Annotated in this window: 47 protein-coding genes; 27 read left to right on the top strand and 20 right to left on the bottom strand. The window is 47.9% G+C overall.

What is annotated here, in order from left to right; translation table 11 throughout:
- Positions 1–86: 86 nt before the first annotated feature.
- The 4 genes from JGK39_RS10245 to psbZ all read right to left on the bottom strand — a co-directional run bounded on the left by JGK39_RS10245 (position 87) and on the right by psbZ (position 3,086).
- Positions 87–314 carry a hypothetical protein gene (locus JGK39_RS10245; RefSeq protein ID WP_293253046.1) on the bottom strand — a complete coding sequence of 76 codons (228 nt, stop codon included), beginning with the start codon at positions 312–314 and terminating at the stop codon, positions 87–89.
- A 2-nt stretch (positions 315–316) separates the two neighbouring features.
- A complete protein-coding gene (locus JGK39_RS10240; protein ID WP_293253048.1) occupies positions 317–1,555 on the bottom strand; it encodes a sedoheptulose 7-phosphate cyclase in 1,239 nt (412 codons plus the stop codon).
- 521 nt (positions 1,556–2,076) lie between these two features.
- Complete coding sequence (gene ribH / locus JGK39_RS10235; protein ID WP_293253052.1) at positions 2,077–2,664, bottom strand: 6,7-dimethyl-8-ribityllumazine synthase; 588 nt, start codon at positions 2,662–2,664, stop codon at positions 2,077–2,079.
- A 230-nt stretch (positions 2,665–2,894) separates the two neighbouring features.
- Positions 2,895–3,086, bottom strand: a complete 192-nt coding sequence (gene psbZ / locus JGK39_RS10230) for a photosystem II reaction center protein PsbZ (RefSeq protein ID WP_293253055.1) — start codon at positions 3,084–3,086, stop codon at positions 2,895–2,897.
- Between the two features lie 939 nt (positions 3,087–4,025).
- Between psbZ and JGK39_RS10225 the strand changes: the two genes are divergently transcribed.
- The 8 genes from JGK39_RS10225 to JGK39_RS10190 all read left to right on the top strand — a co-directional run bounded on the left by JGK39_RS10225 (position 4,026) and on the right by JGK39_RS10190 (position 15,839).
- Complete coding sequence (locus tag JGK39_RS10225) at positions 4,026–6,986, top strand: CBS domain-containing protein (RefSeq protein ID WP_293253058.1); 2,961 nt, start codon at positions 4,026–4,028, stop codon at positions 6,984–6,986.
- A gap of 296 nt (positions 6,987–7,282) precedes the next feature.
- Positions 7,283–7,738: a DUF2127 domain-containing protein gene (locus tag JGK39_RS10220; protein ID WP_293295481.1), complete on the top strand. Its 456-nt coding sequence runs from the start codon at positions 7,283–7,285 to the stop codon at positions 7,736–7,738.
- 590 nt (positions 7,739–8,328) lie between these two features.
- The gene (locus JGK39_RS10215; RefSeq protein WP_293248069.1) at positions 8,329–9,912 is read left to right on the top strand and encodes a serine/threonine-protein kinase; all 1,584 of its coding nucleotides are present in this window, start codon (positions 8,329–8,331) and stop codon (positions 9,910–9,912) included.
- Between the two features lie 483 nt (positions 9,913–10,395).
- Positions 10,396–10,734: a DUF6825 family protein gene (locus tag JGK39_RS10210; protein WP_293248066.1), complete on the top strand. Its 339-nt coding sequence runs from the start codon at positions 10,396–10,398 to the stop codon at positions 10,732–10,734.
- 149 nt (positions 10,735–10,883) lie between these two features.
- On the top strand, positions 10,884–12,650 hold the full coding sequence (locus JGK39_RS10205; protein WP_293248063.1) for an AarF/ABC1/UbiB kinase family protein: 1,767 nt from the start codon (positions 10,884–10,886) through the stop codon (positions 12,648–12,650).
- A 581-nt stretch (positions 12,651–13,231) separates the two neighbouring features.
- Positions 13,232–13,963, top strand: coding sequence for a PP2C family serine/threonine-protein phosphatase (locus JGK39_RS10200; protein ID WP_293248060.1), 732 nt, complete (start codon positions 13,232–13,234; stop codon positions 13,961–13,963).
- 125 nt (positions 13,964–14,088) lie between these two features.
- The gene (locus tag JGK39_RS10195; RefSeq protein WP_293248057.1) at positions 14,089–15,309 is read left to right on the top strand and encodes an anhydro-N-acetylmuramic acid kinase; all 1,221 of its coding nucleotides are present in this window, start codon (positions 14,089–14,091) and stop codon (positions 15,307–15,309) included.
- 80 nt (positions 15,310–15,389) lie between these two features.
- Positions 15,390–15,839: a hypothetical protein gene (locus tag JGK39_RS10190; protein ID WP_293248054.1), complete on the top strand. Its 450-nt coding sequence runs from the start codon at positions 15,390–15,392 to the stop codon at positions 15,837–15,839.
- A 739-nt stretch (positions 15,840–16,578) separates the two neighbouring features.
- On the opposite strand, the gene JGK39_RS10185 is transcribed toward JGK39_RS10190, so the two are convergent.
- From JGK39_RS10185 to JGK39_RS10145, 9 genes are all read right to left on the bottom strand, one after another.
- Entirely contained in the window at positions 16,579–16,776 is a 198-nt protein-coding gene (locus tag JGK39_RS10185) for an NblA/ycf18 family protein (protein ID WP_006635253.1), read from the bottom strand.
- 673 nt (positions 16,777–17,449) lie between these two features.
- Positions 17,450–18,235 carry a biopolymer transporter ExbD gene (locus JGK39_RS10180; RefSeq protein ID WP_293295470.1) on the bottom strand — a complete coding sequence of 262 codons (786 nt, stop codon included), beginning with the start codon at positions 18,233–18,235 and terminating at the stop codon, positions 17,450–17,452.
- A 12-nt stretch (positions 18,236–18,247) separates the two neighbouring features.
- Positions 18,248–19,033, bottom strand: coding sequence for a MotA/TolQ/ExbB proton channel family protein (locus tag JGK39_RS10175; RefSeq protein ID WP_293248051.1), 786 nt, complete (start codon positions 19,031–19,033; stop codon positions 18,248–18,250).
- Between the two features lie 244 nt (positions 19,034–19,277).
- Positions 19,278–20,528, bottom strand: coding sequence for a ribosome small subunit-dependent GTPase A (rsgA, locus tag JGK39_RS10170; protein WP_293247988.1), 1,251 nt, complete (start codon positions 20,526–20,528; stop codon positions 19,278–19,280).
- A complete protein-coding gene (locus JGK39_RS10165; RefSeq protein WP_293247979.1) occupies positions 20,525–20,818 on the bottom strand; it encodes a sulfurtransferase TusA family protein in 294 nt (97 codons plus the stop codon). Before JGK39_RS10165 ends, rsgA begins: the two co-directional genes overlap by 4 nt.
- A 559-nt stretch (positions 20,819–21,377) precedes the next feature.
- Positions 21,378–22,508 carry a molecular chaperone DnaJ gene (gene dnaJ, locus JGK39_RS10160; protein ID WP_293247964.1) on the bottom strand — a complete coding sequence of 377 codons (1,131 nt, stop codon included), beginning with the start codon at positions 22,506–22,508 and terminating at the stop codon, positions 21,378–21,380.
- 135 nt (positions 22,509–22,643) lie between these two features.
- The gene (gene dnaK / locus JGK39_RS10155; RefSeq protein WP_293247947.1) at positions 22,644–24,764 is read right to left on the bottom strand and encodes a molecular chaperone DnaK; all 2,121 of its coding nucleotides are present in this window, start codon (positions 24,762–24,764) and stop codon (positions 22,644–22,646) included.
- Positions 24,765–25,056: 292 nt separating this feature from the next.
- A complete protein-coding gene (gene grpE / locus JGK39_RS10150) occupies positions 25,057–25,848 on the bottom strand; it encodes a nucleotide exchange factor GrpE (RefSeq protein WP_293247944.1) in 792 nt (263 codons plus the stop codon).
- Between the two features lie 529 nt (positions 25,849–26,377).
- Complete coding sequence (locus tag JGK39_RS10145; RefSeq protein ID WP_293247941.1) at positions 26,378–26,566, bottom strand: hypothetical protein; 189 nt, start codon at positions 26,564–26,566, stop codon at positions 26,378–26,380.
- Positions 26,567–26,992: 426 nt separating this feature from the next.
- Here JGK39_RS10145 and JGK39_RS10140 point away from each other — a divergent pair, with 426 nt between their 5' ends.
- From JGK39_RS10140 to JGK39_RS10110, 7 genes are all read left to right on the top strand, one after another.
- Positions 26,993–29,005, top strand: coding sequence for a GspE/PulE family protein (locus JGK39_RS10140; protein WP_293247938.1), 2,013 nt, complete (start codon positions 26,993–26,995; stop codon positions 29,003–29,005).
- A 272-nt stretch (positions 29,006–29,277) separates the two neighbouring features.
- Positions 29,278–30,375 carry a type IV pilus twitching motility protein PilT gene (locus JGK39_RS10135; protein WP_293247928.1) on the top strand — a complete coding sequence of 366 codons (1,098 nt, stop codon included), beginning with the start codon at positions 29,278–29,280 and terminating at the stop codon, positions 30,373–30,375.
- A 256-nt stretch (positions 30,376–30,631) separates the two neighbouring features.
- The gene (locus tag JGK39_RS10130) at positions 30,632–31,759 is read left to right on the top strand and encodes a type II secretion system F family protein (protein WP_293247920.1); all 1,128 of its coding nucleotides are present in this window, start codon (positions 30,632–30,634) and stop codon (positions 31,757–31,759) included.
- Positions 31,760–32,045: 286 nt separating this feature from the next.
- Positions 32,046–32,660, top strand: a complete 615-nt coding sequence (locus JGK39_RS10125; protein ID WP_293247901.1) for a hypothetical protein — start codon at positions 32,046–32,048, stop codon at positions 32,658–32,660.
- Positions 32,661–32,982: 322 nt separating this feature from the next.
- Positions 32,983–34,638, top strand: coding sequence for an ABC transporter substrate-binding protein (locus JGK39_RS10120; RefSeq protein ID WP_293247898.1), 1,656 nt, complete (start codon positions 32,983–32,985; stop codon positions 34,636–34,638).
- A gap of 305 nt (positions 34,639–34,943) precedes the next feature.
- Positions 34,944–35,495: an AAA family ATPase gene (locus tag JGK39_RS10115; protein WP_293247890.1), complete on the top strand. Its 552-nt coding sequence runs from the start codon at positions 34,944–34,946 to the stop codon at positions 35,493–35,495.
- 9 nt (positions 35,496–35,504) lie between these two features.
- Complete coding sequence (locus JGK39_RS10110) at positions 35,505–36,515, top strand: ABC transporter permease (protein ID WP_293247887.1); 1,011 nt, start codon at positions 35,505–35,507, stop codon at positions 36,513–36,515.
- Here JGK39_RS10110 and JGK39_RS10105 read toward each other — a convergent pair whose 3' ends face one another.
- The gene (locus JGK39_RS10105) at positions 36,516–36,938 is read right to left on the bottom strand and encodes a hypothetical protein (protein ID WP_293247884.1); all 423 of its coding nucleotides are present in this window, start codon (positions 36,936–36,938) and stop codon (positions 36,516–36,518) included.
- Positions 36,939–37,052: 114 nt separating this feature from the next.
- Between JGK39_RS10105 and JGK39_RS10100 the strand changes: the two genes are divergently transcribed.
- The 5 genes from JGK39_RS10100 to JGK39_RS10080 all read left to right on the top strand — a co-directional run bounded on the left by JGK39_RS10100 (position 37,053) and on the right by JGK39_RS10080 (position 44,223).
- Positions 37,053–37,196: a hypothetical protein gene (locus JGK39_RS10100; protein WP_293247881.1), complete on the top strand. Its 144-nt coding sequence runs from the start codon at positions 37,053–37,055 to the stop codon at positions 37,194–37,196.
- A 190-nt stretch (positions 37,197–37,386) separates the two neighbouring features.
- Entirely contained in the window at positions 37,387–39,255 is a 1,869-nt protein-coding gene (locus JGK39_RS10095; protein WP_293247878.1) for an efflux RND transporter periplasmic adaptor subunit, read from the top strand.
- A 237-nt stretch (positions 39,256–39,492) separates the two neighbouring features.
- The gene (locus JGK39_RS10090) at positions 39,493–40,710 is read left to right on the top strand and encodes an ABC transporter permease (RefSeq protein WP_293247876.1); all 1,218 of its coding nucleotides are present in this window, start codon (positions 39,493–39,495) and stop codon (positions 40,708–40,710) included.
- A 232-nt stretch (positions 40,711–40,942) separates the two neighbouring features.
- Positions 40,943–42,163 carry an ABC transporter permease gene (locus tag JGK39_RS10085; protein ID WP_293247874.1) on the top strand — a complete coding sequence of 407 codons (1,221 nt, stop codon included), beginning with the start codon at positions 40,943–40,945 and terminating at the stop codon, positions 42,161–42,163.
- A gap of 332 nt (positions 42,164–42,495) precedes the next feature.
- The gene (locus JGK39_RS10080; protein WP_293247871.1) at positions 42,496–44,223 is read left to right on the top strand and encodes a phosphatase PAP2 family protein; all 1,728 of its coding nucleotides are present in this window, start codon (positions 42,496–42,498) and stop codon (positions 44,221–44,223) included.
- Between the two features lie 276 nt (positions 44,224–44,499).
- Here JGK39_RS10080 and JGK39_RS10075 read toward each other — a convergent pair whose 3' ends face one another.
- A complete protein-coding gene (locus tag JGK39_RS10075) occupies positions 44,500–47,658 on the bottom strand; it encodes a glycerol-3-phosphate acyltransferase (RefSeq protein WP_293247869.1) in 3,159 nt (1,052 codons plus the stop codon).
- Positions 47,659–47,794: 136 nt separating this feature from the next.
- Here JGK39_RS10075 and JGK39_RS10070 point away from each other — a divergent pair, with 136 nt between their 5' ends.
- Positions 47,795–47,989, top strand: coding sequence for a hypothetical protein (locus tag JGK39_RS10070; RefSeq protein ID WP_293247867.1), 195 nt, complete (start codon positions 47,795–47,797; stop codon positions 47,987–47,989).
- 198 nt (positions 47,990–48,187) lie between these two features.
- Here JGK39_RS10070 and JGK39_RS10065 read toward each other — a convergent pair whose 3' ends face one another.
- Complete coding sequence (locus tag JGK39_RS10065; protein WP_293247865.1) at positions 48,188–48,325, bottom strand: hypothetical protein; 138 nt, start codon at positions 48,323–48,325, stop codon at positions 48,188–48,190.
- 360 nt (positions 48,326–48,685) lie between these two features.
- Here JGK39_RS10065 and JGK39_RS10060 point away from each other — a divergent pair, with 360 nt between their 5' ends.
- The 5 genes from JGK39_RS10060 (at position 48,686) to JGK39_RS10040 (ending at position 53,363) form a co-directional block, all read left to right on the top strand.
- Positions 48,686–50,098 (top strand): HD domain-containing phosphohydrolase, encoded by a 1,413-nt coding sequence (locus JGK39_RS10060; RefSeq protein WP_293247863.1) that lies wholly within the window; start codon positions 48,686–48,688, stop codon positions 50,096–50,098.
- 198 nt (positions 50,099–50,296) lie between these two features.
- Positions 50,297–50,890, top strand: a complete 594-nt coding sequence (locus JGK39_RS10055; protein WP_293247861.1) for a pentapeptide repeat-containing protein — start codon at positions 50,297–50,299, stop codon at positions 50,888–50,890.
- Positions 50,891–51,044: 154 nt separating this feature from the next.
- Complete coding sequence (locus tag JGK39_RS10050) at positions 51,045–51,800, top strand: DUF2993 domain-containing protein (protein ID WP_293247859.1); 756 nt, start codon at positions 51,045–51,047, stop codon at positions 51,798–51,800.
- Between the two features lie 470 nt (positions 51,801–52,270).
- Positions 52,271–52,561 (top strand): DUF1816 domain-containing protein, encoded by a 291-nt coding sequence (locus JGK39_RS10045; RefSeq protein ID WP_293247857.1) that lies wholly within the window; start codon positions 52,271–52,273, stop codon positions 52,559–52,561.
- A gap of 529 nt (positions 52,562–53,090) precedes the next feature.
- Positions 53,091–53,363 (top strand): DUF1816 domain-containing protein, encoded by a 273-nt coding sequence (locus JGK39_RS10040; RefSeq protein ID WP_293295467.1) that lies wholly within the window; start codon positions 53,091–53,093, stop codon positions 53,361–53,363.
- A gap of 196 nt (positions 53,364–53,559) precedes the next feature.
- Here JGK39_RS10040 and JGK39_RS10035 read toward each other — a convergent pair whose 3' ends face one another.
- Both JGK39_RS10035 and JGK39_RS10030 read right to left on the bottom strand, forming a co-directional pair.
- Positions 53,560–54,579, bottom strand: coding sequence for a DnaJ C-terminal domain-containing protein (locus tag JGK39_RS10035; RefSeq protein ID WP_293247853.1), 1,020 nt, complete (start codon positions 54,577–54,579; stop codon positions 53,560–53,562).
- A 185-nt stretch (positions 54,580–54,764) separates the two neighbouring features.
- Entirely contained in the window at positions 54,765–54,968 is a 204-nt protein-coding gene (locus JGK39_RS10030) for a hypothetical protein (RefSeq protein WP_293247851.1), read from the bottom strand.
- A gap of 364 nt (positions 54,969–55,332) precedes the next feature.
- On the opposite strand from JGK39_RS10030, the gene JGK39_RS10025 reads away from it, so the two are divergent.
- Complete coding sequence (locus tag JGK39_RS10025) at positions 55,333–55,536, top strand: hypothetical protein (protein WP_293247850.1); 204 nt, start codon at positions 55,333–55,335, stop codon at positions 55,534–55,536.
- Between the two features lie 219 nt (positions 55,537–55,755).
- Here the strand turns inward: JGK39_RS10025 and JGK39_RS10020 are convergent, their stop codons facing one another.
- Together JGK39_RS10020 and JGK39_RS10015 are read right to left on the bottom strand one after the other, a co-directional pair.
- Positions 55,756–57,045: a glucose-1-phosphate adenylyltransferase gene (locus JGK39_RS10020; RefSeq protein WP_293247849.1), complete on the bottom strand. Its 1,290-nt coding sequence runs from the start codon at positions 57,043–57,045 to the stop codon at positions 55,756–55,758.
- Between the two features lie 281 nt (positions 57,046–57,326).
- Positions 57,327–57,587 (bottom strand): zinc ribbon domain-containing protein, encoded by a 261-nt coding sequence (locus tag JGK39_RS10015; protein WP_366048346.1) that lies wholly within the window; start codon positions 57,585–57,587, stop codon positions 57,327–57,329.
- Positions 57,588–57,671: the final 84 nt, after the last annotated feature.

Here is a 57,671-nt window from a genome sequence, read left to right as displayed (position 1 = left end):
AATTTTAGCGCTCGCTTGACGGCAAACATGGTTAAACCCCCTCTCGGTAATTAACTGTGGACAAGTTTAGTAAACTATTTGGCACGCTATGTCCAACTCCAGTCTTCTGATTGAGTGCGCTTCACTAACGCGGCTAAGGCAGGAGATTCCGGCGCGGTACAAAGATCCAGGTACGGATCGAGATTATTTGCCAACTCTTCGGCTTGTTGTAATTGGGCCGAGAATGCTCGATCGAGATTATCGATTTTTGCCAATTGCTCGGCGAGACTTTCGAGTAAAGAGGCTAAAATCCCGACAGCGGTAACGGGTCTCACGGTCAAACCCCAGATGTGGAAAGATTTCCAGCTCTGCCTGACCCCACGTACATATCTTCCCCATCGCCGCGGCGCGGATAGTCCTGACAGATTTCTCGATGAACCAGTAGGGCTTTATCCAGCTCACCTCGAGTCAAATCATTCATGAAAAAGCATTCACCAATGGGGCGGGGAGCCGCAGCACGTTGAAGACCATCACGGGTACGACTGATCGATGTTGTCGCTTTCCAGAGCAGTTCTGATGTGAGATAAGGGCTATCAATTGCTAGTCCGAGGCGGCTCATTAACCCTAAGATCCGATCGCGATCGGCGATCGAAATGTAGCCCCGCTGCCCAGCAATAGTCGCCGAAAAAGCCATATCGATGGCGACACTGTGGCCGTGGAACATCGGAATTTCCGGCGTTAGTTCCAGCGTCGGACTCCAAGTGTGACCGTAGGCAATCACCCGATCCAAATCTAGCTCGTGTAGGTTTGGTACTTCTAAGGCCAGCATCGACTCAATCCCCTTGTAAGTGAGCCGATGTGCCACTTCTTGAAGTTCCGATGTGCCGTCTACATAACCAAAATGGGTGTGCAGCAATGCTTCGCCGTAGTTTTCTAACAACTCAAAGATTTCTGTGTTACCTACTACGGCGATCTTAATTAACTCTGCCATCCCATTTCGTATTTGGTCGATCGGCAGAGTTTTCAGGAAAGAGAAATCTAAAATTACTTTCTGCGAAGCGTGGTAAGCACCGAGGCGGTTTTTCAGCTTACCGTGGTTCACAGCTACTTTGATCGCCACACTGGCATCAATTAAGCCAATTAAGGTTGTGGGTACGCGAATGTAGTTAGTCCGACGGCGATAAGACGAGCAGGCATAACCAGCTACGTCTGTCGTCAATCCACCACCGACTACCAAAACAGGCTCCTTCCGCACGAGTCCGAAATCAACGAAGGCATCTATGATGCTTTCAAACGTTTTTAACGTCTTATCAGGTTCCTTGATATTAACCTGAAAGACTGTTAAATCTATCTGGTGATGCTTGAAATAATGATGCATCTGTGCACCGTACAGACCGTAGACTGTTTCATCTACAACCATTAAACAGCGACCAAATTGGCGGTAACTATCGGCAATCTCAGGATTCTCAAGCTTGAAAGCACCATCTACGTATAGCAAGCTGAAATCTATTTTTTCGTACCCCTCAATCTGAAAAGCTCGATCGGTAGCTGTAAATGTTGCTTGAATGTCACCCATAAGGTTTTTCCACTTTCATGTTGATAAGTAACTGTAAGTATCCGGCCGACCTTCAAAACTCTCAATCCTTTTGCAGAAAAGCTTTCTAGGCACTCTCTTGACAAAATTATCCTTTTATATTATCTCAACAATTAACCTAGAAAGTTGTTTTCAGAGCTGTTTATTAAGAAGAGGTTAAATACTTATCGTACAGCATTTAGACTGAAATCCGTGCTAGGGGATCGAGTTTAGATAACCTCAATACTTACACCTAAGTTAACATAACGGATTTCAGATATTTATTCAACCTTATTCAACACCAAAATTCGATAATACCTCTTGGGGAATAGACGATAATCTAGCAATTCCACATTTTTCAAAAGTTTAGGAGGATCTCGGTCTTTGAGAAGGTATGTGTGTTCCTGAATCGGTCTTTGAGAAGGTATGTGTGTTCCTGAACAGGAAGTGAATCAAATGCTGCCACTTGTCAAAATCTGAATTGGGAATTGTGGCCATTGTTGGCAAAATATGCTTTGTAGAAATTACAGTATTCGATCTGACGATACATCCGGGGCTATAGCCAGATTTACTTCGCCCGACAGCACTTGACCAGCAGACCCACTAGCTAATTGACCGTAAGAGTTTACGCCCAAACCATTAACTTGACGCATCAAAGTGCCCATTTCCAAAGCACTCATCGCATAATTCCAGCCCAAATTGCTTTTAATTCCCGCCCTTTCCAAAGCTTGCTGCATCGTATCAGTCGTCACCACCCCAAAAATCACCGGTACACCAGTTTGAAAAGCAGCCGCAGCAATTCCTTTAGAAACCTCACCAGCTACAAAATCAAAATGCGGAGTTTGACCCCGAATTACCGCACCCAGACAAATTACCGCATCGTAGCGACCAGAAAGAGCAGCTTTGCGGGCCACCAAAGGAATCTCAAAACATCCGGGAACCCAATAAAAATCAACTTGATTTCCCTGAGGATTGATATCAACCCCGTGGCGCTTCAAACAATCTTGACATCCTTCCAAAAGTTTGTTGACAATCAAATCGTTAAAACGACCGATGACAATTGCAAACCGGAGAGATTCAGTTTGAGTAAAAGTTCCCTCGAAAACAGTCATAGTGTTCTATTTTAGATTTTAGCATTTATTTTTTTGCAAGAAGGCAAAATTTAGAAAGCAGAAACATCTCCTCGGGATTTCACTTGGAAAAACCTACAGTCTGCTATCTAGAAATATTCGGGCTGGTACGTTTTCAGGTCGAGGGCCTTCCAGTTACCTACAAATGCTTTCTACCTTCTACCTTCTACCTTCTACCTTCTACTTTCTACCTGCGGTCGGGCTGGGAAAATTTAAACTACCAAAAAGTTCAATACACCCACTGCAATAACAAGCAAAAACCAGAGACCAGAACCAGCAAAAATTAGCGATTTAGACTGATTCCAGTTTTGGGGAGAGGCATAAGCAACTGGCACGCCAACCACCATTACAAAAGACAGCAGTACCAAAGCTAGTAAAACCAATTGAAACAGAATTGATAACATCTTTTCTCCTTTCGATATAACCGTGCGTTGTGGATGAGAAATAGTTTGTCCTAACCTAGAGAAACATTCCAGGTGAGAGTTTTTGGTTCGCTCAAAAACCGGTTGAATTCCCCGACTTACGTCGTGGAGATTTCAAAATTTTAGACCAAAGTTGCATCTCCCAGATCGAGCTGTGGAGTAACTCTAAAATCTCAAATCTCAAATCGACTGACAGTATCCCGATAGTAATCCAGAAATTGTCGGTTGATTGATACGAAAGAGACTGTGCAAATTCGGGCGTTGCGCGAACAGGCGCCAGCGGCTCTTGAGATTTGCATCAATTTTATCATTGTTCGCTACTTCACATACTCACCGACCGTCGCGGACGGTGATTCCTAAGCCTCACAACTTAGGTTTCTGCTTCGATCGCAGCAGCCTCGACCCTCAAGGAGATTTGGTCTTATGCTCGCTCCACAGACTAACCCCGCAAGAGAAAGCGGTTTTATGTGTCGAATACCAACAAAAATCTTTGTTGTTTGATTCTAGGGGTGGACTGCCCATTGCCCTGTCCTCTTTTCCCGGTCTACCGATTTTTCTTCCCCGTTGCAATTGTTGCAAGCTTTGGAGACGCGGGTTTATGCCTCCATCGTCACGGGTGGGTCATTGACCACTGAAATTATACCCGTAAAGCCGTCCTAAAAGGACGGGGTTTCTACCCAAATTTACTGATGACAGAACACTGGGTTCGAGACAGGCTGAAGGCTGAGTTAAGCAGTCGAGGTCGCATTAAACCTCGGAAACCGGGTTGATTCCTAGATTTCTGGTTCTTCGCCGCAAATTTTTTACCTGAACCCGGTTTCTAGCCCCATGCGTAAGTCCTGTTACAGCCCGATCGCCCGCTCCGGTATCAAAGCCCCAGAAATTGCTAATCTGGGAGTGAGAGATGCGGGATTTTCGGTTATGGACTTAGTTTTGTGCCACACAACAGCAGATTTTGACGCCTTGGGCGCGGCGGTGGGACTATGCGTGCTGCGCCCCGGTAGCAGAATCGTGCTGACTGGCGGATCTCACCCGACGGTACGGGATTTTTTGGCGCTGCACCGCGACGAGTACCCGCTGATCGAACGCCGATCGGTCAATCCGCAACAAATTCGATCGATTACTATAGTAGATGCCTCGGGGCGCGATCGACTGGGAAAAGCCGCAGAATGGCTGGATTTGCCACAACTCAACGAAATAGCGGTTTTTGACCACCATCTCCAAGCCGATTTAGACATCCCCGCCACGGTGACACAAATCGAAGCAGTCGGCGCAACCACCACATTAATTGTCGAAAAACTCCGCGAAAAACTCCAAAATGCAGCCGAAAACGGCGATACAACATCCAGCCTGCAGCCTTCTGAAGCCACAGTTATGGCCCTCGGAATCCATGTCGATACAGGTTCCCTCACCTTTGAGGGCGCAACTGCGCGAGATGCAATGGCTTTGGCGTGGTTGATGGAACAAGGAGCCAGTTTGCGGGTAATCTCTGAATATGTAGAACCCGGTTTGTCTCCGCAATTGCAGGATTTGCTCAAGGAAGCGCTGAATAATTTGCGATCGGAAACCTTGCACGGTTATACAGTAGCTTGGGTGCTGCTATCCACTGAAGCCTACGTGCCCGGACTTTCGGCCCTAGCTTCTCGCTTGCTGGATTTAACTGAAAGCGATGCTCTACTTTTAGGCAATGTCTATAAATTTAGCGAAAACGACAACCGCAACATCGCTGAATCCGCAGTTTCCAACCGCTTAGCTATTATCGGTCGATCGCGCATTGAAGGCACAAACCTCAGCGAATTGTTCAAACCCCTCGGCGGTGGAGGCCACGCCCGCGCCGCTTCCGTAGCTGTACGAGATGTCGATCCGCTGCTAACTTTAAATGAATTAGCGGAGGAACTCAAAACTCAAATTCCCCACCCTCCGACAGCCCGCGAGTTAATGTCCTCTCCAGTGCGGAGCATTCGCCCGGAAACCTCCGTCGGAGAGGCTCACCGTATCCTCCTGCGCTACGGACATTCGGGGCTGTCAGTGGTCGATGCGGGCGATGGCGTCCCGCCCCGCAAGCTACGACTGGCGGGAATTATCTCGCGCCGTGACATTGACATCGCCCTCCACCACGGTTTCAGTCACGCCCCAGTTAAGGGTTACATGACTCCGCAGCTAAAAACGATCGCCCCGGATACCTTGCTGCCAGAAATTGAAGCTTTAATGGTGACATACGATATCGGGCGTTTGCCAGTATTGGAAAACGGCCAACTCGTGGGAATTGTGACTCGCACTGACGTGTTGCGGGAATTGCACCAGCAAAAAGCGCGCGATAGTGGAAGTAATGCTGAGTTGTCTAATTATCCTGTATCTGAGTCGGTTGAGCAGTTGTTGCGATCGGGCATTAGTAGCGAATTATGGCAATTATTGTCGATCGCGGCCAACATAGCACAACAGCGCGGCTGGCAACTTTATATTGTCGGTGGAGCAGTGCGGGATTTACTGTTAGCGACGGATGATAAACTGGCGATCGCAGATATTGATTTGGTAGTCGATGGCAACTGCGGTACCGACGATTCCGGCGCTGGAGTCGAATTAGCCTCAGCCCTGCAAAAGCTTTACCCCAACTCGCGTTTAGACATTCACGGTCAATTTCAAACCGCCGCCCTATTGTGGCACAAAGACTCTGCTTTCGGCTCGCTGTGGCTGGATATCGCTACGGCTCGTACTGAATTTTATCCTTATCCGGCGGCAAATCCTGAAGTTGAAGCGAGTTCGATCCGCCAAGATTTGTACCGCAGGGATTTTACAATTAATGCGCTGGCTGTGCGGTTGGGTTTTCCGCGCAGCGGCGAATTGTTGGATTTTTTTGGCGGTTTGCAAGATTTGGAATCGCGGCAAATTCGAGTTTTGCACGCTAACAGTTTTATCGAAGATCCGACGCGAATTTATCGGGCGGTGCGGTTTGCGGTGCGGCTGGGATTTTCAATAGAGTCGCAGACTGAAGGATACATCCGCCACGCTTTGGAAAGCGGGATTTATTACCGCATTCAGGGGGAAAACGGCCGAGCTCCGGCTTTGGAAACTCGCCTCAAAAGTGAATTGAAGTACATTTTGCAAGCTCCTTATTGGCAGGTTGCTTTGGAAATGCTGGGAGATTTGCAGGCTTTGCGCTGCATTCATCCTACTTTGGAGTTGGATCGGGAGTTATGGCGGCGGCTGCGTTTGCTCGATCGATGTTTGAATGGAAGGAAGAAATCCGAGGGAAGTCGGAAGAAGGAAGAGGGAAGTCGGAAGAAGGAAGAAGGAAGAGGAAAGAAGGAAGAAGGAAGAAGGAAGAAGGAACAAACTATTCCCAATGCCCAATTCCTAATGCCCGATGCCCAATGCCCAATTCCCAATGCCCAATTCCCAATGCCCAATTCCCAATTCCCAATTATCAATATTCCTGATTGGCTGATGCGGCTGGAAGTTTCGATCGCTTATTTAGCACCGGAATATCGGGTTAAGGTGGCTGCAAATCTTCAGTTACCTGCTGACAGCATTAAACGGCTGGAACATTTGGAAGCTGGAAATCAGGAATTAGCAGAGAATTTGCCGAAGTGTAAATCACCCAGTCAGTTGGTATTTCTGTTGCGGAATTATGAGGTGCCGCTGTTAATTGCGATCGCCCTCCAAAGTCCCCGAAGCGCCCGCCGCCAGATTTGGCAATACCTCACAAAGTGGGCTAATGTTGAGCCGCCTTTAAACGGCAATGACTTGAAGGCTTTGGGTTACAAGCCCGGGCCTGGGTTTAAACTGATGTTGGATGATTTGTTGGCGGCTGCGTTGAATGGCGATTTGGGCGATCGGGCTAGTGCGATCTCTTTCTTAGCACAACGCTATCCTCAATCTTAGTATGGTGTGTGTTAGCAGCGGGTTATTTTTTGTACGCACTGCGACCAAAGAAACCGGGTTTTTTCGCAAATCTGCGCGCTGTGACGCCGTATTCTCCTAAAAAACCCGGTTTCTGACCACCTGTGCGTAATTCCTATAATTGCTGGCACATCCTACTCAACTTTTACTATCCGTTAAATTCCCTACATTTATCGTTGCCGAACTTTCTTACTTCATCGGTTAAATCCGTTAAAAAATCCGTTGCCGAACTTCCTTCACTCTTGCGATCGCACATTATCAATATTCCGAGAATTCACGTGAAAAAACAGCGCCCTCCTGGTTTGATCGCAATTGTCCTTTACAAAAGTTTTGTGGCTGCCCTCTTGACAGTAACTTCGCTCGCTTTGCTTTTGGCACTGAAAAATTATCAAGCATTGGAGGATTTTTCAGAATCGTACTTCTTAGAAAGTAAATTAAAACTTGTTGAGCTTTTACTAGATAAAGTTCTAAGTATCAAGCCTAAAACATTACTGTTTAGTGGACTTGCCGCAGGACTTTACGCCGCTTTAACTGCTGTTGAAGCAGTTGGTTTGTGGTACGAAAAAGGCTGGGCAACTATTTTGGTTTTAGCGCTGGTAGGCATCAGTATTCCGCCCGAAATATATGAGTTATTTCATGGTTTTACCGTACTTAAGCTGGCGGTTTTTATCGCAAATATAGCGGTGTTTTGGTATTTGCTGCACCATTTGCCGAAGCACGGTAAGAAAGATTAAAGTTCACATGATTCAGAGGAAACTCACTTGATTCGATCCGTGTCACCATCTTCCATAGACTTGCATTGCATTCCCAAGCTTTCCAATCAGGAAATGAATCTGCGTCGATCGGCGTCGATCGGCGGTTGAAGAATCAATCAAAGATTTATGCAATAAGTCTAATTTCCTCCCAACACGCATCAAAATCACCAGTTGTTTTATTTCCTCAAGCTCAAACTCGACATAGCGTCATCCTCTCGATCGCAAGATGGCTTATAAGTCAAATAAAAACCTAAATATTTACATAAAGCTGCGAATCGTAAAGATTTGGTAAACCGAAGAGGGGTGATACCCCCCCATGAGTTATAGTGATAATCATATAGATGCACCCTGATGGCTTTCCCGTTCCAAAAGAGCGGGATTTTTATTGGCAAAATATTGTGTTAAGTTTTAAGACGCCTGCTACAGATAAAATAACCGCCAGAGGCAAAGATGACCGGGCAGAGCGAAACCGATAACTAAGGCACCGATCGCCGATCGAACATCAGGCCTAAAGAAAGCTAAACAACCCAAAGGCGGTAGCATAGTTTGGGAACCGGCATCAACTAAAGATGAACTTAGCGCCAGCAACAGTCCTGCAACAGGGCAAATACACAATTAACGAGACTTTAGGTAGAGGAGGGTTCGGCATCACTTACCGAGCTACCCACACCCAATTAAACCAAACCGTCGTACTCAAAACCCTCAACGAAAGTCTGCGCCAACACCCAGCCTCGGCCCAGTTTCAGCAGCAGTTTATTGCCGAAGCCCAGCGCCTGTCTCGATGCCAGCATTCAAACATCGTCAGGGTAATTGACTTTTTTGAAGAAGCCGGACAGTCTTTTATCGTCATGGACTACATTCCGGGCCAAACTCTCGCCCAAATAGTCGAAACCGATCGCCCTCTACCATTCGCCCAGGCACTGCACTACATTCGGCAAATAGCCTCAGCGGTAAGTACAGTTCACCACAGCGGATTGCTACACGGAGACATCAATCCAGAAAATACGATCCGGCGAGCCGATTCTCATCTAGTAATGTTGATAGACTTCGGTATTGCTCGCGACTTTACCGCCGGGAGGAAACAAACTCACACTAACTTGCTCTCCCCAGGATACGCGCCGATCGAACAATACCTCTATGACGGTAAATGTACGCCGGCTACAGATGTTTACGCGATCGCCGCCACCCTATACTACTTGCTCTGTGGCGTAGCACCCGTAGCAGCACCCCTGCGCGATCGCATTCCCCTGGCTTCTTTGCGGCAATTTCAGCCCAACCTCAGCCCCGGCATCGAGCGAGCAATCCTTCAGGGACTCGAAACCGACCCCCAGAAACGCCCCCAGACAGTGGAAAATTGGCTTACTATGCTGCAGCAAGAAACAGAGCGACTATCCGCAGACAGAACAAACAAGCAAAGTCTGCGATTGCCCGCACCTCCTCCCCCACAATTGACTTTCCTGGCGTTTGTCGTCACGGCTGCTATTGCAGGCTGGATGGGTTTTGACTTGGCCTGGCGCTACAACAGCATCAGTGCCAGCAACAACAGATCCACAACTCAATCCTTCCCATCTCTGGAAGATTTGCTCAAATCCCGCGATTTGTCAGGGCCCATGTTCGGGCAGCCATCTGTCGAAAGCAGCCCTTTCCCTCCACCCCAACTCAACAAACAGCCCAAACCCACGTCAGACAGCAGTATATCGGAAGCGATCGACAACTCAACAGCTAGCGCCGAACCTTCTGCCTCCCCAAGCCCGGAGACTCCCGCCCCAGATCCTGAACCAGAACCTTCTGCATCCCCAACTTCCGATCCCGAAGCGCAGGCTTTTGAGTCCCCCATTCCAGAACCTAAAACCGAAATCCAGCCAGCACCGGAAGCAGCATCCGCACCCGTACCAGAAGTTCCACCCCTGCCACCCGAACCCCGCAGATACTCCCCTCCCGTACCCACCCCCGCCCCGTCTGCTGCCAATAGTTCTGAAACATTCCCACAGGAAGAATCCGCGCCGACAGTACCGTCGCCGGCTGTAGGATCGTCGATCGAACCGCCCATACCAAGCCAAAGCGGCAGCAATGCCGATAGTTCGATCGCACCTTACTCGTCGCCCCCCGTGCCAGAACCGACAGTGCCTTGGACTGAACCTGCGACAAATTAGTATTCTTTTTGTTGCTTAAAATGGCGAACGAATCGAGTGTGGATTGAATAACCCCCTCCCGAACCACTGACAATTTCGCACAACCTGGGATCGACTCACAAAATACCAATAGCTTCTGCCTGAATTTATTGAATATTTCCTATTTCCTAAGCACTCCGAATTTCTGTCCATAAAAATGTATAAATATTTGATATTTTGTGGGAAATCATGTTAATATTGAGGCACGGCGGCTAGGTTGTGTGAGGTCGCGCATTAGTTCTGGCAATGCTACTAAGCTTGAGAAATCTGTTAGTAACACCAGATCTGAGAATGCAGCGAGTTGCCCTGCCCGGTGCCGAGATGCGATCGCCCTCCGTGCAAACAGTTGTTTTTTTCGGTGCAAGCCAGGGCCGTGCGTCGATTCGGGCAAACTTCCTTTCTTTGGAAGCGCCATCGAGGATAAGCAAGTTATAATTCGTTGCGGAAGCGTACAGAGATTTTTTTATGAGTAAACCCCCAGTTCATGCCTTTTTTGTAGGCAGAGCAGTTGCCGAAGCACTGTACGAGCAATTAGAAAGCGCAGCAACCAACGCTTTATCCGAACTCGGCAAATTTGACGCCGAACAAAGAGAACGCCTGCGCCAGTTCACAGATCGAGTTGTGGAACGGGCTAACCGAGCAGCCGATGAGGCGATGCAGACCAGAACAGGTACTGCAACCACCAGCACTACTACCATTCAAGACATCCATCCCGCAGACTTGCAAGTAACGATCGACGAGCTGCGCGCCGAAGTCGCCCTCGTGCGCTCCGAATTGCAGCGCTACCGCAGCAGTTTGCCTTAACAAAGGGCGATTCCAGCGGACGATAGCTTTGCTAGTGACGATCGCAACAACTACTGATTGCGAGCGACGAGCGCAAAGCAATGCGCTCCTGCGCTCCTTCCTACCCGCAATCAAAGCAACAACATAAAATAAGCAATTTGGGAACCCAAGTGTCTGCTCTCCTTGATGACTCTGTTAATCGCCAGCGCTCCCCCAAGCGTACTAGCGACGCCGATGAGCCAAAAACTGCTGGTAAATCATACAAAAGTAAAGCTTATCGCTGGAATCGCGAAAAATATTCCCGCCAGCGGCGCTTCTTCGACATTTGGGCCTTTGTCTTGCTCTGGTTGGCTTCGCTGTGGTTCGACAGCAAAAACTGGAGCTACTGGGGAGGCGTAACTGAAGAAAAGAAAGTTGCTAGACGCCGCTTTCAAGCTATCTGGGTTCGAGAAACACTATTGGATTTGGGGCCGACTTTCATTAAAGTCGGACAATTATTTTCCACCCGCGCCGACTTGTTCCCGGCAGAGTTTGTCGAGGAACTTTCTAAGCTGCAAGATAAAGTCCCTGCTTTCAGCTACGAACAGTTAGAGGTAATTGTCGAGCAAGATTTGGGCAAGACTGTTGAGGAACTCTACCGCAGCTTCGATCCCGTGCCCCTGGCCGCTGCCAGTTTGGGCCAGGTACACAAAGCTCAACTGCACTCGGGCCAAGAAGTTGTAGTAAAAGTGCAACGCCCTGGACTGCGGAAGCTGTTTGAAATAGATTTGCAAATTCTCAAGGGCATTGCTCGCTATTTTCAAAACCATCCTAAGTGGGGCCGCGGCCGAGATTGGATGGGGATTTATGAGGAATGCTGTCGCATTCTGTGGCTGGAAATTGACTATCTCCATGAAGGCCGCAATGCTGATACTTTTCGCCGCAATTTTAGTAGCTGCGACTGGGTGCGGGTGCCGCGAGTTTATTGGCGCTACGCGGCTCCGCGAGTGCTGACTTTGGAATACCTGCCGGGGATTAAAATCAGCCATTACGAAGCTCTCGAAGCCGCCGGGATCGATCGCAAATTAATCGCTCAGTTAGGCGCCAAAGCTTATTTGCGGCAGTTGCTCAACGATGGCTTTTTCCACGCTGACCCACACCCCGGCAATATCGCTGTGAGTGCTGACGGAGCCCTGATTTTCTACGATTTCGGCATGATGGGTCAAATCCAGTCCAACGTTCGCCAAGGACTGATGGAGACTCTCTACGGCATTGCTTCCAAGGACGGACAGCGGATTATGGATTCTCTGATCGAGTTGGGCGCTTTGGTTCCCACGGGCGATATGAGTCCGGTGCGCCGCAGCATCCAGTATATGCTGGATAACTTCATGGACAAGCCTTTTGAAGAGCAGTCGGTGAGCGCGATTACCGACGACCTTTACGATATTACCTACAACCAACCTTTTCGCTTCCCAGCTACTTTTACTTTTGTAATGCGAGCTTTTTCGACGATTGAAGGGGTGGGCCGAGGCTTAGATCCCGAGTTTAACTTTATGGAGGTGGCACAACCTTTTGCCATGCAGCTTATGACTAATGGAAATGGCACTGATGCAACGGGCAGCATTTTTAACGAACTAGGCCGTCAGGCGGCTCAGGTGAGTTCGACTGCCCTAGCTTTGCCCCGCCGGATTGAGGAGACTATTGATAAACTCGAACAGGGAGATTTGCGGATTCGCGTCCGTTCGGCCGAAGCTGAGCGGTTGATGCGCCGCATGAGCAACGTTCAAATGGGCACGAATTATACTTTGATGATGAGTGCTTTTACTTTGTCGGCAACAATTTTGTTTGTCAGCAATCAAGTCTGGCCGGCTGTCGCTGTAGCTTTGCTAGCTGCTGGTGCTGGGTTTGCTCTGTTGCGTTTGTTCAGGCGGATCGATCGTTTGGATCGGATGTCGTAACAGATTCCCATAAATCCGCAGTTCGGTCGATCGACCCGAATAGTCGATCGACCGGACTATACTTTAAATACTCGTACCGCGAAAAGTCCCGATCGAATGTTAAGTTTTGCATTGCTGACCAGAGATTTTGAAAATTTAACAAACGGCTCGTGCAATAATGACCTAGGCATTCTCTAAGTTTTCTCTAACCTTAAAACATTTATGTCACCGCTAGGGTGACAAAATGCTAAGAATAACTGAGACCAGAATAACTGAGGAATACACTTCAAATACCTGCACAAAAGGCGGGAAAGTTCCGATAAAAATTGGTAGTTTTTTGAACTTTAAATGTCTATCCTACCAATAGGAAATCAAGAGAGATTTCACTCAGAGTCGCGAAAATTCGATCGTGGCAATTGGGGATAACACCTTGATTAGCGACTTGGCTAATGATGTTTGATAAGATATCTCTGCTCTCTGAGATGTAGTTAAAAATATCAGCAGCAATTTTAAGTTTCCTTCAAATTTTGAGAATAGTCGGTATACAAAGTTGCCCGAGTTGTATCTACTTTAGAAGTTCGATGAGTCCAATCACCCAATCTATGAAACGCTCTTTCGCAGGTAAAACAGACACAGGGCTAGTTCGTTCCGTAAATCAGGATTCGTACTACATAGACCCTGACGGGCGATTTTTCATAGTGGCCGACGGCATGGGAGGACACGCGGGAGGTCAAGAAGCCAGTCGGATTGCGACTGGGGCGATTCAATCTTATTTGCTCGAACATTGGGAAGGGCCAGAAGATTCTCCCCTGTTGTTGTCCCAGGCTTTGTTAATTGCCAATCAAGCAATTTTGACCGATCAGCTCGAACATCCCGAGCGTGCTGATATGGGGACTACGGCTGTGGTTCTGATATTTAGGGATGAGGGCAGACCATGGTGCGCTAATATCGGGGACTCTCGCTTGTACCGGCTGCACGGATCTCACTTGGATCAGATTACTGAAGACCAGACTTGGGTGGCTCAGGCTGTTAAAAGAAAGGCCCTGACTCCGGATCAGGCTCGCAGTCATCCTTGGCGTCACGTTTTGTCCCAGTGTTTGGGCCGCGATGATTTGCAGGAGATAGATATTCTGCCGGTGGATGTAAAGCCCGGGGATCGCTTGTTGCTGTGCAGCGACGGCTTGACTGAGGAACTTTCCGATCCTTTGATTGCTTCGCCTCTGAAGTCGATTCGCGCCTGCGAGGGCGCTGCAACTGCTTTGATTGAAGCGGCTAAGGATAAAGGGGGACGGGACAATATTACTGTGGTGATCGTCACGATCGACCTCAAATAATCTCCTCGCGCGATGAGCGCACCTAAAAATATCCAAATCCCAAAATCTCCCAATCTCCCAATCTCTCAATCTCCCAATCTCCCAATCATAAAATCTAAAATCTAAAATCTAAAATCTAAAATCGAATGGTTCGCGTTATCGGTTTGATCAGCGGCACGTCGGTGGATGGCATTGATGCTGCTTTGGTGGATGTGGTCGGTTCTCAAACAGACTTGAAAGTGCAGTTGGTTGCCGGCAAGACTTTCCCTTATCCTGCTACTTTGCGATCGCAAATTCTATCGGTTTGCAGCGGCTCAGCGCTGTCCGTGGCAGAACTCGCCGAATTAGATGATGCGATCGCCCAAGAATTTGCGGTCGCAGCCTTGACAATTCAAGCAGGATATGATAAAGCAGAATTAATCGGCTCTCACGGTCAAACCGTCTACCACCGACCGCCAGGGAATACGGAACAGAGCAATTTTTCTGCTCCACCCACTCCTGGTTCAGACATGGGTTACAGCTTGCAACTCGGGCGGGGCGCGCTCATCGCTCAATTGACAGGCATTACTACTGTGAGCAATTTTCGATCGGCAGACATTGCAGCAGGTGGTCAAGGAGCACCCTTAGTCCCCATAGTTGATGCTTGCCTGCTGGCCGAACCCAACCGCAACCTCTGCATCCAAAATCTCGGTGGAATTGGCAATTTTACTTATCTTCCTGCCAGGAAAGATGAAGAATTGGCTGACAAGTCTGCGGTTTCTCATCTGGGCGAAGGTATCTTGGGTTGGGATACCGGGCCTGCAAATTCGCTCTTAGACTTGGCAGTGCAGCACTTCTCTGACGGAACTAAAACTTGTGACGAAGGTGGAGCTTGGGCGGCAAGCGGCACTCCCTGTCAAGCTTTAGTAGAGAATTGGCTGCAGCAAGATTTTTTTATCCAAGCACCGCCCAAATCTACAGGGCGAGAGTTATTTGGTGTAGACTATTTTAACCGTTGTTTGGTCGAGGCTCAAGCTTACAACCTCAGTCCTGGTGATGTGCTGGCTACTTTGACGGAACTGACTGTTGCTTCGATCGTTCACAGTTACCAAACTTTTTTGCCGCAGATGCCCGATCGAGTTTTATTGTGCGGGGGCGGCAGCCACAATCTCTACTTAAAACGCCGATTGCAAGCACAATTGCATCCAGTGCAAGTGTTGACTACTTCTGAGGCAGGCTTGAGTGTAGATTTTAAAGAGGCGATCGCTTTCGCGGTTTTAGCCGCCTGGCGGGTTCGGGGTATTCCCGGCAATCTGCCTCAAGTTACTGGTGCTTGTGCACCGGTTCTGTTAGGAGAAATTAACTCTTGTTGGCACAGTTGGGCATGATAGCATAGAGTCTGAGGGACAACGGCTGTGCGTTGTTGCACCAGCATTGTAGCCAGCAGGAAAAGCATAGGAACAGCACTGTGGCTCACACGTTTTTAATGGAATCTGGCCAATGGACGCTCGAAGGAAGTTGGATTGAGCGCAATGGCGTGCCAATTACGGTGAAAGGCAAAACTTTAGTGAGCTGGAACCGAACAGATTGGTTCAGTATGGTGACGAAGCTCGTGTTTCCAGGAGGCGATCGCGAAGAGATTATTTTGCAGTACCGAGGACACCTCAACAACGATGAGCGGCAGTATACTTTTGTACTCCAACACAGCGAACTCGGCCGAGTCGAGGGCGAAGGTTGGATTGCTCCTCAGTCGATCGTCCAGCGTTACTGGGTACTGGGAGACGAACGCCAGCGGCGGACGGGTTTTGATACCCTCCACCGCGTTGATGACAACCGCTACTACCAATCTAGCGGCATCATGTCCGGTCATTACTTGACGAGTACGATGGAGGCAACTCTGGAACGTCAGTCGGAATAACTCTTTCTAGAGTTACAAGTTGTCAGTTATGGGACTTGAGTAGAAAATTAAAGGTTTTGCTAGTCGGAGCTCGCCTTGCGATCTCATGCCCGGTTGATGACCACAAAAACGGTTTGTAGTGCGGACTTCAGTCCGCTCCCTGAATGCGGACTGAAGTCCGCACTACAAACCCTACTTATTGGGCTCAATCGATGGGACATGATATGATGTTCGACTTGCTCAAGGCTTGCTCAAACCGATCGGCTGCAACTTGAGAGACTTTAGAGGAGATTAATAGCTGTAGTGAAGTGTTAAGCTCGCCATATCAAACAATTGGCATTTCTAGCAATTACATACGATCGATTGATGGTCTCCGATCTCCGAATCTGTGGCTGTAATTTATTGTATAAAAAAATATAGATATTGTCGAAAGATTTATGATTTTTGAGAGGCGGAGTGATAAATTATTGTTGCTTTGTGCTGCGAGGTCGATCGGACTATTGCCGAGACTCGATCCCAACTTTTAGTAGAATCAAAAGACAATACAGTACGAGTTTGTCAGACCAGAGGATGAGTTCTCCATAGGTCGGTAAAAATTGTTTCTACCAAATGCCTCTAACCTTTAAATTCCTCCGTATATCAGTGTCGAACTCTGAGGATATTCTTGCTTTGTACGTTCGAGTGACGCCCCATCACCCCCAACTCCTTTCCGCCTGAGGGAACAGAGTAAGAGACGGAGGTCGCCGACTGCGACTCTGAGCTATTCAACTCCTGGATTGGGTTCTAATCCCCAATGGTGTTTGAGAAAATGGCGGTACATGGTTTCGCGCAACATCATTTGCTCGTAAAGTTTGACCAAAAACTCCTGAGCTTGCTCGCGGCTCATGTCACTTACCTGTGTTTTGAAGGAACACAGGCTAAATTGCTGCTCCAAAGACAATTCTGCTGGTTGGCTCATGACGAAAGACTCCTCTATAAGTAAAGGTGACTTGACAGTGAAACCTGGATTAACCAGATTTGTAAGTTGTTTCTGTAAGTTGCTTCAGCGATCGGCTGTTGGTTTCAGGATGTCCCGCAAGCCTATCTCGCTTTAGTATATTACAAAAGGTAACAATAATTTGACAAAATTACCATCTGCCCTAAGAAATAACTTAACCATAGAGATGGTAGCATGTCCGCAAAAGTTCCTTCTGCCCACTTATACCACTCTATATACTTGTCAAAAGAAAAAAGGCTCAGTATGAACCAAAATAATTGCAGCCATTTATACCAACTCGCGCGGAAATTCTCTCTGGGTGAAGGGGAGAGCGGGTGAGGGGAGATGGGGAGAGTGGGAGAATTTCTATTTCTCTGTTCTCCCTTCCCTTCCCTTCTTCCTGGTATCCGTTATCAAATCATTTGCCTAGCTTCCTTTAGACTTTTACCAGAAATAATTGGTTGAAAGCCCCAAGGCTTGTAGGGAGAAATTTAAAAAAGACGATTCATTATTCCAATCCTCGGACTGCCAGGTAGAGGTCGCCCTCTTGCAGTCAACTGTCACAGGTCAACTGAATCTGAACATCCATTCGTTAAATCCGCTACACCTGTTAAATCCCGCACACCGTTCGTTCCCAAACTTGGAAGCGTTCTCACTAATTCGAGGGAGGGACATTCGGCGGTGGAGCAGCCGCTCCGGGCCTGAAATTGGGGGCAGTGGGTGCGGGCGACACAGGAGGAATTCCCAGATTTCCCCCAGAGTTCCTCGGCTGCTGTCCGGGCGCTGGGAGAGGAGATTGAAACCCATTGGGATTGAACTGCTGCTGTCCGGGCGCTGGGAGAGGAGATTGAAACCCGTTGGGATTGAACTGCTGCTGCCCCGGAGCTGGGAGAGGAGATTGAAAGCCATTGGGATTGAACTGCTGCTGGCCCGGAGCTAGGGGAGACGGCAGGGGTTGAGGGTAATTGCCCGAAGGTGCCGCAGGAATCCCGGAATTGGGAAGTGACGGATCGTTCGGCTGCCCAGAGGGAGCCGAACTAGGAAGAGTTGCTAGGGCTACTCGATCGCCCCCTACCTCTCTCAATTTGTCTAAAACCTCGACAACTTTGGCGTATTTAGCATTTTGAGGAGCGTACAACACCGTCAAGCCGGCAGGATTTGTGCTGTGGAAACTCTTTAAAACTCGATCGAGCTGTTGGTAATTAACAGGCAATTGGTCGATATAAGTTTGCCCGAAATCGTCAATGCTGACAATCAGCATCTCTCGCATCTGCGCTTGTCCCGTCTTCGCCTTCGGTAAATCGACATTAATTGCTTGCTGGCGGGTCATTCGCACAGCCGATAGCAAAAAAAACGTCAGAATACAAAAGATTATGTCAATTAAAGGAAGCAGTTCAATCCGAGCATCTTCAGCAGGAGTATCCAAGTGAATCTTCATCATTGCTCCTTGCTTTTAATTATTAGAAGTTGAATCAACATCAGGCTCCGAACCTTTCAATTTCGGCTCCCTGAGACGTTCCCCCGATTCTTGAGAATTGAGAGAACGCCTGTTCAAACCATCGGAACCAAAGGAAGAATTGTTGCGATCCGTATCAGGCGATCGACCTTTAGCATTAGCCGTCGGCCAGTATTGTCTGTAAAGCAATTCCAGTTCATTTCCAGCTTTGCGAAATATTTTTGCTTGGTTGAACAAAAAAGCTTGAAATATCCGATAAAACACCAAGGTAAAAATTGCTACTACCATCCCCGAAGCAGTGGTAATCAGTGCCTCACTAATTCCCAAAGTCACCCCCTTCGTTGCCTCGGCGCTGATGTCACCCGGATTGGCCTTCTGGATCGAGTTCATCAAGCCCAAAACTGTTCCCAGCAAGCCCAGCAAAGGGGCGAGAGCGATCGTCGCTTCTAAGATTTTGTCCCCGCGGCGCATCGAAGCCAGCTCTTCATCGGCTGCGGCTTCGAGGGCGAGTCGAAATAAATCTGGTTCGGGATTGTACAGGCGCAGGGGTGCAGAAAGAAATCGCCCGATCGGCTGTCGGTTGGCTTGTCTGGCAATCTCGCTAGCCGCCCCCCAATCGCTGCGCGCCACGTCGAGAATGCGGTTAACTATCTGCTTCTCCTTGCTCAAGAGGCTTGCCCAGAACCACAAGCGCTCGATAATTGTACTTACAGAGACAATCGATAACACCAACAGGGGCCACATGGCGGGGCCGCCTTTCTGAAACAGTTCTTGAATATTCACAATATTTTTGCTCCTGCACTACCCGCTAACTTTTGCTTCTGTTCTACTTTTTTTTACAAATTATCGGCCATTTAATTTTAGCGATTAATGTACTCAGGACTGACGCACTCGCCACTAAAGAAACCGGGTTTTGCAGCCTAAGGCCTCGGGCTGCAAAGAAGTATCTTACTCGATCGAATCCGGTTCCTGGGTAAGTGTTGGTACTATTTTCTGGTGTATTGGGGGATCTGAGGCGGCTACTTCCTCAGAATTCCTCTAAATCTTCCTGACACATATCTTGCAGCGACTGGTGTTGCTGGCGGCGGGAAGAGCGGCGATATTTTTTTGTTTGCAACTTCGGTTCGTACTGCTGTGTACCGTCGGACTTGGTTTGCTGCTTCAAACTGGATTCGGCGCTGCTGGAGTTTTGCAGAGTTTGCTGGCGGACGATCGCCTCTTCCAGAAAATTCAAGTAATACTGGTAGCGCTCCCAATCGCCCCGCACCACACAGTTAGGCTCATCGCGGTGCGAACAGTCGCTAAACTGGCAGCTACCCAAAGCCAGCCTCTGACGCGCTTCTGGGAAATATTCAGCTAACTCCGACGGCTCGGATTCGAGAGCCGGCTGATTGAACCCCGGAGTATCAGCCAAAAGCCCGCCGTCGGGAAGTTCAAAAAGTTCGACGTGGCGAGTCGTGTGGCGCCCGCGGCCGAGTTTGCCAGAAACAGCGCTCACTCGAAGGTTCTGCGCCGGAATCAGTTGGTTGATCAAGCTGGATTTGCCGACCCCAGAAGGCCCACAAATTATCGTTATTTTGTCTTGGATGTGGCCCTCAAGCAAGTTCGGCAAAGGATTTTGTACCGCATTTAACGCATCTAACGGATCGACTGAATTTGCTAGTAGGGGGTTATCCTCATAAGGGAACACAACACCCTCTATTTTGTCTACTAAATGCTGGTCAGCTACTTTTTCTAGAGAAACTTTATTTTGCAATTTAGACGCAGCTTCCTGCACTCCTAAACCGCTGCGAACGCTAATAAACATTGGTTCGTAGCCCCAACCTGAAAGCCGATCGCGCCACTGTTCCAACTCCTGGGCCTTCACCAAATCGCATTTGTTCAGGCACAAACTCACCTCTAAACCTGTAGATTCAGCCTTGACTAAAAACCGAGTTAATGAGGCGGGGTCTAAATCCGGTTCGGCGAGGGCAAAAACCAGGAGAATGCGATCGGCATTAGCTACAGGCGGGCGGTTGAGTTCTGTGCGGCGCGGTTCGACTTCAGAAATTGCACCCCGGCGGTCAGTCCAGTCCGGTTCGTCTACCACCACGCGATCGCCCACCATCACCTGTTGACCAATTTTTTTCAGTCGAGTGCGGCGAGTGCACAGGAGAGTGGGAGCATCCGCCAGGGCTATATTCTCGTGAATGCCGGCTGCTGGATCTAGCCTGACTCGGTAGAAGTTAGCCTGAACAGCAACTACAGTACCGACGATCGAGGAAGAATTCAGGCTCATCCTGCTTCCTGGTTTTCTGGGCTTTTTTGCACTTTCATCGCAAAAAAGCCGGGTTCCGACTCATCCGCCATAAATTGCGTTTCGAGAATCTGGTAGCCTTCCATTTTCAGACTGTCGGGTACTTGTTCGATCGGCTCCCCAGCATCCAACCACACCTCCAAAACAGCACCAGGTGGCATTTGTTCCAAGCGCAATTTAGTGCGGACAAAATTCAGAGGACACGGAGTCCCCCGCAGATCGATTTTGGCATCTGGAGATTTGGGATTTTCTATTGTGGATGTTGAATTCATAGTATGCCTTTTCTTTTCAAATTTCCCATCTCAAATCCTGAAAGCCTTATTTTATCGTGAACCAATTGCCTGCCAATTATTCTACCTCCGATTTTTGACACCAATTGGTGTCATTTTTTGGAGGACTATTCCCACAAATTGCCCAACAATTATTCTACGACCGATTTTTGACACCAATTGGTGTCATTTTTTTGAGGACTATTCCCACAAATTGCCCAACAATTATTCTACGACCGATTCTTGACACCAATTGGTGTCATTTTTTTGAGGACTATTCCGACAAATTGCCCAACAATTATTCTACCGCCGATTTTTGACACCAATTGGTGTCATTTTTTTGAGGACTATTCCCACAAATTGCCCAACAATTATTCTACCTGTACAAAATGAGCGCAATTGCGCTGACTTTTTTGACAGAGAATTAAACAAATTGCCGAACAATTATTCTACCTGGGCAAAATGAGACCAATTGGTCTCATTTTTTTGATAGAGAATTTAAAAAATTGCCACGGAACGATCGAACAGGAAAATTTGACACCCATGGGTGTCAAAAAATTGCTTATTTCTGAAACAAATTGCCCAGAAATCCTTCCAAGCCGCCTTTACCAGTACGATCGCCCTTCAGCTTAGCAAGCTGCATCAGCAACTCCCGTTCCTCAGCAGTCACCTTAGTCGGAATATCAATAGACACAGCAATCAAATGGTCGCCGCGACTGACTGGATTGCCCAACTTAGGCACTCCTTTTTTCTCCAGAGTCAGAACCGTACCAGGCTGAGTCCCAGTAGGAATCAACAATTCCGTCGGCCCATCTACAGTTTCCACTTCCAACCTGCAGCCCAAAATTGCCTGCAAGTAACTAATCTTCACTTCCGAATTAACGTTAATGCCGTCCCGCTTAAATAGCGGGTCTTCATTCACAGCCAAAAACACGTAAAGATCCCCCGGCGGCCCGCCCAACTTGCCAGCATCCCCTTCATTGGAAACGCGCAAGCGAGTACCGTTGTCAACCCCAGCCGGAATAGTGATTTTCAGCTTTTTCATCACTTCTTTCTGACCGCGGCCGCCGCAAGTTTCGCACTTGTCCTCAATCACTTGCCCGGTGCCGTTGCAGGTGGGGCAAACTGAAACTTGAGTAAAGCTGCCGAAAGGCGTGCGGGTAGCGCGTCGGACTTGACCGCTGCCGGAACAAGTCGAACAGGTTTGAGGTCGGGTTCCCGGTTTGGCGCCAGTCCCGTTACAAGTTTCGCAGGTTTCTAGGTGCTTGATGCGGAGTTCTTTTTCCCCACCAAAAACTGCTTCGCGAAACTCCAGCCGCAAATCCAGTCGCAAATCATCTCCGCGCACGGGGCCGCTGCGCCTGCGACCTTGTTGTTGTTGGCCGCCCGCCCCTCCTTGAAAACCCTGAAAGAAGCTTTCAAAGATGTCAGCAAAGCTGTCGCCGAAGTCTTGGAACCCAGGCGCGCCTGCACCGCTGACGCCTGCTTCGCCGAAACGATCGAAACGGGCGCGGGTTTCCGGTTCGGATAGTACCTCGTAGGCACGGTTAATTTCTTTAAACCGCTCCTCAGCTCCAGATTCTTTGTTGACATCTGGATGGTACTTGCGAGCTAGGCGGCGGTAAGCACGCTTAATTTCCTCTTTGTCTGCGCTGCGAGAAACGCCTAATATTTCATAGTAATCACCGGCCATAAAGCTGCTTGCCTGGAGGTAAATAACAAAAAGTGTACGAAAAAGAAATGGGCGGCCCTTCCTGAAATTACTAATTAAAAATTAAAAATTCTCATTGTTAACTTTTAACTTTTAATTTTTAGCTGTTCAGTTGTTCTAAAGGAAAGGATTCATCTCATCAACTTCAGGTTCGGGAACCTTCGGTTGTGGTTGCGGTTGTGGTTGCGGCTGTCGCTTGGACTGTCGTTCCGGTTTTGGTTCCGGTTTTGGTTCCGGTTTTGGTTCCGGCTGTCGCTTGGACTGTCGTTCCGGTTTTGGTTCCGGTTTTGGTTCCGGTTGTGGCGGAGCTTGGGGCGCCACCAGCAGCTCTTCTGTCAGGAAAAGGCTGTCGTCGGTAGCTGCAACCTCTTGTAGTTCTGACATCATCTCGCTTTCAGCCTCTGGCGAGGAGGGGGCTACCCCGCTGCGGGCTTGCTCGTAGACTGCTGTCCCGAGGGAGTATAGCAGTTGCTTGAAAGCTTCGATTTGTTCGGTGAGTTCCTCACCAGTGATGTCGGGGTTAGCCATAGAGGCTTTCAAAGCTGTTGCTGCTGTTTCGGCTACGACTTTGAGCTCGTCGCTCAGCAATTGTGCGTTGGTTTTCAAAGTGACACCACAATTATAGACCAGGGTGTCGGCTTGATTTTTGAGTTCGACGAGTTGAGCGCGCTTGATGTCCTCGTCGGCGTAAAGTTCGGCTTCTTGGCGCATCCGCTCGACTTCGGTTTCGCTCAATCCCCCTGTATTGGAAATTTGGATGCTTTGTTCTTTGCCGGTTCCCTTGTCTTCTGCGGCAACTTTGAGAATGCCGTTAGCATCTATTTCAAAGGTAACTTCGATTTGAGGTACGCCGCGGGGGGCTGCGGGGATGCCTTTGAGCAGGAATTTACCGAGACTTTTGTTGTCTTTAACTAATGCGCGCTCGCCTTGGAGGACGTGAATTTCTACGGAGGTTTGCCCGTCTGCCGCGGTGCTGTACATTTGCGATCGACTGGTGGGGATGGTTGTATTGCGATCGATTACTTTGGTAAACACACCGCCCAAAGTTTCGAGTCCCAGGGAAAGCGGCGTCACGTCTAACAACAGCAAATCTTTGACTTCACCGCCCAATACCCCGGCTTGAATTGCCGCGCCTACGGCTACAGCTTCGTCGGGATTCACCGATTTATCGGGAGAGGCGCCGCCAAAATATTTGCTAATTGCCTCTTGAACTGCCGGAATTCGGGTTGAGCCTCCGACTAAAATAATTCTGTCTATATCTTTCGGGGTAAGACTGGCGTCTTTGAGGGCTTGAGTTACCGGATCGATCGTCGCCTGCACCAAATGACCCACCAGTTTTTCAAACTGAGCCTTAGACAGATCCATTTCCAAATGCTTGGGCCCTTTGGCATCAGAGGAGATGAACGGCAAATTAATTGATGTGGATTGCGAGAGAGAAAGTTCGATTTTCGCCTTTTCCGCAGCTTCTCGGAGGCGCTGCAATGCCATTTTGTCTGTTGAGAGGTCGCTACCTTCTTGAGTCCGGAAAGCTTCTACCAGCCACTGGACTATGCAGTCATCAAAGTCATCTCCTCCGAGATGGTTGTTACCTGCGGTGGCGTTGACTTCAAAAATTCCGTCTCCCAATTGCAGGATCGAAACGTCGAAAGTACCGCCGCCGAGGTCAAAGACCAAGATTTTCTGTTCGATATTTTGCTTGTCGAGCCCGTAGGAAAGGGCGGCCGCCGTCGGTTCGTTGACGATCCGCAGGACTTCTAAACCCGCGATCGTACCGGCGTCTTTAGTAGCTTGCCGCTGGGCGTCTGTGAAGTATGCCGGTACAGTAATCACGGCTTGGGTAACAGTTTGTCCCAAATAAGCTTCAGCATCTTGCTTGAGCTTTTGGAGTACCATGGCCGAGATTTCTTGAGGGGTGTGAACCTTGTTCCGAATTTGGACGTTAACAGTGTCGTCTTTGCCTTTGATGCAGGTATAGGGAGTACGCGATCGTTCTTCTTCCGTGTCGTCCCACCGGCGCCCGATAAATCGTTTGATGCTGTAGACAGTATTTACAGCATTAGTTACAGCTTGCCGCTTGGCTAGTTGACCGACTAAGCGATCGCCCCCCTTGCCAAATCCTACGATGCTCGGAGTTGTGCGGCCGCCCTCGGAATTGGCGATCACGACGGGTTTACCGCCCTCCAATACAGCTACGCAACTGTTGGTCGTGCCTAAGTCAATTCCAATAATTTTTCCCATAGCGCCTCATAAAACTTTGTGGGATGTTTGGAAACTTCCAACTACAAGTTGGGGTATAAAAAACTACTAAGCTTGGTTTTAACAAGCATCACCTGACTGGATTGGTAGGAAACAAACTTGATATTTTAATGCAGTATCACAGACTCGTTAAAACATTGTTCACAATTTGTTCAGAAAGGGCTGACCTGCTTTTAGTCCTGAATTAAGAAGTTGGTGAGTCTGCCACCTTCGGGCCCCCGAATGCTCTTCGGGGGTCACAGCAGGGTTCAGAATGCAGTAGCTTGTATCCCGATTAACTTTCCGAACTATCGGGATTTTCATCTGAGGCTACCACAGATATCCCAGGCGCTGCAACTTTCACTTTGGCGTGGCGCAAGACGCGATCGCCCAAAATGTAGCCGCGTTCTAGTTCTTGGATGATTGTTCCTTCCTCGTGTTCGTCTGTGGGCTCGCTGAGGAGAGCTTCATGGAGGTTGGGGTCAAATTGTTCGCCTTCAGGGCGCATCGGAGAAACCCCAATTTGTTTGAGACTATCTACCATTTGCTTGTAAACGCTTTGGTAGCTTTTGTGAATGTTCATTTCGCCGTCGTTTTGCGGCTTAATGTGCGATCGAGCGCGCTCGAAATTGTCGATTACCGGCAAAAGAGGCTTGATCGTGATACACCTTGCCTGTAAATCTAACTCTTCTTTTTCCTTTTGGGTGCGCCTGCGGAAGTTGTCAAAATCTGCTGCTAGGCGGAGATTTTGATTTTTTAGGTCTTCTAGTTGAGCCGCTGTGGCTTGCAACTGAGTTTTTAAAGCCTCTTTTTCATCTTTTACCGAGGCGAGTTCCCTCTTCCACGATTCAGCCGCGTCTGCTGTCGGGCTGTTGGTGGAACTGCCGGTGATAGGATCCCCAGATGCGTTTGCTCCCTTGCGATCGCCCTCGGCGCTTTGATAAGCTTGAGCAAGTTCGAGTTCCCAATCGGCTGCTTCGTTCGAGTTTGCTGGTGCCGGCGGAGTTTCGCTTGCCATTGCTGAACCTTCTGGGGTTTCCCCAGTTGAGTTAGGATCTAGATCTTGCTGTTTTTCCTCGTCAATCATAAAAGCTGCGCGACAGAACCCTATCAATTCTAGCAGATACACCATACACGGTAAATGTAGAGAACTATAATTTATTGTGTATGGCACTATTTGATTCCTAGGAAAGCTCCGGCCTATGTGCAGCAATCTCTCAAAGCTTTCAATATTTTAGGGAAATGACATCTCGATCTCTAGCTCTAGTAAGACTGTCCTTGGCGCTAACACAACGTTTTTTGTATCGCAATCTGGGAATGAGACAGCATTGATAGCAAGTTTATAAGTATATTAAGCAGTTGGATTTCCTAAAAATAATTGAGATGTTGACGGCTGATACTTCAATATTTGCTGCAAACGAGAGTTAATTAAAGTTAATCTGTATGGTTGTTTTATTCGCAGATAGAGGCTGGTCTTTTACCATTGAATGCGTTGAAAAACAGGGAGGTGTCCTCGATTATTTGCGAGTAAAATGAGAAAGATTAGGTGGTCTCGGGTTGCCAGTCGGTAGATAGGAGCGATATCTAATTTGCCTCTGGACAAAATTGATGAACCGTCAAGCTTTCGTCACAAAGGTTAGGACACCAGGTAGAATGACATGAATATTGGCAGCGAAAAAATTAGAGCTGCTCAAAATCTGGGCGATCGGAGTCCGCTCGGGCGATCGCCCGCAACCAGATCGCAGATAATTAATCAAAATATATCTCAAAAGACCGATCGATCCTTTCGTCAAAGCTATCATCATCAAAGATCGGCTATGGGCTCTTTAACCTAGTACAGATAACCGCGCCACCACGGGCACTGTAATTTGACCAAACAATTTGCGAAGATAGAACGATCGTGGAAAGGCGACACACCTCGGGATCGATCCCCAAGTGATGTGCCGTGAGGCTATAACGAGAGTATCTCGCAGACCCGATCGGGTAAGTAAGCAACGCCGGCCCCCAACAAACAAGATTTGATTGCAAGCATCGACCAATCCCTCCAACGTCTCGTCAATTTGTGGACGAAAATGAGAGAGGACTACGAGCTTACACTTTAAAGATAGGGATTGAGCCATAAAATCAAAATAGCTCATCTACAAGCAAAGCATACGGGGGTTAAAACCCCGAGTTGGTTTTCCTCTCAGCACTTTTTGTGACTGAGTTTCCCACAAGCATGAGTGTTTTTTATGACTAACACATCCCAAGGGTTTCGCTCTACCACATCGATAGTTGCTCTGAGCAATTTCAATCCGGCTCTCAACAAGATGATTCAGTCGGGTTACGTCAACGGCGACCAACTGAAGCAAGCTCAAATTGAAAGCCGGAAGTCGGGCAAGCGGTTGACGGAGGTATTAGAAGCACTTACCGGGCAGCCGTTGCCCCCTGAATTGCTGCGGCTTTACAAGAAGCAGCAGATGTTTGAACGGAAGATTGTCTACGGGGTAGAAGCGTATGACCCGGAAATGAGCGAAATGTCGAACGAGCAACTCGGAATTATGCTCGAGGGGTTGAAAATTTCGATCGACATTTGTCACCAAGGTCGCTTTTTACCAGTAGCGAAGACTGAAACCGAGCCGGCGGCAGTTTTAGTAGCAATGGTAGATCCCGACAACCTCAACGCCATCGAAGATTTGCGGCGGATTTTACAGCCCCACGGCTTAGCTTTGCAGCGACGGGTGATTACGCCAGACGACTATCAGGACATAACTTCGTCCTATCAAGACGACCAAGTTAAGGTAGCAGCCAAATTAGCAGAAGCCGAAAAGCAGAGAAAGCTGGAGTTAGGGGAGGGAGATTTTGGCGAACTCTCGCTCGAAGAGGATACTGCCGACCAAGAAGACCTAGCTAACACCATAGATGATGCTGAGGCTGCTCCGGTAATTAAGGCCGTCAACATCATTTTGGCTAAAGCTTTGTCGGAAAAGGTGTCGGACATCCACGTAGAACCCCAAGAAGAGTTCATGCGGATACGGATGCGGAAAGACGGGGTGCTGCAAGAGTATTTCCGGTTTCCGAAGCAAGTAGTCCAATCGATTACCGCTCGTTTCAAGATTATTGCCAACCTGGACATTGCCGAACGCCGACAAGCTCAAGACGGTCGCATCCGCCGGGTTTTTGAGGGACGCACGGTGGATTTCCGGGTGAACAGCTTGCCTTCGCGGTACGGGGAAAAAATCGTGCTGCGGATTTTGGACAGTTCCAGCACTCAGTTGGGTTTGGGTTTGTTGATCTCGGATCAAGAAACTCTGGCTTTGGTGCGAGAGACTGCTAGCCGTCCGTTCGGACTGATTTTGGTGACGGGGCCGACGGGTTCTGGTAAGTCAACTTCTCTGTACTCGATTCTGGCGGAACGGAACGATCCGGGGATTAATATCAGTACGGCGGAAGACCCGATCGAATATGCTTTGCCGGGAATTACCCAATGTCAAGTAATTCGGGAAAAAGACTTGACTTTTTCCAACATTCTGCGGGCATTTTTGCGGCAAGACCCTGACGTGCTGCTGGTGGGGGAAACCCGGGACAAGGAAACGGCAAAAACAGCTCTGGAAGCTGCGTTGACTGGACACTTAGTGCTGACTACCCTGCACACGAACGACGCGGCTGGGGCGATCGCCCGTTTGGACGAAATGGGGGTAGAACCCTTCATGGTTTCGGCCGCTCTGTTGGGCGTGTTGGCTCAGCGTCTAATGCGGCGGGTTTGCGACAAATGCTGCATTCCTTACCAGCCTACCGCTGAAGAACTCGGTCGTTACGGTCTGTCGGCTTCTCAAGAAATCGATCTGACTGTCAACAGAGCAAATGTCGTACCGGTGGAGGAAAGGAAAGAACTAGCAGAACGCGATCAACTTTGTCGCAAGTGCAGCGGCCTGGGCTACAAAGGACGGGTAGGGGTTTACGAGTTCCTGAAAAATACTGAGCGGCTGCAAACTCTGATCACTCAAGGAGCTCCCACAGAGCAAATTAAGGAAGCTGCGGTAGAAGAAGGGATGAAAACGTTGTTGGCTTACAGCTTGCAGTTGGTGCGGGAAGGGGCGACTACCTTTGAAGAAGTGGAGCGCGTGACCTTTACTGACTCGGGCTTGGAGGCGGAACTGAAAGCCAAACGCAAGCAGGGACTTACCTGCAAAAGTTGTCGGGCGGAATTGAAGCCGGAGATGCTGGATTGCCCCTACTGCTTGACGCCGCGCTTTTTGGATTGATTCATTAGTCATTAGTCATTAGTCATGGGCATGGGGGATGGGGCATGGGGCTCCGTGGGCATGGGGCATTGACCCGCGCAGGGCCTTATAGCATTGGCATTTCCAGAGTATTGGGCAGTAGTTAACAGTCAACAGCCAACAGCCAACAGCCAACAGCCAACAGCCAACAGCCAACAGCCAACGGCCAACAGCCAACAGCCAACTGACAACTAGGAACTGACAAGTGAGCTAGATTGGTCAATAACTATCAACTAGATTGAGAAGAGGTATCTATGGGTCTGATGATTGAAGACGTATTGGAGTCCCTGGTAGAGCAAGGGGGTTCGGACATACACATCCAAGCAGGCGCGCCTATCTTCTTCCGCGTCAGCGGGAAACTAACTCCTCAGTCGCAATACGGCGACATTCTGTCTGCTGAGGAAGTGCAGATTCTGATCTTCCAAATGCTCAACAATATGCAGCGCAAGCAGTTGGAAATGGAGTGGGAACTGGACTGCGCTTACGGGGTGAAGGGATTGGCTCGGTTCCGGGTGAATGTGTACCGGGAGCGGGGTGCTTGGGCTGCTTGTATGCGGGCTCTGGCTTCTAAGATTCCTAATGCAGATGCTTTGGGCGTGCCGCAGGTTTTGCGGGACATGACGGAAAGACCCAGGGGTATGCTGTTGGTGACGGGACAAACTGGTTCCGGGAAAACTACTACGATGGCGGCTTTGTTGGATTTGGTCAACCGGACGCGGGCGGAACATATTCTGACTGTTGAAGACCCGATCGAATATGTGTTTCCGAATGTCAAGAGTTTGTTTCACCAGCGTCAAAAGGGGGAAGATACTAAGAGCTTTGCTAATGCGCTGAAAGCAGCTCTGCGCGAAGATCCGGATGTGATTTTGGTGGGGGAAATGCGGGACTTGGAAACGATCGGTCTGGCAATTTCGGCGGCGGAAACGGGTCACATGGTGATGGGAACGCTGCACACTAATTCGGCGGCTGCTACGATCGATCGGATTTTGGACGTGTTCCCGCCCATTCAACAACCCCAGGTTCGCGCCCAGGTATCTAACTCTTTAGTCGGAATTTGCAGCCAAAATTTGGTTGTGAAAGTTGGGGGCGGCCGCTGCTGCGCTATGGAAATCATGGTGAATACTCCAGCTATGGCTAACTTGATCCGGGAGGGCAAAACTCCCATGATTTACTCCCAAATCCAAATGGGGGCAAAATTGGGCATGAGGACGATGGAAATGGCCCTCGCTGAACTTTACAAGGGCGGTAAAATCACTTGGGAAGCGGCAATGGGCAAGGCTTCTAAGGCTGACGAACTCGAACGCTTGATCGGCCCGGCACCTGTGGGTACAGGCAAGGTAGGGGCTCATTAATTCAGTCAGTCAGTCGATTTTAGATTTTAGATTTTAGATTTTAGATTTTATTGCAGCGCAGTGAATCTGGGAGCTTGAATTACGGTCTAAAATTTGGGGATTGACTCTCATGAGTGTTGGGGAATTGTACCGATTTTGGGGCGAATTCATCAGTCATTAGTCAGCAGTCTGCAGAAATAACCAATCGCTAATGACTAATGACTGATGACCAATGACTAATGACTAATGACTTTTAATAATTTTCCAGAGGCAATCTATGGCTACCAATGTTATTAATCCCAAGCCGAAAAGTGGCTTCGATCTCACTAGGATTCAGGAGGAATTTGAGTATAACCTTAGCAGTCTTACTGTTAAGGATATGGCGATTTTTGCTCGTCAGTTTGCGGCTATGTTTAATGCCGGGGTGGCGATCGTGAGATGCCTTTCTGTGCTGCACGAGCAGTGCTCTAATGCTAAGTTGAAACGAGCGCTCAGGAGCATGAATGCTGACGTGCAAGAGGGGATAAACTTGGCAGAGGCAATGGCTAAGTTTCCTGATGTTTTTGACCAACTGTTTATCAGTATGGTGGCGGCGGGAGAGGTGGGCGGTGTGCTAGATGAAACCCTCGACCGTCTGGCGACGATGATGGAAAAAAATCACAAAACGGAATCGGAAATTAAGTCGGCGATGTCTTATCCGAAGACGGTGCTGTTTATAGCGGTCGTGATTTTTTTCGCTATGACCATATTCTTGCTCCCAACTTTCGCGAAAATCTTTAAGGATATTGGGGCGGATTTGCCAGCTTTTACGCTGTTTATGCTGGGAATTAGCGCTTTTTGTACTGCTTGGCCTCCGATCCAACAAGTGACAGTTATTGGGGTAATTATAGCGCTAAAATTTGCCTTCGATATGTACTACAAAACTCCAGTAGGTCGCCTGCAAATCGATAAAATTGCGATGAAGTTGCCAATTTTTGGAGATTTGATTGAAAAATCGGCGGTAGCGAGGTTTTGCGTCATCTTTGGCTCGCTGACGCGATCGGGCGTGCCGATTCTTAACTCTTTGGAAATTGTGCGAGATGTGGCGGGAAATCAGGCGATCTCAAATGCGATCGAATATGCGAGACAGGAAATTCAAAGCGGTGGCATGATCAGTATTGCTTTGCAAGAACAAGCTGTTTTTCCGTCTTTGGCAATTCAAATGATGGCAATTGGCGAGGAAACAGGGGAACTTGACAAAATGTTGATGAAAGTTGGCGCTTTCTACGAAACGGAAGTGGAAGAAGCGGTCAAAGGACTTACCAGTATGCTGGAACCTTTGATGATTGTGGTCATCGGTGCGATCGTAGCTTCGATTTTGCTGTCGATGTATCTGCCGATGTTCGCAGTGTTTCAGAAGCTGTAGACAGTTGACAGTTGACAGTTGGCAGTTGACAGTTGTTATTTAAGAGTTGTCATTGGCTTTGTTTGAGTTGTTAATACTGTTCAGTCAGCGATATGGTCTTGGCTAATCTTTGAATAACCAATGACCAATTATTGCCAAGTAATGAATAACCAATTGCCAATTACCAATTACAAATTGCCAATTACAAGTTGCCAATAATGAATAACCAATGACAACTGACAACTGACAACTGACCAATGACTGATGACTAATGACTAATGACTAATGACTAATTAATTGATTTAAAATGTCTGTCAAACAATCACATTACGAGGCTTTACTAGCACAGTACAGCGAATTTTCGGCAGCGATCGCCCTGCTGAAAAAATATCGGCTGTACATGGAGATGATTCCGAGTATCCGCCGCGCTAACGAAAGTTTAATTACCATTCCTTTGCCCATTGTGCGCTTGCGGGAGGGGGTTTCCTATGCGGGTAGGGGGGGGACTAGCATCTCTCCGGGACAGGCAGCTTGTTTGCCTTGCGATTTGGCAATTTTGATGTGCGATCCAGAGTGGAAAGTTAAAATTGGGGTGGAAATTTTGGTTTTTATTCACCGCCCGGGCGAGGATTTTTCTGATTTGTTGGGCCGCTGGCGGCAGTGTCAGGTTTGGTTGGATAAAGGTTACGAGTGGGTGATGCCTTACCGCTACAGACATATTTTTAGTGATGAGGCTGAGGCGGTTCATCCGCTATTTGTTTTGTTTGAGGAAACGAGCGATCGCATTCAACGAGGTTTGATGGCGGCGGGTTTGCCGTTTGTTGTTGAAAGTTTTGACTCTGCAATTGAGGAATTAGAGGATGAAGAGTTTCTCGGTAGCCCAGAATTGGGGAGTATGGGTGAAGAGAGTTATGAGTTGTAGGCGGTGGTGCGATCGATAATTAAGTAGGTTTGGCAAGGGATAATTGGTATATTTGAATTGGACAAATGTTTAATTGTCAATCAACCGCAGATGAAAGGCAGATAAAACAGATTAACGCAGATACATTTCAAGATAGGAAATTTATTTGGGGATTTCAAGAGGTATAGTATGTTTTATTTTGTTGTGTTAATTAAATTTGATTTGAATATGTAATTTATCAAATGAACCGCAGAGAACGCAGAGAGCGCAGAGAGGAGAAAAAGAGCAAATTAGAAATTTATTTATGTGAGTACAATTTTTTATTAAATTAGGAGCTATTGAGATGAGGTTGTTAAAATCTTGGCGTTTAGTTTTATTAGCTCTAGTTTTTGGGATGGCTGTAATTGTCTCAAATTGTGGCACTCCTGCAAATATTAGCAATAATTCTCCAACTGCGACAACTCCTGCTGCTGTCCCACCGGGGGCTTTAGTCTACGGTGCGGGAGGGCCGCCGGTGAATCTGGAACCCGGAAATGTTACTGATGGTAATTCGGTGATTGCGATCGACCAAATCTACAATCGCTTGACTGATTTTAAACCCGGAACCGTAGAACTAGAACCGAGTCTGGCTACTGAATGGTCGAGTTCTACAGATGGCAAAACTTGGACTTTTAAGTTGCGATCGGGGGTGAAGTTTCACGACGGGACGGATTTTGACGCGGATGCTGTTAAGTTTAATGTCGATCGCTGGTGGGATGCCAAAAATCCTCACGGTTATCGAGATTCTGGCAAAACTTATCAGATTTGGAAAAACTTTTTTGCTGGATTTAAGGGCGATAAAGCTTCCCTGGTCAAGGATGTGGCGGTTGTTGATAAGTCTACGATTAGGTTTGTGTTAAATAGGCCTTTTGCTGCCTTTCCTTTGGCGATTGGGTCGGGTTATTTTGGGATTGCGAGTCCGGCGGCGGTGAAGAAAGCGGGGGCTAAATACGGCACTCCGGGGTCGCTGGCGGTGGGTACGGGGCCTTTTGTGTTTAAGGAATGGATCTCGGGCGATCGCATTATCTTAGAAAAAAATCCTAATTATTGGAAAGCGGGAACGCCGAAAGTCAATCAGTTGGTAATCCGTTTTGTGGACGATCCGGCAGCGAGATTGGCTCAATTGAGGGCTGGTCAACTGGATTTTACTGTGGATTTAACGCCGGATCAATTGAAAGAGGTGCAGGCGGATACTAATTTGGAAGCTGTTTTGCGACCTTCTTTTAATGTGGGTTATTTAGCGTTAAATCCGGGTTACGCACCTTTGGCGAAATCAGAGGTGCGGCGGGCGATCGCCCAAACAATCAACAAGCAAGCTATAGTCAAGGCTTTTTGGGGAGAACTCGGCAAATATGACTCGCAATTTATCCCGCCTGCGCTGAATTGGGCGGAGTCTGACAAAGTTAAAGATTACGAATTTAACCCGCAGCAAGCTAAAGCAGTGCTGGCGAAGGCCGGTTATCCGAACGGTTTTGATTTGAATTTGTGGTATATGCCGGTCAGCCGTCCCTATTTTCCCACGCCGAAGCCGATTGCTGAGGCTTTGGCTGCGGATTTAAGCGCGATCGGGATTCGGGTAAAGTTGCTGACGAAGGATTGGTCTGCTTATTTGGCCGATCGGCTAAAACCTCCGGGCTTTCAAGCTTTTATGATGGGTTGGACTGGAGATTATGGCGATCCTGACAATTTTTATTATCCTCACTTTGGGCCCGGTTCGACGGCGGATTTGGGAAATTGGAAAAATCCGAAGGTTTTGGAACTTTTGGATAAGGGAAGGGCGAGTGGGGATAAAGCAGCTAGAGGGAAAATTTATGCGGAAGTTAGCGAGATTTTGCATGGGGAGGCTGTGCGTTTGCCGATCGTACATTCGCAGCCGCTTTTAGGGAAACGCAAGAATGTTAAAGGTTGGATTCCGAGTCCTTTGGGGTCGGAGTCTTTTGAGGATGTGAGTAAATTATAGTGAAAATTTGGTTGGTAGTGAGGACTTCAGTCCTTCTAAAATTCAGAGGATTGAAGTCCGAACGATCGAACATTTTTGCGGACTGAAGTCCGCACTACAAACTTATAATGATCTCGCATTTAAAATAAACTGATGTTTCAATAAGTAACGTTCGTAGTGCGGACTTCAGTCCGCAAAAATCTGCGGACTGAAGTCCGCACTACAAACTTATAATGATCTCGCATTTAAAATAAACTGATGTTTCAATATATTGTTAAACGTTTGCTGTTATCTTATCTTTATATGAATTTACCTTAACAAACAGTATGGAGAGCAATCAGCAACCTGCCAATCATCAGCCACAAATTATTTTGATTACCGGGAACATGGCTGCCGGAAAATCAAGTGTGGCCCAATCACTTGCCGAACGGTTGCCCAAAAGTGTCCACCTTCGCGGCGATATCTTTCGTCGCATGATTGTGAACGGACAGGCCCAAATGGCGTTAAATTTGTCAGCAGAGGCATATCAGCAGCTTCAACTGCGGTATCACCTGGCAGCAATGGCAGCGCGACACTATCTCCAGGCTGGTTTTACGGTCGTTTATCAAGACATCATCATTGGTTCGGCACTGGCTGAGGTACTTGCCACTTTCCACGATGTGCCGTTGTCCGCGATCGTTCTGTGTCCGAAGGCAGAAGTTGTAGCTGCACGGGATGCAGCAAGAACGAAAACCGGATATGCCAACGAAACAATGGTTTATGCCTTCGATCGCATTCTCCGTACCGAAACTCCTCGCCTTGGCTACTGGCTGGATTCAACCCATCTAACGGTAGAAGAAACGGTCGATCGGATTTTGGCAAATTTGCAAGGTGAATGAGATCGAGTGATGTTTCAATATATTGTTAAACGTTTGCTGGGACTATTGCCAGTTCTGTTCGGAATCACTCTGCTAGTATTTGCTTTTTTGCACCTGATACCCGGAGACCCAGCTACAGTGCTTTTGGGAGAACGGGGAACTCCCGAACAGGTGGAAATTTTGAGGGCGAGATTGGGTCTGAATCAGCCTTTACCTTGGCAATATTTGGCTTTTTTATGGAGTTTGATTCGATTCGATTTGGGAAATAGCATTATTAGCGGTATACCGATTGTTGATGAAATTAGAAGTCGCTGGCCGGCCACCTTGGAATTGTCTGTGGCGGCGATGTTATTGGCTCTTTTGGTGGGAATTCCGGCGGGGATTTTGGCTGCTGTTCGGAAAAATAGCTGGCTGGACAATCTGACGATGAGCGGTTCTTTGATTGGGGTATCTTTGCCCGTTTATTGGTTGGGTTTGATGTTGATTTATTTGTTTGCTGTTTCTCTGAAATGGCTGCCCCCTAGCGGGCGAATTAGTGTGGATTTGGGGTTTGGTTTTAAGTCGATTACGGGTGTTTATGTTGTGGATTCTTTGCTGAGGTGCGATTTGGCGGCTTTCCGGGATGCGATCGCCCATCTCATCCTCCCAGCCTTGACTTTAGGAACAATCCCCTTGGCGATAATCGCTCGGATTACTCGTGCTGCGATGCTGGAAGTGCTGGCGCAAGATTACATCCGCACGGCGCGGGCTAAGGGTTTGCCGGAATTTTGGGTGATTTTGAGACACGCTTTGAAAAATGCGTTTTTGCCGATCGTCACAACTATAGGTTTGCAGTTCGGCACGCTTTTGGGTGGCGCGATTTTGACTGAAACAATTTTCTCGTGGCCGGGAATTGGTTCCTGGATTTACAGCGGGATTCTGACGCGGGATTACCCAATTGTGCAAGGAGGAGTAATCTTTGTGGCTGTGACTTTTGTGCTGATCAATCTGGCGGTTGATATTTCCTATGCTTTTTTTGACCCGAGAATTCAGTACCGTTAATTAGAAGGGAAGTTCTACAGAAAATGCTTGTTTAACATCCGGCTGTAGCAGGTAGTAAATGCTAGCAATGGCAAAACCCAGAGATAGAAAATTGACTGCTGTACCTGCGCTACCAAACATTTTGGCAATTTGCGTGACGACGGCGATGACATGGATAATTAATGTTCCAGTCCAAGCCCATTTTTTTAGTTGAAGCAAACCCCATGCTAAGACTAGGGAAATAATTCCGATAATTATCGCGATTCCAGCAAAAATTGCAATGAAGCCGCCGATGACAGTGCCAACTTTTGCGCCGAATCCAACTGCGCCGAGACCGCCTAAAACGCCTGCAAAAAGTAAGATGAACAAGCCGTCAAGCAGACTGAAGATGCCACTAATTAACTGTAAGATTGCCAGAACTGTAACGCTTTGAGGACGATTCATGTTGAAGCTTTTCCATTTTCAACGGATTTGCAAAATATTTTAACCTGTTGCGGACACAGGGCACATAGATATTCAGGAGTTGGACAGGGTACGATCGACAAACGGGTTTATGAGATGTCAGCGTCTTCATACTGTGTAGTTACCGGGCGCGCACTGTGCGATCGCCCTACAAGACAACCCACGACTTACTGGAAGCCGATCGCCCGCGCGGCAGATCCCGCCTCCGCAGAAAGTCAGTTGAGTGCGATCGAAGTTTGAACTTACCTCTTGAGACTGAAAAAACTTAACATTATTTAATAAGTTGCAAAGATTAGCTATAATTGTTTACAGGTGCTGGTTGGGGAACTTTTTTTAAATCACCCGATCGGATGAGTCTGAAAGACGATGTCGCGCATCAGCAAAAATTTTACCTTTAAGGTAATCCTGAGATTTAATTAGGTGAGTCGGTATGATCGTTAGCCCCAAAAAGGAAACTGCTCAGGTCAAGGTGGAAGATACTCAGATTGCAGACACCAAGACCCCAGAGACTAAAATTGCAGATAACAAAATCGCCCAAAAGCAGTCCCCTAAGAAAGCTGCGCGGAAGATGCCGCGGTGGGCGATCGGTTTGGTTGCAGCCGGGTTGCTAGCTGTACCGACTACCTTATATATAGCAAAGAGTCGATCGCAGCCGAAAGTAGATGCGATCGCAGCGATGACAGTGCCGGTGGAAGCGCAAAACCTGACGGTGCGGATCACGTCTAGCGGGACGGTACAACCCGTACAGCGCGTGAATCTCAGCCCGAAAGGCTCCGGCCGGATCGCAGAGTTATTTGTCGAACAGGGCGATCGCGTCGAAGCAGGACAAATCGTTGCTCGCATGGAAAGCCGCGACGTGGAAGCTCAACTGGCTCAAGCTAAAGCCCGCGAAGCCAGCATTCGAGCCAAACTTGCAAAAATAGAAGCCGGAAATCGATCGGAAGACATCGCCAGCGCCCGCGCGCGTTTAGAGCAAGCCCAGGCTAGTCTAGCGCAACTCCAAGCCGGAAGTCGCGTCGAAGAAGTTGCAGGAGCCCGAGCCCGTTTGCAGCAAACTCAAGCCCGCTTGCAGCAACTGCGAGCCGGCAGCCGCGTGGAAGAAGTCAGCCAAGGGCGAGCTCGTTTAGCCCAAGCTCAAGCTCGTTTAGCAGACGCTCAAACTGGCAGTGTCAAACAAGAAATTGCCCAAGCACAAACGCAAATTGAATCGAGTAAAGCTCAAGCCGAACTAGCAGCTCAGCGGGTGGAACGCAACCGCCCGTTAGTGCAAGAAGGTGCTCTTGCTCAAGATAAACTCGATGAACTGATTAAGGAAAATCGCACTGCCAAAGCTAGAGTAACAGAATCTCAAAAACGCCTGCAACAACTGCAAGAAAGTCGGGAGTCGCAAATCCAGCAACTCCAAGCTGCTGTGGAAGTCGAGCAGCAAGCATTGAAGCAGTTGCAAAACGGCACGCGATCGGAAGAAATTACCAAAGCCGAGGCAGAAGTTGCTGAAGCTAAAAGCAAATTAGCACAAACAGAAAACGGCAACCGTCCAGAAGAAATTGCCAAAGCCGAAGCTGCAGTTGCTGAAGCAAAAAGCCAATTAGCCGCCCAAGAAAACGGCGCTCGCCCGGAAGAAGTAGCTCAAGCTCAAGCTGAATTAGCCGAAGTTCAAGCTCAAGTCCGCTACCAAGAAGTACAGTTAGAAGATACGAAAGTTCGCGCTCCTTTTGCAGGAGTTATTACCCAAAGATACGCGATTCAAGGAGCTTTTGTAACTCCTGCAACTTCGGCATCGGAAGCTACTTCGGCTACTTCGACATCGATTGTCGCTCTGGCTAGAGATGTGGAGGTTTTGGCGAAAGTCCCAGAGGCAGATATCAGTCAAATTAAACCGGGTCAAGTTGTTGAAATTGTGGCTGATGCTTATCCAGATAAAGTGTTTAAAGGCAAGGTTAAGTTAATTGCGCCGGAAGCTGTTAAGGAACGGGATGTGACGCTGTTTCAAGTGCGGGTGGCCATTGACACGGGCAAGGATTTTTTGCAGTCGGGGATGAATGTTGACTTAAGATTTGTAGGTCAAAAGCTTAGCAATGCTTTGGTTGTTCCGACTGTGGCCATTGTGACGAATAAGGGTCAAACAGGCGTGCTGGTTCCCGACGAGAAGCAGCAGCCGAAGTTTAAGGCTGTGACTGTTGGATCGACTATTGGTAACAAGATTCAGATTTTAGAGGGTGCTAAGGCGGGCGATCGGGTTTTTACTGAACTTCCTCAAGGTAAAAAACTTGAGGATATTATTAAGAATCAGAAATAGTCATGGGTCATTAGTCATTGGTCATTAGCCATATCATGTCCGGTGGATTGAGCACAATCAGATTGGTTTGTAGTGCGGACTTCAGTCCGCAACCGTATAGCGGACTGAAGTCCGCACTACAAACCGTTTTTGTTATGGTAATCGGCAAAAAACCCGGTTTCTTGGGTTTTGATGAGTAAGTCCTGCAATCCAAAATCCCCAATCGAAAATCCAAAATCCAAAATCTAAAATCGAATTATGGATATTGTTGAAAGTGTGAAAATGGCTGTCACAACTTTGACAGCCAACAAGTTACGCAGCAGCTTGACGATGTTAGGAATTATCATCGGTAATGCTTCCGTAATTTCGATGATCGGTATCGGCGAAGGAGCTCAAACCTATATTGCGGGACAAGTTAACTCTCTCGGGTCAAATTTGCTGTTTATCATTCCCGGAAGTCCTGACGCGCAAAGTCGCCCGGTGATTCCTCCTCAGACTTTGGTGTTGGAAGATGCTGACGCGATCGCCTCTCAAGTTCCTTCTGTCGAAAAAGTCGCACCCACTCTCAATGACAGTCAAATCGTTACTTACCGCAATAAAAACGTTTCGTCTTCGATTGTCGGAACTACTCCCGAATTTCTCTCGGTGAGAAGCTTTGATGTTGCTCAAGGTCGTTTTTTAAACAAGCTAGATTTAGAAAGACAAGAAAATGTAGTTGCTTTAGGTTCGGAAGCTGCTGAACAATTGTTTGGCAATACGCAGCCTGTCGGTCAATATGTTCGCATCAAAAACGCGACTTTTCAAGTCATTGGAGTGATGCAGGCTAAGGGTTCGAGTTTTGGCGACAATCAAGATATGAATGTTTATTTGCCGCTAACAACGATGGCTAATCGTATTGTCGGGCGTTCGTCTCCCTACGGTACTAAGGTGACATTTATTTCGGTGTCTGTGAAAGATGAAACTTTGATGCGGGCGGCGCAATTTCAAATTGAAAATCTGCTGCGCTTGCGCCACAATATTACTAAAGAGGATGATTTTACTGTCCGAAATCAGAAGGATTTAATGAAGACTTTGGGCAGCATTACTGGTGCTTTGACTCTGATGTTGGCTTTTGTGGCGGCAATTTCGCTGTTTGTGGGCGGCATCGGGATTATGAATATTATGCTGGTTTCTGTTACTGAACGTACTAAGGAAATTGGACTGCGAAAGGCGATCGGGGCTTCGCCTCAGGATATTCTGATTCAGTTTATGATTGAGGCTGTGATTTTGTCGGCTGCTGGTGGCGCGATCGGTACTGGATTTGGTATCGGCGGTGTGCTTTTAGTGTCGGCTTTTACTCCTCTGCAAGCTAGTGTGTCTCCAGTGGCGATCGCCCTTGCGGTTGGTGTTTCTGGCGGTATCGGCTTATTCTTCGGCGTTGTACCTGCAAAACAAGCTGCTAAATTAGACCCGATTGTCGCGTTGAGAAGTGCTTGAGAAGTCAGTGGTTATGGGTTATTAGTTCTTGGTTATTGGTTATTTGTTGTTGACAATTCCCAATTACAAATAAACATCTCCCATAATTTTTGTGGAACAGGCATCCTGCCTGTTTTTGAATGTCTTTTTGGTGCGCACTGCGCACCCTACTCAAATAACTGAAGTCCTCACTACAAACCTCATTGAAGATTGGAAGGACTGAAGTCCTCACTACAAACCTCATTACCAAGTTATGAATTTTCTTGAAAGTGTTAAAATGGCCGGTCAAACACTGCTAGCAAACAAAACTCGCAGCAGCTTGACAATGATTGGGATGATTGTGGGAAATGCCTCGGTAATTGCGATGATTGGGATTGGAGAGGGTGCTCAAAATTTTGTGGGCGGACAAGTTAAATCCCTGGGGACAAATGTATTGATTGTGAGACCCGGAGTTCCTAATGTTAGCCGCAGTTCGACTAGAAATGCGCCTCAAACGCTGATAGTAGAAGATGGTAAGGCGATCGCAACTCAAGTCCCGTCGGTGCAAGGCGTCTCTGCTGAACTAAACAGTTCGGAGATTGTTCGCTACGGTAATAAAAATGTTTCGTCTCTCATATTTGGCACAATTCCCGAATTTCTGACTGTCAGAAACTTTGAGATGGCTAAAGGGCGATTTTTGACTGAACTTGATGTCAAGCAAAACAATCAAGTTGTGGTTCTCGGTTCAGAATTGGCCGAAAAATTATTTGCTAATACCAATCCCCTGGGCGAACAAGTGCGAGTCAAAAATGTCAGCATGAAAGTAATTGGAGTATTTGCGGAGAAAGGGACATCTTTTGGTACGAATTATGATAACTCGGCGGTTGTGCCGATCGCCACAATGGCCAACCGCATTGTCGGGCGCAAGTCTCCCTACGGTTTGGCTGTCACTTCGCTGTTTATTTCGATTAAAGATGAGTCGAAAATGGATGCGGCTCAATTTCAGGTGGAAAACTTGCTGAGATTGCGGCACAAGATTACCACAGAAGATGACTTTACTGTCAGAAATCAGAAAGATTTAATGGCGACAATGGGTTCGATTTCCGGGGCGCTGACACTGATGTTAACTGCTGTTGCTAGCATTTCGCTGTTGGTGGGCGGCATTGGAATTATGAACATTATGCTGGTTTCTGTCAGCGAGCGCACCCAGGAAATTGGGCTGAGAAAGGCGATCGGGGCTTCCCAACACGATATCTTGTTTCAATTCATTATCGAAGCTGTAATTTTATCTGCCGCCGGAGGGATCGTTGGGACTTGCGTAGGAGTCGGCGGTATCTTGCTGGTAGGTAATTTCACGCCCCTGCAAGCTGGTATTTCGCCTGTGGCGATCGCCCTTGCTGTTAGCGTGTCCGGTGGCGTCGGTCTCTTCTTCGGCGTGATCCCGGCCCGTCAGGCGGCCAAACTCGACCCGATCGCAGCCTTAAGAAGTGCTTAACAAATAATCGCGCACATAGCATACTTAAGTACATACCTGCACAAGTACATACATAATGTTACTGGTTGATGCTAACCGCGATATATATATGTTGAAAAATTAATAAAATTAGTCGGATGGTAAATTTTTAGCAACAATAATGTACTTTAAATAAAAAATTAATCGGAAACTTTATCAAAATGAGTGAAACATTAAAGATTCAATGAAGTTTCACTCAGGGGATTTACTTACTTAAGAAAAGGCCTAATAATCTAAACTACGAGCAAACACTCATAGCATCGATCGATGGCTATGAAGGTTGGCTATTTGATTAAAATTATCCAATAAAAACAATGGCTTCTATTACCAGCAGTCCCAAATTCGACTTTCTCGAAGGAACTTCAGGGCCAGACACAATTAACGGCTTGGATGGCAACGATATACTTTATGCCAAGAGCGGAGACGACTTGCTCCTAGGCGATCGAGGTAAAGACAAAATCTGTGGCGACTCTGGTAACGATACAATTGCTGGCGGCCTAGACGACGATATGATCTGGGGTGGCAAAGGCAACGACCTGATGTTTGGCGACTCCGGCAACGACACTCTCTACGGCGGTGCAGGCAGCGATACCATCAGCGGTGGTGAAGGCAATGACATATTTGCGATCGGCAAAGGCAACGGCGGCCAAACGGTAGCCACAGCAGACTACATCACCGACTTCGAGAAGGGCAAGGACAAAATTCGCTTGCTCAATGGTCTTACATTTAACGACTTAAACATCCAACCAGGCACAGACGCTAACAGCAACAGCACGGTAATTCAAGACAAACTCACAGGTGAATATTTAGCAGTATTGCAGGGAGTCAATAGCAGCACCGTCACCCCCGACAACTTCGCAACTCACCTTTCGGGAAACTGCATCAGAGAGTCGAACGGAATGATGCTCGACGCCATCCGGACAGCCGGCACCCCGCCTCCAGTAGCCTCCCGCAACATGGCAATGGTTCACGCGGCCATTTACGACGCTGTTAACTCGATTACCAAAAAATACAGCCCTTACCGCGTCAATATAGATGCACCAGCGGGGGCATCAGAAGAAGCTGCGGCTGCGGCGGCTACCTACCGCACTCTGCTTAGCCTGTACCCTGCACAAAGCATCAAATTTGATGCAGCATACGCATCGTCTTTAGCAAAAATTCCCGATGGGAAATCGAAACAAGACGGAATCGCGATCGGACAACAGGTTGCTGAGAAAATTATCAGTTGGCGCAGTACAGACGGCGCGAGCAAAGTAGTGCCGTACACGCCCAAAACCGAACCCGGCAGTTGGGTGCCGACTCCTCCCGCCCTGGCCGCGTCGCTGGCGCCCCAGTGGCCCGATGTGACTCCCTTTGCGATGACTAGCGGTTCCCAGTTCCGCCCGTCGGGCCCGCCCGCCCTCGATAGCGCCAAGTACGCAGAGGAGCTCAACTTCGTCAAAGAAATCGGCAAAGTTGACAGTCTGACGCGGACGCCGGATCAAACTGCGATCGCCAAATTCTGGGCCAACGGCGCTGGGACGTTTACTCCCCCCGGCCACTGGAACCAAATCGCCTCAGAAGCATCGGCCCTCACCGGCACCTCGTTGGAAGATAGCGCCCGCTTGTTCGCCCTGCTAAATATTGCCGAAGCCGATGCAGCTATTAGCTGCTGGGATGCTAAGTATCAGTACAACTTCTGGCGGCCCGTGACAGCTATTCGCCAAGCTGACACAGACAACAATCCCAACACAACAGCCGATCCTCTGTGGACACCGCTGCTGATAACTCCGCCCTTTCCTGAGTACACATCGGGCCACAGTACCTTTAGCGGTGCAGCGGAACCAGTTTTGAACTCTGTATTTGGTTCGGATTTTGGCTTTGCAGATAAGGGAGACAAGTCTGTTAACAGCCTGCGAACCTTTGACAACTTTGCCCAAGCGGCCGACGAATCGGGGATGAGCCGCCTTTACGGAGGCATTCATTTCATGAGTGCTAACGTAGATGGTTTGAGTGCGGGTAGAAATATCGGTAACTATGTGGTTCAGAATTTCTTGGTTTAGGAAAGTGGCGAGTTGATGGAAAATGGAAAATTTTTGATTTTCGATTTTCTGAGTTGGTGCATCGCTAATTTTGCAAATGTATGAAAACAAGCACTGCGTACCTTAGCGCTATCAGTAGCGCGTCAAGCCATTTTTGGGTATTAGGATCGGGAATTAAATAATTTATACAAGGAAAGTGGGATGGGCGTCCCGCCCGTTCAGAAAGGACGGGCGGGACGCCCATCCCACAAGAACCATCAAATTATAAATTATTTAATTATCATTCCTTAGTGTTAACTATTCGAGTAATTCCACAGTGCCGAGATATCCGTCTACTCGGACTTTTTGACCGTCTCGAAAGCGCGTTGTAGCTTCAGCAATATTCATCACTGCGGGAATTTTGTACTCGCGAGCGACGATCGCGCCGTGAGACAATTGGCCGCCAACTTCGGCTACAATTGCCTTTGCTCCCAACAGTAGCGGCGCCCAACCGGCATCGGTGTAGGGCACTACGGCGATCGCATTTTCGCCTAATTCTGTGGTGACACTCCGGCAAATCTTCACAAAACCTTCGACGCAGCCGATACTGGCGGGGATTCCCTGCATGATACCGGTTGCCGATGTTGCGGGGTCGATCGACCTTTGGCGAGAATTGGGCAGCAAATTGCCGTAGACTACAGGGGGAATCTGGCGATCGCGATCCATCAACAGGCGATCGCGCCTCAGCCTAATCGTCTCCTGAAAACAAACACTCGCACCGCTGCGAATCCACTGCTGAATCTCCGCAAATTCCAGATAAAAAATATCTCCTGGTTCTTCAAACACCTGCATTTCCAATCCGCAACTTTCAATTTCCAGAAAAGTCCAGCGGAGGTGAGCCAACAACCGAGCATAAATTTCGCTAATTTGGTTTTTGACTGTAGCTCGTTCCTGACATTTATTTAAACGCCACTTCTGAGCAAAAGTCAAGCTTAATTTACCAGTTGCTGCTAAATTAGGAACAGCAGGTTTTTGAGCCATAGTTACCAGCAATTTGCGGTAAGTTTCCGGCTGTTCCCGCCAAGTTGGAACAGCGATATCCGTTCCAACTTCGCTCAAATATCCGTAAAGATCGAGCCACTTTTCAAAGTCTGCTTGCAAAGCCGGACTTTCAGCAAATATCAGTGCTAAATCTGCGGCTGAAACATTTTCGCCTGACTGGTAAATAGCAACTTCTCGCAACTTGTCAGCCAACTGCTGCAAAGCTCGTACCGAAGCAATTTCAGGAGCATTTTCATTGTCAAGCCATTCATCGTCAACGCGAAAAATTGCTTTGCGAATTGCCAGCCCGATCGGCCCTAGGATATTGTAGTAAGTAATCGGCTTCAGCCACTCCTGAATTTGCTCAGATTTATCCAACAACTGCGACAAATACTGATATTTCTCTCGCTCTTCCCTCAACATCAATCCGTTAAATCCCGTACATTGCTCGTTGCCAAACATCTGGACATCCGTTAAATCCGCTACATAATCCGTTGCCGAACTTCCTTCTTCCTTCAAAAGACTTTGCAGTGCGGGGAGGAAAATAGAACTGCGATCGCCCGCAAAATCTGCATTGAGCGCCCGCTCACGCTGCACCAGACGCCACAAACCGGGTAAAGAGGGCAAAATCTTCCCCAAAGGCGGCTTACCCATCTTCTGGCCTCGGAGCAAAAACTCCAAACCCTGCTCCGGCAATCCCATCATCCGAAAGATTTCGCCCAACAAAGTCGCGTTAAAATAGGCGTGAGAACCCAGCAAAGTCGCCGTTTCGTTGAAATTTAGATGAGCAGCTTTCTCGCCCAAAACCACCCGAAAAATCTCTCCCCAAACCCCGCAAGTGAGCGGCCGATTAATCGACCAAGTTAGCGGGCGAATTGCACCAGGAATCACTTCAGCGGCAATAGTGCGAGTCCAAAAAGGTTGCAAATTAGTAATCGGGCGGCTTTGCAAAATCCAAACTTTTTCCCCATCCCAACTCCACTCAATATCCTGCGGGATGCCGTGAAAAAAAGCTTCGATTGCTTGCGCTTGTTTGACCAATTCTGCTATAATTTGTTTGTCAATAATTGAACTAATTTCAAGTTCGCTTAAATTGTGTTCTAAAGTTTCAGGCGTGCTAAAATCAATTTCCAAATGCACCGGAGTAACTTGTCCGCCGACAACAGATTCCGCACCTCCCGGCAAAGCTTCAATAATAATCTGGGAACCGCCGTCTAAAGGATTGCGGCTGAACATGACTCCCGCAACTTTGCCCTCAATATAAGGCTGAATCAAAACAGCCATTTGAGTATCGGGGAGTTGTCGCTGGTGGCGGTAAGCCACAGCTTCGGAACTCCAATAAGACTGGCAGCAGCGGTTAATTGCATCAAGCAATTCTGCTTCAGTCAAAACAGGGCCAATAGTTTGATATTGTCCGGCGGCGGAACTCGTATCGCCGTCTTCTCCCGCTGCCGAAGAGCGCACAATTATGCGGTTGGGAATTTTCGCTTTCAGGTTGTGGATAACAGAATTACTGATGGAAAGGCGATCGGATTTTCCCTTATTTCCTCTGGCTATTTTCTTGTTCTTAACATCCGTTAAATCCCGTACATTGCTCGCTGCCGAACTGCCTTCTTTCTGCTTTCTTCCATCCGCTACAAAATCCGCTGCCGAACTGCCTTCTTTCTTATTTCTTCCATCCGTTACATCCGCTACAAAATCCGCTGCCGAACTTCCTTCTTCCTTCAAAGATGCCAAAATCCAGCCAGAAGGAACATTAAAACCAGCGCGTTTTAGCTGAGATAATTTAGCAGCCTTTTCGCCGCAGATTCCAGCATCCAGCGAATCATCGAGAGAAAACAATTGTTCCGATTTAGATAAAGCCATATCATCACCCTGACTGAGATTAATTGCAGCTAATAAAACTCCCAATCCTGCTGCTGCTAACAATTCCGGCACAGATTGACGCCACACCCAAACCCAGATGGGCGTGCACAGACAGCCTCCGCGGGAAGCAAAGAGTCTCGCCCGATCGCCCTTTTGCCACCACCGCCGTGCCAAACCCCACACCAGCAGCCCCCAAATGCCAGAAGAGACAGCCACCGGTGGCGAAAACACCAAAAGACCCCAAACAGCGTTAGTCACGCCTCCACCTCGGGCGATCGCGTATCTGGCCGCCACTAAAGGAATTAAAAGGGCGATCGCGATCGCAGGTGAATCAGGAAACCAAAATCGCCCCGCCAAAACCGGCAGAATACCCCTGGCAATTTCCGCCAACACCGCAGCAATCCCCGCCAACTTCCCCCCGTGAATAAAAGCAGCCGACACGCCAACATTCCCCGTGCCCAACCGCCTCAAATCTTTACCGCCCAACAGCCGCACCGCCCAGCGAGTCAGCGGCAAAGCACCGAGAGCAAAACTGGCGGCTAACAGAAGTGCGATCGACAACAGCGGCATAAAACAAGCCCTCTAATTTCAATCTCTAAGTATTATGGCTGCAATTCACTCAATTTTTCAGTCTTCCGATACATTGCGCGATCGCCAATAGCATATAAAATACTAGAGAAGTACAGTAAATAAGGATTTGAACCTAATGGTAGATCACAACCTAATGATTCCCATCGCAGTTCTTGGTGTTGGATTTGTGGCTGCGGTTAGTATCGGCTCCATTGCGTGGTACAACTCCAAGCGCCCCCCGGGTTGGGAATCCAAAGAACGGCCTGATTTTGTTCCCAAAATTGATAAAGATGATTTGATGGCAGATGTTTCTGAGTCCAAAGGCAAATAAAACAAACTTTCTTTAGACGAAGACAAGCTGGGTGAGGACTTGTGGATTAATGAGAAAACTTTGTCATTGCCAGCCCGAGTGCCGCAAGTTAAAGTCCTTAATTTTCCATTTTTAGCACAAGTCCTATTTTTAGAAATCTTAATTAAAAAAATATCTACGCAGTCTTGAATACCACTGGTGTAAGATTAGAAATAAATTCTAGGTACGTAGTTGCGCTTCAGCGCTCTGGAGAAGATATAATGGGAGCATCTCAGTGCCGTCTAATCTGCTAGCAATAGCAATCTCTGCTACTTTGTCGATCGCCTGTTCCCCTAAACTCCGATTTTGTTCGAGCACGCTTTCAATTCCTACCTACATATTGTTAAAAAAATAGTAGATAATACCTAAGTCAGTTAGCGTCTTCCTCTCGACAGGTGTCTCGTCTAAAAAAAACTCAGCTAAAGACAGAAGGTTTTCAGTTTCGTTGCCGAAATTAATCATCGGCATTCAAATAAGTTTTTTTTGAAGAGCAAGAAATCACTGTCGGTGTGGTTCAGCTCGATATAAATAGCAACAGCAAGATCGATCGCCCTTACATCGCCGTTTTTGTGCGTTGTAAAGGCAGAAACAATCAAAAAGTCGGATTTTTGGCAAAATAATTTTCGAGAAGCTCGATCGCCCGCTACAATACACTAAGAGCCGGCACCGCCTTTTGCAATGAATCCAGAATCAACTCTCGCCAGACTACAAGCTACACTTCCCGACGGAAAACTGCCTTCTAGCTACGGGGTATACTTCAAAAACACCCTAGTAGCCCTGTGTCACGCCCTAGAAGACCACATATTGCAAACCAGCAGCGGGGACGATCTCGCACTCAAACCGCTGGTTTTGGTGACATTTCAGCAGGGAAAATGGTATTTGCAAGAAGCCGATCGCTACCTGGATATTGCTAATGCCTCTCGACAGGTTGTCATCGGTGCAGTCGCCGACAGCGGTTTCGCTACCCACAAAACCGGTCAATTAGAAAATGTATCTTTAATAGAACTCGATGAGCTCGACCCGATAATTCAAGAATGGAATTTAATCATCCTCGCCCCAACCTACAAAGCAATGGTGCTTTGTCGCGAACTTACGGCCGAGGAATACTTACCAGAAGGCAAGCCAGAAGTCGATACAGAGCGAAAATTCTACGGTTTGTGGTCGTTTGACCAGTCCTTGGTGTCAGCGGCAGCAGAAATTTTTATAGAACAAACGCGACATTATAATTCCTCTCTAGCCGACAGTTTGCTGGAAATTCATCACGAAATTCTTGCAACCAAAGGCCCGCCCCTGGCAGACATTAGCGGCGTAGTCACCCGGATCGTCACTTACCTGCAAAGTTCTCAGCAGCAAATGGTGGCAATTAACCGCCAAACTCGCGATTTGTGGGAATTGGAAGGTCAAGCTTTGCGCGTCAGCCGCAATTTGAACGCCAACAAACTGCAAGCTTTTCTGCGGATGGCCCAGCGCGTAGACGAACGCGACACCTCAAATCCCACAGCTTCTTTGCAGGTGGCGGCTTTGTCGGAAACTTTGGGTCAATTGTTGGATTTGCCGGCTTTGCAGTTGCGGAGGCTGCGGCTGGCGGGATTGCTGTTTCGAGTCGGCTTGGTGTCGGCGCCGAATGAGGTATTCGATCGCACTTCCGATCAATTCGACCAACAGACTCTGGCATTTTGGCGCGATCGCAGTTTCATCGGTTCCCAACTCCTGCAAGCAATGCCGGAACTAGCACCAGTCGCCGAAATTGTCAAGCACAAACTCGAAAATTGGGACGGCAGTGGCAGACCCGAGGGTTTGCGAGGCGAAGATATACCCATTGCTTCGCGGATTGTGGGCTTAGTCGCTTGTTTTCAAGATTTGACTCAACCGCGGGGCGATCGTCCGGCTTTGAGTTTGACCGAAGCTTTGGAAAAGTGCCGGGAACAGTCCGGTACTCGCTTCGATCCGGCTTTGGTGGAAACTCTCGGGAATGTCGTCAGACTCGCAGACATGGGTTTGATGGAGTTACCCACGCGCCCCAGCCAACTGCCAAATATCTGGTTGGAAGAGTTGGGCGATCGAACTCCCGCAGCAACTCCGGCATTATAAAATGAGTTCGGTAATTCAGTGGACAGTGGACAGTTATTGTATGGTGCGTCAGGACTACGGATTTAGTACGAATTCCGCAACCTAATTTTCTGTGTACGGCGTGTACCCTAGTAATCGACAACTGACAACTGACTAATGACTAATGACTAATGACTAATGACCAATGACTAATGACTAATGACTAATGACTAAAAACCAATGACTAATGACCTCGAAGCCATACGCCAAGGCAAAATTCATATATTGGCGGGCATGGATTTAGCTGGCGCCGACTTAGCGGGAGCCGAACTCGCCGGTGCCGACTTATCTCAAGCCAACTTGACAGGAGCTAATCTCGCCGGTGCTAACTTGCAGCGGGCGGTACTGCGAGCAAACCTTCGCGGTGCTGACTTGAGCGGTGCTGACTTGCGCGGCGCAGATTTTCGGAATGCTGACTTGCGCGGTGCTTCCTTTGCTAATGCTTTGGTGCGCGATGCAAGTTTTGGGGGTGCTTTTTTGACGGCGGCCTCGATCGGCAATTTGGACTTGAGCGGTGTCGATTTGCGCGGCGCCGATTTGCGCGGCGCTAACTTGGCTCGCGCCATCTTGCAGAGTGCAGATTTGAGCAATGCCAATTTGTCCGGTGCAGATTTGTCGGGAGCTGACTTGGAAGAAGCTATCCTGAATGGAGCCGTACTGCGCGGTGCTAACCTGACGGGGGCTAATTTGCTCTGTGCGGCGATCGAACAAACCGTCTGGGATGGAGCAATTCTCGATCGAGCTTGTCTCCAAGGCACGCCCCTGAGCCCTTAAATTTCAAAAATGCGGTGCACTGAGCGTAGTCGAAGTGTTACTTTCAAGGCCGACAAAAATAACAAGATGTGCTTATAAAGTGAATAAGCACAAGCTATTTTAACATTTCTTAATGAGAGGTTATAATAGCGACTGTAGATGAGCAAACGAATCAATGGTAGCAGCTTTGTTTAGCGGTACATCCTTTCAAGGTCAAAGTGGCGATCGCCTTGTCAGCAAAGTAGCAGGAGCTGCGATCGCAGCCTTATTCAAACGTTCTGAAAAGGCAGAAGCCAACATCCGAGTCGAACCTGTGGCCAAACTCTTGCAGGGAAGCATCGACGGTTTCGACTTCGTTGGCAAAGGTATGTTAATGTACAACGGCCTCCGCATAGAAGTGATGGAACTCTACTTGCAAGCACTCTCCATTGATTTTGGGGCGATTTTTGCAGGTCAAGTTAAATTGCGGCAGCCTACCCAGGCAAATATGCGAGTAGTATTAAGCCGATCGGATTTAACCACCTCATTCAATACACCTTTTGTAGTTGAAAAACTCCAAAAGCTGAAATACCAAGAGCAATCTCTGCACTTTCTAAACACTGAAGTCAGCTTCGGAACAGACAAATCAATTCGGCTTCAGTCCGAAATTACGATCGGCCAGGACAGCGAACCAGTCAAAATAGATATTACAGCTCAATTGCAAGTAGAAGACCGACGCAAAATCCAATTTGTCAGCGTTACTTACGGCGGTGACGGGCAAGCAATAGACTTGGCTCAAGCTATAATTGCCCACGTAAATAACTTGCTAGACTTGGACAAATTTGCCTTAGAAGGCACTCAACTGCGAGTAGACCGCTGTCGAGTTCAAAACGACGAGCTGGTTTTTTACGGTTGGGCTGGCATCGAACAGTTCCCCAAAGGCAAGCGATAAGCCTCAGCCTGCTGAGCTTGGTCTACAAATCTGATTGGTTGGAAAAATTTTATAGCTTAACAAAACAACCCGCCCCGGCGGGTTTTGCTATTTTAGCCACAGTTTTGAAGCTGTGGCGTTGCTAGCCTAAAAACTCTCTGTCTTTTGGCGTATTTCCCGAACTAAGCGGACTAATTGTTAAGTACGTTGTTGCGCTTGAGCGCTCTTTCATAGAGCGCTCAAGCGCAACAACGTACCTGTGCAAAGTAGCTGATTCACGGAGATTCTAGATCTCGCCTCAAAATCAGCACTCAGGTTGAGGCGATCGCCCAAATAGTCTTGATAAAGTTAGAGTGTCTTGGAGACAGCAACCGGGTGTGAGGAAGGAAATTTAGGAGTAAAGGGCGATCGCGAAGATTGGAGAACCCGGTAAATGAGAGTCCCGAGGACGCAAGTCCTATTAAAAAATAAATAGCCTATAAAGAGGAAAAATGCTTGGATTTTATTTATTTGGTCTCTACCTCGCAGTCTTGTCCGTATTTGCCGGGCCCAGCCGCCGCAGCCCGGAGAAATGGTGGGTAGAAATCATCACAGATTTCCCCCACTGTACCTACTATTTTGGCCCCTTCGACACAGACAAAGAAGCATCCAGCAATACTCCAGGCTACATCGAAGACTTGGAAAGCGAGGGAGCCAAAAGAGTTAGCATTCGCATCAAACGGTGTCAGCCTTCGGATCTCACTATTTGCGAAAGTGAATTCTCAGAGAGTATCACTGCTTAATAACAAAAACGGTTCGTAGTGCGGACTTGAGTCCGCAGCCAGAGAGCGGACTTAAGTCCGCGCTACAAACAAAACTGTCCGCAGCCAGAGAGCAAAAACGGTTTGTAGTGCGGACTTAAGTCCGCAGCCAAAGAGCGGACTTAAGTCCGCGCTACAAACAAAATCGTATCTAATATCAGTTCTGTTTGAGTTTTCAATTATCGAAAAAGAGAAATATAAATCATAAGAAGGAAGACAAAATCTTCCGCAACGGTTTCAGCAATTAAGAGCTTCCTCATCGTCGGGCGTGGTTGCTATAACTCAAGCCTCAACAATAAAATTAAGCATCGTTTTATTCTAGTTCTTGATTGGCGTTTTTTTCTATAGGCAGATTACAACTCTCCCTCTTCTCCACCAAAATGCTGATGCTAGCCAGCATTGACTCTCAACAATTACGGAGGCAAAATCAGCACTGAGGACGATCCCATCGAGCTATTTGTCCGGCTAATTTAAGAACAGTAAAAACTACTTGACTTCGGAGATAGCTACTATGTTCGGACTTTATATATTCGCTATGTACATCGCTGCTTTCTGGATACTAACTCAACCGATTGGCGGCAGTAGAGGTCGCGAGTGGTGGGTAGAAGTTGACACAGATTCGCCCAAGCGCACCTATTACTTTGGCCCCTACGAAACCAAGGATGAAGCTTCTAATAATACGAGCAGCTACATCAAAGATTTGGAGAAGAAAGGAGCTAAAAAAATTAGCATTAACATCAAGCAAGGTCGCCAGCCCAGTCAGCTAAAAGCTAGCGATGAGTAAAACCATTTTTTCTCTCATCATACAACAGTAGTCGTAGGGTGTGCCGCCATTGTGCAATCTCTGGCATTTTATCTACAATCTAATAGCGACGCACCTTACACATTGGGCCAACGAAACAAACTCAACAAGTTTCTTGTAGCAACCTTTTTTCTAAGCGGTATTAGCCGATCGCACCAGTTGCTTCTCAGAATTAAGATTAAAGTGCCATCTGGTTTAAAGTGCTGCGGGGATTAAAAGTGCGATTCGCCTTGATTTTCTCGTAGCATTCGCGTTCCTCGACGGTGAGTTCTTTCGGTGGGACGATCGCCACTTTGACCAACAAATCCGTGCGTTCATCTTTCTTCGGTTTCGGCCATCCCTTCCCCCGCAACCGCAAAGACTGGCCGGATCGCATTCCCGCCGGAAATTTTACAACGATCGTACCTTCAGGCGCCGGCACTTCAATAGAAGCTCCCAAAACCGCTTCATCGGGAGTTATCGGCACTTCGCAGACCAAATTCTCACCCTCAAACTGGAAGAAAGCGTGAGGCAAAACTTCTAACTTCAGGTACAAATCTCCCTGCTGCTTCGTGTACGGGTCAACTTGACCTTTGCCTTTCACCCGAATTTTGCTGCCAGTTTTCACTCCCGCAGGAATAGAAACTTCACCAGTAGCGACTCGCTTGGAAGTTCCCCGAAATGCTTCCCCCAGAGTCAGGGAAATTGTCACCTCAGTGTCGCGAGTGCCTCCAGCGCTGCGGTTATCGTAGCCAGCGAAATCTTCAAATCCGCCAAAACCCGCAGGCCCGCCGGTGCTGGTGCGCTGGCTGCTGTAATTCCACTTGCTGCTGCGGCTGCTGCTACTACCCGCACTGCTAGCTGCGCGCCCCAGCAAGGCATTGATAAATTCGTCAAAACTGCCGTACTGGCTGAAGTCAACGCCGCCAAAGTCTACATTCGTACCTGCCCCGCCGCCCGGCCATCCGCTGGGAGCTGCAGCCGCTTGCTTCCAGTATTGACCGTATTGGTCGTATTTTTTGCGTTTTTCTGGATCGGAAAGCACTTCGTAAGCTTCGTTTACTTCTTTAAAACGAGCTTCGGCTTCTTTGTTCCCCGGGTTCATGTCCGGGTGATATTTCCGGGCTAGTTTGCGAAAAGTTTTTTTAATTTCGTCAGAGCTGGCGGTTTTGTTTAGTCCCAAAATAGCGTAATAGTCTTTAAAATCTGTTGCAGCCATTAAGTAATCCTCTCTTTATTAGTTGTTAGTTGTTAGTTGTTAATTGTTAGTTGTTAGTTGTTAGAAAGAATAAATCCCAAATTAGCAGGATGGCTAATTATAGCAACGGCGCCCGACGGTGAGGACGTTCTCGCGTTGCGCCTCTTCCGACTTCCATCGGACTTCTTCCTTCTTCCTTCTTCAAATTATAGGTTATCAAAGTTTTGGACTCGATCGAGTTCGGTTGTTGCTTGCGGGACATCGCAATTTCCGCACCCCGCTGCTGTTGGAGATTTTGAGGTGTTGGCAGCTTCGGGATTTTGGCGCGGTGGCGAGAGCACGTGAGAGCTGAGGCCCCCAGGAAAAAGCTGCTGCGGTTGTGGGCGCGATCGCCCGTCCGGTTGACTCACACTGACGATCGATCTTTTTTGGGTCTTTTTTGCGTTGCCGGTTCGCGATCGAACTTTTCTTTATCTAGCTTTTCGCTCAATGCACATCCTAGCACGTTCTCATCAGCAACTCCCGTCCAATTTGCTACCTTAATTTTGACGAAATTATACCATGAAGCGCGGATTAATTCAACAAGCTTTCGATATATTTTTTTCTTCCCTACTGCTGCTATACTTTTTTATTTTAACAGCACCTACATAAATTTTAGTCACAACAATATAACATAATCAGTCTGCTGTCTGTTAACTAGAACACACACTTTGAGAAAAATTAAGATAAAATAGTAACTCAATAACTTATTAACGTTACGAGGGTGATAATATCATGAATTATTTGCTAAGTTGGCCTTGCGGCTGCTGCGACGATTGGAAAGATAGTTCCGAGAGTTGTGTGGTGCTCAGAAACGGGCAGCGCATTTGTCAGTCGTGCTACGATCGCAAATACAAGAATCAGAAGCAATCCGCCAGACGCAGGCGATCGAACATACCTGTATCACCGCAGACCGTCACAGAGACTGTCCCTTACTAATGCGCCTGAGTTTGAATCAAGCCAAATATTTCGACAGCCTTGCACCAGCAGTTGCCATTAATAATCCACTAAAAAAAATAATTTCGTCATCAGCCATCAGTCATCGGTCATTGGTAATCTGTCACTAATTTATTTATTTATCATCAGTCACTGGCTGGCAGATAACAGATTTTAACTTAAAAAACTAATGACTGACGACTAATGACTAATGACTAATAACTAAATGATAGTTCCATCAGGAATCGTGGCGTTTTTCAGGACTACGACAATGCCGCTGCGGATGTAAAAACCTTGGTTTTCGCGGTTAGCTTCTTCCACTCGGTCTTTATTAATGATTTGAACGTTTCGGCCGATGCGGGCATTTTTGTCCACAATCGCGCGGCGAATTGTAGTATCTGCACCGATACCGAGGGCGACGCCACCGTGATCCAAACTCGAATGGCGTTCCGCGTCGGGTTCGTAGAAGTCAGCACCCATAAGCAGGCTATCTTGAATCGTACATCCAGCTTCAATGCGCGCTCGAACTCCCAACACAGAATGGTCGATCCGGCACTGTTTGAGAATGCAGCCTTCAGCAATAATTGATTCCGTCACGTGAGTATCTAAAAGCTTAGTCGGCGGCAAGAAACGCGGGCGAGTGTAAATCGGCGCATTTTCATCGTAGAAACTGAAAGGAGGCTTAGGCTGTTTTGTCAGCGCCAAGTTAGCATCGTAAAAAGCCTCAATGGTTCCGATATCTTCCCAATAATCGTCAAACAAATAAGCTTGAACGTTGTGGTCTTTTGAAGAAGCTGGAATAATCTCTTTACCAAAATCAGTTTGGTTGGGAGATTCTTTAAGGAGTTTAATCAGAACTTCTTTTTTGAAGACGTAAATCCCCATCGAAGCAATGTAAGGACTTTCCTGAGCCTGCTGCGCTGTCAGTCCCAGTTTAGTCGTATCCACCTGCATTTGTTTGAGCGCATCGCCTTTTGGCTTTTCGCTGAAAGAAATAATGCGTCCGTTGTCGTCGATTTTCATCAAACCAAAATCCGAGGCCCGCTTCTCGTCCATTGGCAAAACCGAGAGGGTGATATCGGCGTTGGTTTCGCGGTGTCTATCCACAAACTTTTGGTAGTCCATGCGGTAGAGGTGGTCGCCTGACAGAATCAAGTATTCGTCAACGTCCCACTGTTCTAGCAGCGAGAGATATTGGCGAACTGCGTCGGCTGTCCCTTGAAACCAGTTGGGGTTTTCCTGAGTTTGCTGGGCGGCGAGTACCTCGACAAATCCCTCGGTGAAGCCAGAAAACTGGTAAGTGCGAGAGATGTGCCGGTTGAGGGATGCCGAGTTGAATTGGGTGAGGACGTAGATTTTGACTATTTCGGAGTTGATGCAGTTGCTGACAGGAATATCGATGAGGCGATATTTACCTGCAAGGGGAACTGCGGGTTTGGCTCGCAGTTTGGTTAGGGGGTAAAGGCGGGTGCCGACACCGCCACCGAGGATGATGGCTAAGACTTTTTTCAAGGAACTTTCTCCCTAGGATCTATGAACTCTCCAAGTCCAGTGTCGGATGGTGAGGGCTTCTTGACAAGGGGGGGAGCGAGGAAGTTTTGAGTAAAAGTTCAGTTGCTGGCGCAGAAACGGGTTGTTTAATCCCTATACTTTGTTCAAAGCCTCGACAAGAGTTAAAAAACTCGGTTTATGAGAGTTGGAGTGCGTCCGGAACTGGAGCGAGCAGTTTTGAGTTGTGAGTCAAAATACTCATGAATAAATAATGTATATTTTCAAAAGTTGGGAGTTGTAAACTACCCCAGCCCTAGAATGGCGGGGCTTTTAAGTAGCCCTGAGCTATTTGTATTGAGCAAACAACACAAATAACCCGAACCTCTGGGGCTGTTTACAGAAGCCCCCACAAGACTTATCATCTTTGCTCCGTTGACGTCGGCATCACCCGACCAGTTACAATTATCACATTTAAACTTTTTCTCGGAACGCCAACCAATATGCAGGCAGCAGTGACACGTTTGAGAAGTATAGGCTGGAGATATTGCTAAGCTGTTTCGCATTTAAATTGTGATAACGGCATTTCCTTTGTTTTTGAGTTTTCGTCCCCATTTGATAATCAATCCTCCTTCATTTAAAAGCTTATG

It is taken from the genome of Microcoleus sp. PH2017_12_PCY_D_A (assembly GCF_020738565.1).
Taxonomy (GTDB): Bacteria; Cyanobacteriota; Cyanobacteriia; order Cyanobacteriales; family Microcoleaceae; genus Microcoleus.
The sequence above is the reverse complement of the archived record's forward strand: the minus strand, read 5'-3'. Positions and strand labels throughout refer to the sequence as shown.

Coding starts and splice junctions, on each gene's coding strand:
- JGK39_RS10200 (WP_293248060.1), top strand. CDS start 13,232: ATGAAACGCTCTTTCGCAGGTAAAACAGACACAGGGCTAGTTCGTTCC.
- JGK39_RS10125 (WP_293247901.1), top strand. CDS start 32,046: ATGTCTGTCAAACAATCACATTACGAGGCTTTACTAGCACAGTACAGC.
- psbZ (WP_293253055.1), bottom strand. CDS start 3,086: ATGTTATCAATTCTGTTTCAATTGGTTTTACTAGCTTTGGTACTGCTG.
- JGK39_RS10130 (WP_293247920.1), top strand. CDS start 30,632: ATGGCTACCAATGTTATTAATCCCAAGCCGAAAAGTGGCTTCGATCTC.
- JGK39_RS10050 (WP_293247859.1), top strand. CDS start 51,045: ATGGTAGCAGCTTTGTTTAGCGGTACATCCTTTCAAGGTCAAAGTGGC.
- JGK39_RS10035 (WP_293247853.1), bottom strand. CDS start 54,579: ATGGCTGCAACAGATTTTAAAGACTATTACGCTATTTTGGGACTAAAC.
- JGK39_RS10060 (WP_293247863.1), top strand. CDS start 48,686: ATGAATCCAGAATCAACTCTCGCCAGACTACAAGCTACACTTCCCGAC.
- JGK39_RS10105 (WP_293247884.1), bottom strand. CDS start 36,938: ATGAATCGTCCTCAAAGCGTTACAGTTCTGGCAATCTTACAGTTAATT.
- JGK39_RS10110 (WP_293247887.1), top strand. CDS start 35,505: ATGTTTCAATATATTGTTAAACGTTTGCTGGGACTATTGCCAGTTCTG.
- ribH (WP_293253052.1), bottom strand. CDS start 2,664: ATGACTGTTTTCGAGGGAACTTTTACTCAAACTGAATCTCTCCGGTTT.
- JGK39_RS10025 (WP_293247850.1), top strand. CDS start 55,333: ATGAATTATTTGCTAAGTTGGCCTTGCGGCTGCTGCGACGATTGGAAA.
- JGK39_RS10075 (WP_293247869.1), bottom strand. CDS start 47,658: ATGCCGCTGTTGTCGATCGCACTTCTGTTAGCCGCCAGTTTTGCTCTC.
- dnaK (WP_293247947.1), bottom strand. CDS start 24,764: ATGGGAAAAATTATTGGAATTGACTTAGGCACGACCAACAGTTGCGTA.
- JGK39_RS10240 (WP_293253048.1), bottom strand. CDS start 1,555: ATGGGTGACATTCAAGCAACATTTACAGCTACCGATCGAGCTTTTCAG.
- JGK39_RS10045 (WP_293247857.1), top strand. CDS start 52,271: ATGCTTGGATTTTATTTATTTGGTCTCTACCTCGCAGTCTTGTCCGTA.
- JGK39_RS10040 (WP_293295467.1), top strand. CDS start 53,091: ATGTTCGGACTTTATATATTCGCTATGTACATCGCTGCTTTCTGGATA.
- JGK39_RS10180 (WP_293295470.1), bottom strand. CDS start 18,235: ATGATGAAGATTCACTTGGATACTCCTGCTGAAGATGCTCGGATTGAA.
- JGK39_RS10195 (WP_293248057.1), top strand. CDS start 14,089: ATGGTTCGCGTTATCGGTTTGATCAGCGGCACGTCGGTGGATGGCATT.
- JGK39_RS10090 (WP_293247876.1), top strand. CDS start 39,493: ATGGATATTGTTGAAAGTGTGAAAATGGCTGTCACAACTTTGACAGCC.
- JGK39_RS10015 (WP_366048346.1), bottom strand. CDS start 57,587: ATGCGAAACAGCTTAGCAATATCTCCAGCCTATACTTCTCAAACGTGT.
- JGK39_RS10120 (WP_293247898.1), top strand. CDS start 32,983: ATGAGGTTGTTAAAATCTTGGCGTTTAGTTTTATTAGCTCTAGTTTTT.
- dnaJ (WP_293247964.1), bottom strand. CDS start 22,508: ATGGCCGGTGATTACTATGAAATATTAGGCGTTTCTCGCAGCGCAGAC.
- JGK39_RS10145 (WP_293247941.1), bottom strand. CDS start 26,566: ATGATGATAGCTTTGACGAAAGGATCGATCGGTCTTTTGAGATATATT.
- JGK39_RS10085 (WP_293247874.1), top strand. CDS start 40,943: ATGAATTTTCTTGAAAGTGTTAAAATGGCCGGTCAAACACTGCTAGCA.
- grpE (WP_293247944.1), bottom strand. CDS start 25,848: ATGATTGACGAGGAAAAACAGCAAGATCTAGATCCTAACTCAACTGGG.
- JGK39_RS10100 (WP_293247881.1), top strand. CDS start 37,053: ATGTCAGCGTCTTCATACTGTGTAGTTACCGGGCGCGCACTGTGCGAT.
- JGK39_RS10135 (WP_293247928.1), top strand. CDS start 29,278: ATGGGTCTGATGATTGAAGACGTATTGGAGTCCCTGGTAGAGCAAGGG.
- JGK39_RS10115 (WP_293247890.1), top strand. CDS start 34,944: ATGGAGAGCAATCAGCAACCTGCCAATCATCAGCCACAAATTATTTTG.
- JGK39_RS10080 (WP_293247871.1), top strand. CDS start 42,496: ATGGCTTCTATTACCAGCAGTCCCAAATTCGACTTTCTCGAAGGAACT.
- JGK39_RS10215 (WP_293248069.1), top strand. CDS start 8,329: ATGAACTTAGCGCCAGCAACAGTCCTGCAACAGGGCAAATACACAATT.
- JGK39_RS10165 (WP_293247979.1), bottom strand. CDS start 20,818: ATGAATTCAACATCCACAATAGAAAATCCCAAATCTCCAGATGCCAAA.
- JGK39_RS10185 (WP_006635253.1), bottom strand. CDS start 16,776: ATGAGCCAACCAGCAGAATTGTCTTTGGAGCAGCAATTTAGCCTGTGT.
- JGK39_RS10210 (WP_293248066.1), top strand. CDS start 10,396: ATGAGTAAACCCCCAGTTCATGCCTTTTTTGTAGGCAGAGCAGTTGCC.
- rsgA (WP_293247988.1), bottom strand. CDS start 20,528: ATGAGCCTGAATTCTTCCTCGATCGTCGGTACTGTAGTTGCTGTTCAG.
- JGK39_RS10140 (WP_293247938.1), top strand. CDS start 26,993: ATGACTAACACATCCCAAGGGTTTCGCTCTACCACATCGATAGTTGCT.
- JGK39_RS10055 (WP_293247861.1), top strand. CDS start 50,297: ATGACTAATGACCTCGAAGCCATACGCCAAGGCAAAATTCATATATTG.
- JGK39_RS10095 (WP_293247878.1), top strand. CDS start 37,387: ATGATCGTTAGCCCCAAAAAGGAAACTGCTCAGGTCAAGGTGGAAGAT.
- JGK39_RS10070 (WP_293247867.1), top strand. CDS start 47,795: ATGGTAGATCACAACCTAATGATTCCCATCGCAGTTCTTGGTGTTGGA.
- JGK39_RS10225 (WP_293253058.1), top strand. CDS start 4,026: ATGGACTTAGTTTTGTGCCACACAACAGCAGATTTTGACGCCTTGGGC.